Below are 56,661 nucleotides of genomic sequence, written 5' to 3' on the forward strand. Positions count from 1 at the left end.
TCTTCTTCCTGGTCGGCGGCTACGCCGCCGGCGCCTCGATGGCCTCGCACCGCGCGTCCGGTGGCGACAGCATCAGCTGGGTGCTGAAGCGGACCGACCGGCTGCTCCGGCCGACGACAGCGCTGTTCCTGGGCCTGACGCTGGTGTCCGTGGCCGCGGTGGCGGCCGGGGTGAACAGCCAGCTGGTCGGCCACGCGGCGTGGCTCGCCTCGATTCCGCTGTGGTTCCTGCTGGCCTACCTCACCCTGGTGGTGTTCACGCCGTGGCTGCACGCGCTGCACCGCCGCGCGGGGCTCGCCGTCCCGGTGGTGATGGTGGTCATCGTCGCCGTAGCCGACCTGCTGCGCACGGGCCTGCACGTGCCGATCGTGGGTCTGAGCACCTACCTGTTCGCCTGGTTGACGCTCTACCAGCTCGGCTTCTGCTGGCGCGACGGGCTCTTGCGGCTGGGCCGTGGAGGCGCGGTGGCGGTCGCGGCGGGCGGTCTGGCCGCCCTGGTCGCACTGACCGTGGTGGGCCCGTACCCGGTGGGCATGGTCGGCGACAACACGGCTCCGCCGTCCCTCGCACTGATGGCGCTCGCCGCCACGCAGGTCGGATTGATTCTGGCCCTCCAGCCGGCCGCCGGCCGATGGCTTCGCCGGATCGGCCCGTGGAGCGCGGTCATCGCGACCAACGCGGTCATCCTGACCGTGTTCCTCTGGCACATGACAGCGGCGGCGGTCGCGGCCGCTCTGCTGTTTCCGACCGGGGTCCTGCGGCAGCCCCCGCCGCAGTCCGCTTCGTGGCTGCTGTGGCGGGTGCCATGGCTGGCGTCCTGCGCCATCGTGCTCGCCGTCCTGGTCGCCCTCTTCGCGCGCATCGAACTACGCCGGTCGGTACCGCGTTCCGTCGAGCGCGGCCTGTGGCGCGACGGCGCGACCGTGCTCGGAATGGCCGCGGTGCTGGCCGGGCTACTCCTCGTCGCCGTGGCCGGCCCCGGCTACCACGGCCCGACCGGCCTCCCCTGGGCCGGGGTGCTTGCGTACCTGTCCGGTGCCGCCGTGCTGCGCGTGGCACGAACCCGGTCCGCCCCGTCGGCCGTTGATCGCCGCTGAGCAGCCCGGACAGCCGCCATCCGGCCGTCGTGCTCAGCCCTGCTCCGCCCAGTCGCCCAGCGACCAGTCCCGCACTTCCGGCATGTCTTGCAGGTGCTCGACCACGTACCGCTGGTGGCGGAGGAGCTGCCGCTCGCACCACGCCTTCAGCTCGCTCGCCCCGGCCGGGGTCCGTCGCGCGGCGTTCAGCGCGTCCATCACCAGGTGGTACCGGGATGCCCGGTTGCGCACCACCATGTCGAACGGGGTCGTGGTCGTGCCCTCGTCCACGAAGCCGCGCACATGGAACCTGTCAGGGGCCGGCCGGCCGTGCACCAGCTGGTGGATCGCGCCCGGGTAGCCGTGGAAGGCGAACAGCACGTCGACGTGGCCGGTGAACAGTTCCCGGAACAGGAGGTCGTCCATGCCGTCCGGGTGGACCGTGCGCGGGGGCAGGGCCATCAGGTTGACCACGTTGACCACTCTGGTGGCGAAGTGCGGCAGCCGTTCGCGCAGGAGGTTCGCCGCCGCGACGGTCTCCATGGTGACCACGTCCCCGGCGCACGCGAGCACGATGTCGGGGTCCGAGCGGCCGTCCTCGGCGCCTGCCCACGCCCACACCCCGGCACCCCGGGCACAGTGATCCACCGCCTCGTCCATGGTCAGCCACTGCAACTGCGGCTGCTTGTCGATGACGACGAGGTTCACCCGCGACCGCGATCGCATGCAGTGGTCGGCCACCGACAGCAGCGTGTTCGCGTCCGGCGGCAGGTAGACCCGGTTGACGGGGCCCCGATGGGTGATCACGTTCTGGATCAGGCCGGGCCCCTGGTGGCTGAAACCGTTGTGGTCCTGGCGCCAGGCGGTCGAGGTCAGCAGGATGTTCAGGCTCGGCACCGGCGCCCGCCACGCCAGCTCCCGCGCCTCCTGCAGCCACTTCGCGTGCTGCACGGTCTGCGAGGCCGACACCATGGCGAACGCCTCGTAGGTGGCGAACCAGCCGTGCCGGCCGGTCAGCGTGTACCCCTCGAGCCAGCCGTGGCAGGCGTGCTCCGAGAGCACTTCCATCACCCGGCCGTCCCGCGATATCGCGACATCTTCCTCGGTCACGCGCTCCGCGAACGCCCGGTCGGACGCTTCGAACACCGCCCCCAGCCGGTTGCTGTCGGTCTCGTCGGGGCAGAAGAGCCGGAACCGGTCCGGATTGCGGCTGTAGGTGTCGCGCATGAACTCGCCGAGCTTGCGGGTCGACTCGAGCCGGTCCCGGCCCGGCACCCGCAGCGGCACCGCGTAGTCGCGGAAGTCGGGCAGGTCCAGGTCGACGGTGAGCAAGCCCCCGTTGGCATGCGGGTTGGCACTCATCCGCAGCTCTCCCTCGGGGTTGACCGACCGCACCAGCGCCTCGGGCGCGCCGTGGCCGTCGAAGAGCTCCTCGGGCCGGTAGGAGCGCATCCAGTCCTCAAGGATCCGCAGGTGCTCCTCGTCGCCCCTCATTCCGGCCAGCGGCACCTGGTGAGAGCGCCACGTGCCCGACACCCGCACCCCGTCCACCACGTCCGGTCCGGTCCAGCCCTTCGGCGTCCGCAACACGATCATCGGCCACCGGGGCCGGGCGCCGTCCCAGTCGCCGCCGCGGGCCGCCGCCTGGATCGCCCTGATGGACGCCCACGCCCGCGTCAGCGCGCCGGCGAACCGGTGGTGCATGCCGGGCAGGTCGTCACCCTCGACCTCGATCACGTCATACCCGTGCCCGGTCAGCAGGGACCGGACCTCGTCCCGGTCCTTCCTGGCCAGCAGGGTCGGCCCGGCGATCTTCGCGCCGTTCAGGTGCAGAACCGGTAGCACCGCGCCGTCGCGGGCCGGGTTCAGGTAGGAGATCCCGCTCCAGGATCCCTCCAGCGGGCCGGTCTCCGCCTCCCCGTCGCCGACCATCGCCAGCGCGATGAGGTCCGGGTTGTCCATCACCGCGCCGAACGCGTGCACCAGCACGTAGCCGAGCTCGCCCCCCTCGTGGATCGAGCCCGGGGTCGGCACCGACGCGTGGCTGGGGATCCCCCCGGGGGTGGAGAACTGACGGAACAGCCGCAGCAGGCCCTCCTCGTCCATGGTCACATGCGGGTAGATCTCGGTGTAGGTGCCCTCCAGCCAGCCGGCCCCGACCAGTGTCGGGCCGCCGTGCCCGGGACCGGCCAGGAAGATCATCTGCTGCCCGGTGTGCCGGATCAGCCGCGACGCGTGCGCGTACACCAGCGCCAGGCCGGGGCTGGTGCCCCAGTGCCCCAGGAGCCGCGGCTTGATGTGCTCGCCGGCCAGTGGCTCGCGCAGCAGCGGGTTGGCCATCAGGTAGATCTGGCCGACGGTCAGATAGTTGCTGGCGCGCCACCACGCGTCGACCGCGGCGACGTCGGCGTCGGTGGGACGGGCGAGCCGGTCCACCAGCTCCGCGGTGGTCCGGCGCTCGTTCTTGGTGGTTGCCACGAGAGTCTCCATCCACCGGAATGTCGGCGCTCACGTTCCTTGCCGGGGATCCCCAGGCAATGGCCTGCTATCACTCTACGTGTCGCTCATATGACGAAGGGCGAGGGATGCTCGTTCCTGGCGGTAGCTCGGCCGGTTCATGAAGCATGGGTGGCCGTCGGCGGTGAGCCGGTCCAGGCGCGGCCCGGCGACGGCAGGCCGGGCTGCGCCGCCGAACCCGGCCCGTCACGTGTGCGTCCGGTGACCTGGGGAAGCAGAGTGATTGGCTGCTTCACGCCGCCGTACATGCAGCGCCCGGTGCCGCAGCCGCCGGCGCCGCCTGGTTGCCCTTTTCCTCACAGGAGATCGACGATGCGTGTCCATGCGGTCCCGGCCCCGGTAATCGTTGCCCCCGACGACCAGCTCGCCGACGTGGTGTTCGCCGACGACCGGGTGAACGGCGACGCGGTCCTGTTCCGGTGCCGGTCGGCCGGCGGCTGGCGCCCGGTGACGGCCCGGCGGTTCGCGGCCGACGTCCGCAGCCTGGCGGCCGGCTTCCTGGCCGCCGGGATTCAGCCCGGCGATCGGGTCGCGCTGCTGGCCGCCACCAGCTACGAGTGGACGCTGGTGGACTATGCCCTGTGGACGGTGGCGGCGGTGCCGGTGCCGATCTATGAGACCTCCTCGGCCGAGCAGGTCCGCTGGGTGCTGGAGGACGCCGGTCCGATCGCGGTGGTGGCCGAGCACGAGACGCATCGCCGCCTGGTCGAGGAGGCGTCCGAGGGTCTGCCCAGGCTGCCGCGGGTGTGGCAGATCGACGGCGGCGGGCTGGACCGTCTCCGCGAGGACGGGCGTGACGTGGACGACGGCCGGCTGCGTGAGCGCCGCCGGGCGGTGTCGGCCGACGACCTGGCGACGATCGTCTACACCTCCGGCACCACCGGCCGCCCGAAAGGATGCATGCTGAGTCACGGCAACCTGCTGTACGAGGCGCGCGGTGCGATCGACAGCCTGGAGCGCATCTTCGGCCGGGACGCCTCGACGCTGCTGTTCCTGCCGCTGGCGCACGTGTTCGCGCGGGTGATCCAGGTGGCCTGCGTGGAGCGGGGCGTGTGCCTGGCGCACAGCGCCGACCGGGCCAGACTGACCGAGGACCTGGCCGCCCTGCGGCCGTCGTTCCTGCTGGCGGCGCCCAGGGTGTTCGAGCGGGTCTACAACGCCGCCCGGCAGCGGGCCCACGCCCAGGGCAAGGGGAGGATCTTCGACTGGGCCGACCGGACCGCCGTGGCGTACAGCCAGGCACTGGAGGAGGGCCGCCCAGGCCGGCGCCTGCGCCTGGCGCACCGCCTGTGCGACCGGCTGGTGTACCGGCGGCTGCGGGCCGCGCTCGGCGGCCGGGTCGGCTACGCCATCTCCGGCGGGGCGCCGCTGGGCGTACGGCTGGGCCACTTCTTCCGCGGAGCCGGCATCACCGTGCTGGAAGGCTACGGGCTGACCGAGACCAGTGCCGCCGCGACCGTGAACCTGCCCCAGGCGCAGAAGATCGGCACGGTGGGACCGCCCCTGCCCGGGGTGGAGGTCCGGATCGCCGACGACGGCGAAATCCTGATCAAGGGCCCCATCCTGTTCCAGGGTTACTGGCGCAACGAGCAGAAGACCGGGGAGAGTCTGACCGCCGACGGGTGGCTGCTCACCGGCGACCTCGGCGCCCTGGACGAGGACGGGTTCCTCACGATCTCGGGGCGCAAGAAGGAGATCATCGTCACCGCCGGGGGCAAGAACCTCGCCCCGGAGCCGCTCGAGGACCGCCTGCGCGCTCACCCGCTCATCAGCCAGGCGGTGGTGGTCGGCGACCGGCGGCCGTACACCGCCGCGCTGATCACCCTGGACGCCGGGGCGCTGGCGTCATGGAAGCGGGCCGCCGGCCGGCCCGAGCGGGCCGGCCCGGCCGAGCTTCGCGACGATCCGGAGCTGCTGGCCAGGCTGCAGACGGCCGTGGACGAGGCCAACGCGACGGTGAGCCGGGCCGAGTCGATCCGCAGGTTCCGGATCCTCACGGTCGACCTGACCGAGCGGAACGGGTATCTGACCCCGACCCTCAAGGTCAAGCGTGCCGTGGTCCACAAGGACTTCGCGGCCGACATCGAGGAGTTGTACCGCTGAGCACCGGACGCCGAGACCGGCGCACCCGTCCCGGCGCGGGGGAGCGATCGACGCTGGACCGGCTGGTGGCGGCCACGCCGTCGTCCCGCGACCGGGTGGTCGATGCCGCTCGCGCGCTGTGCATCGTGGTCGTCACCCTCTGGCACTGGACGCTGTCGGTCACCCACCGCACCGCCGACGGCAGCCTGGTCATGCCCAACCCGATCCATGCCGTGCCCGGTGGCTGGCTGGCCACCTGGGTGCTGCAGATCATGCCGGTGTTCTTCCTGGTCGGTGGGTACGCGAACCTGGTCGGCTGGCAGCGGGCTCAGGCGCGCGGGACGACCGCCGGCCAGTTCGTCCGGGGCCGGCTGCGCCGGCTGCTCTGGCCGACCACCGTCTGGGCCCTGGTCTGGCTCGCCGGCGAGCTGATCGCGTCCGCCCTGCCCGGCACGCACCGATGGATGTGGGAGTGGTTCCCCGGCTACCTGACGCCGCTGTGGTTCCTGGGCGTGTACGGCCTGCTGATCGCCATGGTGCCGATCACCGCGAGCCTGAACGCCCGCTACGGAGCCGGGGTCCTGGTGGCGCTCGCGCTGCTGATCACCCTCGGCAGCGTGGCGCACCGCGGCGCCGGCCTGGCCTGGTCGGGCTGGGCGACCGCGGCCCTGGTGTGGCTGTTCTGCCACCAGCTCGGCTACACCTGGCGTACCTGGGAGCTGGGCCGGCGTCCGCTGGCGCAACGGCTCGCGGTCGCGGGGGCCGGACTGGCCGGGCTGGCCGGGCTGACAGCGGTCGCGGGCTACCCCGCCTCGATGGTGGCCACCGCCGGCGCCGAATCCAACATCTTCCCGACCAACGCCACCATCGCCGTGCTGGCCGTCTTTCAACTCGGGCTGCTGGTCCTGATCACGCCGGCCGCCGAACGCCTGCTGCGCCGGCCGGCCGCCTGGAAGCCGGTGGTGGCCGTCAACGTGGGCGCGTTGACCATCTTTCTCTGGCACATGACCGCGTACCTGGTGGTGCTGTGGGCCTATGAAGGGCTGGGCGGCACCCTGCCGGCGGAGCCGACCGCCGGCTGGTGGAGCCGGCGATGGCTATGGCTCCTGGCCCCATCGGCCGTGCTGGCCGCGCTGGCCGTCCTGTTCACGCGAGTCGAGCTGGCCGCCCGCCGGCCTCGAAAAGAGGCAGGCCGCTGACCCCGGCGCCCGGCAAACGAGCTGTCGCCGCGGGGTCCCCGGTGCTGGGGCCGCCATTCGCCGGTGGTGGCGCCGGCCGCCGGTTCAGGCGCGTGCCGCCTCGCGTTCGAGCGAGATGTCCCGGAGCAGCGCGGTGTCCTGGTAGAACGAGCGCTTTCTGGTGATCTTGCCGTGCACCACGTCGACCAGTTCGAGCACGGTCATCCGCCACGGGTTGCCGTGCAGGTCGGCCCCGCTGTTCGTGGCCACCACGACGACGCGGGTGGGACCGTCGGCGACGAGTTCGTCGATGGTGATGGCCGAGAGGTCCAGCCCGGTCAGCTCGTGCATCCGGTGCCGGGCCGGCCCGATGGCGGCCCCCCGGTGGACGCCGCTGTCGGGGTGCCCCCAGTTGAGCTCGGCCTCCTGCTCGTCGGTCAGCTCTTTGATCGTGGCGAAGTCCGGGCCACCGGGTGTCCGGAGGACGGCTTCGTAGAAGCGGCGGACCACTTCCTTGTTGCGCTCGGGCTGGGTCGGCATGGGGGTTCACGCTTTCTGAATCGGAACGGATCCGGCCCGCGGGGGCTGGCGCCCGCCGGGTGCCGGTCGGCTTCTGCGGTGTTCGGTCAGGGTGTCGGGTCGCCGAGCCAGCGGGTCGCGGCATCCCGGAACGCCTCGACGTCGGGGGAGTGGTCGTCGGCCCAGGCGACGACGCCGTCAGGGCGGATCAGCAGGGCGCCGAAGCCGAGGTCGTCCCGCGCCGGTCCGGCCGCGTAGCGGAGCCGGCTCTTCCAGGTCGTCGCGGCGTCGTGCAGGCGCCCGCCGGCGGTGAAGTCGAGGGCGACACCGTGTCCTTCGCGGAGCAGGTCGCCGAGGCGGGTGCCGTCGGCGAGGCGGAAGTCCGGGGCGGTCCGGCCGACGAGCGGCCGGTCGTCGCCCAGGTCGTAGCGGTGGGACAGCCCCGAGGTGCTCCGGTACACGTGGGTGGTGCCCTCGCGGGTGCCGAGCAGGTGGTGCAGCAGCCGGCGCAGGGCCGGGGCGTTGGGGCCGGGGTTCATGGTCGCGACCTGGGCGCGGGACCAGTCGAGGATGGCCGCGCCGACGGGGTGGCGTTCGGCGGTGTAGGTGTCGAGCAGGCCGTCCGGGGCGGTGCCGTGGACGGTGGCGGCGAGTTTCCAGCCGAGGTTCACGGCGTCGCCGATGCCGAGGTTGAGGCCCTGGCCGCCGAGCGGGGAGTGGATGTGGGCGGCGTCGCCGGCGAGCAGGATGCGGCCGTCGCGGTAGGTCGTGGCCTGCATCGCGCGGTCGGTGAAACTGGAGGCGCGATGGACCTCGGTGATCGTCGCGTCGGTGCCGGAGACGCGGCGCAGGACCGTCTGCAGGTGCTCACGGGTCAGCGGTTGCGAGCGGTCGAACGTACCTCCGTCGAAGTCCATCATGCCGAGGTGTCCCTCGACGGGCGTGCGCAGGTACATGCCGGTCGGCGTCAGGTTGAAGCCCAGGCTCAGCTGCTGTGGATCGGCCAGCGTGACGTGGGCGGTGTAGCCGGTGAACAGCGGTTCGGTGCCGGTGAAGGCGAAGCCGGCCAGTTGCCGTACCGTGCTGCGTCCGCCGTCGCACCCCACGAGCCAGCGCGCCCGGTGCTCGCGCCCGCCGGCTCGGGCGACGACGGTGTCGCCGTCCTGGCTCACGGCCTCGACGGCGGCACCCCGCAGGATCTGTACGCCGAGCGCGACCGCCCGCTCCGCCAGCACCGTCTCGACCGCGTCGAGGCTGGTCATGATGCCCTCCATCGCCGGGCTGGGCAGCCGGAACGGCAGGGCGGCGATGTCGATGCCGGCCGGGTCGAGCCGCATGCCCGCGAAGTGGCTCACCCCACGAGGGGCCGGCGCTTCGTGCGCATCGGGGTCCGCGCCGACCGTCTTCCCGTCGGCGCGGGAGGCTTTCAGCAGCTCGTCCAGCATCCCGCGGCGGTAGAACGTCTCCATCGATCCGGCGTTCAGCCCTCGCAATCCCAGCGGGAGTGCCTTCCACGGCGAGCTCCTCTCCTGATCCCGCTCCAGCACCAGGACCGAGCAGCCCGCCAGTGCCAGCTCGCCGGCGAGGAACAGGCCCACGGGGCCCGCACCCACGATCACCACGTCGTTCACGTTGAGCCTCCTTCGATCACGACCACCCGGTGAGACACCAGGCAGTTTCTGGAGCACTGCTCCATGAATGGAACGGTACTCCATGTTGGACCACTGCTCCAAACCTGCGAGAATGACCGGCATGGCCCCACGGACACGTCAGTCAGAGCGACGCAGGCAGGTGCTCACCCGCGAACGCATCATCGAGACCGCTGTCGAGCTGCTCGACGCGGAGGGCGAGGACGCCCTGACGGTCCGGGCGCTGACCAGCCGGCTGGCCACCGGCTCCGGCGCGATCTACTGGCACATCGGCAACATGAGCGAACTGCTGGAAGCCGCGACCGACGCCGTCGTCGCCACCGCCCTGGACGCGCACCCCGCCGAAACCGCCGGTACGCCCCGGGACGACATCCGCGCCGTCGCGCTCGGCCTCTTCGACGCGGTCACCGCACACCCATGGCTCGCCGCCCAGCTCGCGACCCAGTTCACCCGCAACCCCTGGGGCCCGGTGACCCTGCGGATCTTCGAACGCATCGGCCGGCCGGTCCGCGCGCTCGGCGTACCGCGAGCCGACTGGTTCACCACGGCCTCGACGCTGGTCCACTACCTGCTCGGCGCCACCACCCAGACCCGCCAGAGCGACGACACCGCCCCCGCGTCAGCAGCGGACCGCGCCGCGTTCCTCGACACCGCGTCCAGCGCCTGGCAGGAGCTCGACCCCGACGACTACCCGTTCATCCGGGCCATCGCGGAGCAGATGCGCGACCACGACGACCGCGAACAGTTCCTCACCGGCATCGACCTCGTCCTCACCGGCATCACCACCCTCCACCCCGCCCCCGCCGCAGAGCCCGGCGAGCGCCTGCCCGGCCCCGAGTAGATCTCCGCCGCGGCGACGTTCAGCCGCCCCGGCGCTCCGCCGAGGCGAGCGGCGCGACCGCCGCGTTCAGCTCGGCGGCGGCCTGACGGACCAGTTCGGGAAAGACCGCGTCCGGGTCGGTCAGCCAGCGGGACGTGGCACGCCGGGTGATCGCCGTCGCCACGTCGACGACCAGACGCGCCGCGCCGGGCTCGACACCCGCCGATCGAGCGCCCGGGCCAGTGCGCCGGCGAGATCGGCGAGCTTGATCAGATCGCGCTCGGCCAGTGCCGGGCCGGCGGGCGTCGGCCCCACCCGTAAGCCCACCGCACGAACCGGAGTCCTGGATCAGGGAAGTCGGCGGGCAAGGCGTGGCCGTTGACCCGGCGCACCGGCACCGTCATGTTTCCCGCTGACCACGTCAACGTCGAGGTGCGCAACGCGCCGCCGCGGCGCAGCGCCGATCCCACGCTGATCGGCGCCGGCCCCCGAATGTGCCTGACGGGGCTGCGCCGCCGGTGACCCCGCCCGGCGGCAGATTCAGCGCCGGGGAAGACGGCGGTCGCTGCCGGCTCGTCCTTCAGCGGCCATAGGCCTGCCACGTGCCGGAGTTGCTCGCGCGCGCCGACCGCGTCCAGCCGGGTGGCGGGGTTCTTGTCGAGCAGGCCGGCGAGCACGGCTGCGAGCGGTCCAGCCCGTTGGAAGGGGTCCGGTGGGTCGGCGAGCACGGCGACGAGCGTATGAATCGTCGTGTCGCGGCAGAAGGGGGGCCGCCCTTCGACGGCCATGAAAAGGGTGGCGCCCAGCGACCACAGGTCCGACTGCCGGCGGGTATCGCCGGTGACCCGCTCGGGAGCCAGGTAAGCCATGGTGCCGGTCAGCGTTCCGGCCGGGGTGAGGGAGGCATCGCCGTCCATCACGGCGATACCGAAGTCCGTCAGGACCACGCGACCGTCATGAGCCAGCAGGACGTTGTCCGGCTTGACGTCCAGGTGCACGATCCCGGCCGCGTGCGCGGCGCACAACCCCCGCAGCAGCTCCAGCCCGATCTTCGCCACCGTGCGCGGAGACAGCGGCCCGTCCTGGGCCACCGTTTGACCGAGCGTTCGAGAACGCACCAATTCCAGCACGATCCAGGGCTGACCGGACACCTCGACGACGTCGTACACGGCCGCGACATTGGGATGGCTGATGCGGGCCGTGACGCGTGCCTCCTGACGTGTGCGCTCGGCCACGATCGTCCGTTCGGGCCCGTCAGGCAGCGGCACTTCCTTGATCGCGACCTCGCGGGTCAGGAGCTCGTCATGACCGTGCCAGACCGTTCCCATGCCGCCCCGTCCGAGAGGTCGGAGCAGACGGTAGCGGTCGGCGAGAAGCGAGGCGTCCAACGGTGCATCGAGTCTGCGACAGCCGTCTGCCGCATCGACGTAACACTCGGGCGCGAGGTCGAGGACAGGGTTCTGACGGTGGCTGAGGACGCCGACACCAGTCACGAGCGCCAACCGATCGGGATCGCCGGTCGGTAGCGGCCTGGTCTCCGGCGCCTGGCCAGTCCTCGCCATGGCTGCCTTCCCGTCCGCTGGCCGGCGCTCGGGCGTCGCCGCCGACGCACATCGCTCCAAGACGGGCAGCCAGACGGCCCCAGCCAATACCGCTGACCGGCGGACAGCCACCGGCGCTCCGAGCAAAGCTCATCACCGTGGCTGATCACCACGGCCCCGGTGATCGGCTGTGGCGATGAACTGTTCCGGAATCGGCTGTGTCCGTGCCGCACGCGGGGAGGTTGGCTCAAGAAGTACGACTCCGACAGGCGGCCCCGGCTAGTCCGCGAGCGGCTGGCCCCCTGCTGCATCTCGTCTCCGGGAGGCAGACCTGACCGGCATGACCTGGTACCTGGTGATCCTGGCCATGGCCTCCCATCGTCCTGCGACGAGGACCGCCCGCCACCAGCCGCCGGCGCCCGTGACCGCCACCCCACCTGCACGGCGACTCAAGAGAGGTGATCGCATGAACATGGGCGACGACGGAGAGCGTCTCGACGACGCAACCGCCGTAGCGCCACCTCGGCCCGCGTCGGCCCGAGAGCCCGACAGGCCGCCGCCCGTCACCTCTGACCAGCTCGTTTTCGACCCGGCGGCCGAGCCCGCGCCGCCACAACACGGCTCGTTGCTCGGCAGCGACTCCAGCGGTGTCCTGCGGCGTTGGCATGATCTCCAAGCGTTCTTCGTGGACGACCCGCGCGAAGCCGTCCAGCGAGCCGACGAGCTCATGGATGAAGTGATGACCGCCGTCCACGAGACGCTGGAACGCCGCCTGGGTGAGCTCCGGGAGCCCTGGAAGAACACCGACCAGGATGACACGGAGACCGAGCGGCTGAGGATGGCCCTGCGCGCCTACCGCAACGTCTTGCACCGGCTGATGCCGCTCGCCGACGACCACGCGATAGGGAAGTAGGGACATGCCCCACGCGGCTGTGATCGTGAATCCCACCAAGGTGCCTGATCTGGACCTCCGCCGGGCTGAGGTGACCGCTGAGCTGGCCAAGCACGACTGGGCCGAACCGCTCTGGTTCGAGACCACGATCGAGGACAACGGGCAGGGCCTGGCCCGGCGGGCCGTGGACGAACAGGTGGACCTGGTCTTCACCTGCGGGGGTGATGGCACCGTGCGGGCGGTCATTGACGGGCTGGTCGGCAGCGGGGTGCCGGTGGCGGTGCTCTCCGCCGGTACGGGCAATCTGCTGGCCCAGAACCTCGCCCTGGGCACGACGCTGGCCGAAGGCATCGCCACCGGTGTCACCGGACGCACTCGCGCCGTCGACCTGGGCGAGATCGACGGTGAGACGTTCGCGGTCATGGCAGGCATCGGGCTGGACGCGGCGATGCTGGAGAACACCACGGAGACGTCCAAGAGCCGCTTTGGTGCCCTCGCCTACGTCTTCGGCGCGCTGTCGCGGCTGCGCGATCGGCCGTTCCGGGTCACTCTGCGTCTGGACGACGGCCCGCCCCTCCGGCGACGGGTCAGGATGGTGCTGGTCGGAAACGTCGGCCGGGTCCAGGGCGGGCTGCATCTGTTCCCCGCCGCCGAACCGGACGACGGCCGCCTCGACGTCTTGGTGCTCTCCCCGTACGGTCTGCGGGACTGGCTGGGCGTCGCCGTCCGCCTCTTCACCCGATCGCGGCGCGAGGACCGGCGCATCGAGCGGTTCACCGCCCGGACGATCCGGGTGGACACCGCACGGCCCATGCCCAGGCAGTACGACGGCGACCTGATCAAGCCCGGCACCACCACCCGCATCGCGGTCACCCCCAAGGCTCTGCTGATCCGCGTCCCCGCCGAGACGGCACAGTGAGTGGAAAACGCCGCGCGAGCCGAAACCAGGAAGTGCGGGAGTCAGTAGCGGTGACGTCCGATGTGCCCTTCGAACAGCAGGCACGGCGCTGGCTCGTCCCCGTAGGGGGAGCGGGGATCAGGGTCGGGGTCGGCGCGTTCGGCCGGGCACGGCGGCAGCGTGACGAGTTCGCGGGCGCGGATGTCCCAGCGGATCCAGATGAACCTGTCGGGTCCGGGCAGCAGCTGGACGTGCGCCGCGTGGGCGCCCGCGTGGCCGGGCTGCAACTCGCACCCGTAGACGGCCTTGCGCTCGTGCCGGCCGTTCTCCGCCAGCGGTGCCCACTCGGCGTCGGTGAGCACGTTGTAGTGCGGACAGTCCTGCTCGCCGGTGTGCCGTTGCAGCCCGGTGGCGAGCGCGCCCGCCAGCCCCGCCGCGGTGAAAGCCTGATGGACGGCATGGTGAACCAGCTCGACGTCGTCGTCGCTCAGCTCCACGGCACCGAGCTGGTCGGCCAGCAGCCGCACGTGGGTGGCGAAGTGCCGGCAGGCGTCGGCCAGCGCGGCAACCGGAGCCACCGCGTCGTGTGGCGGGTCGTTCGGCGCGTCTTGATGCGTCACCTTGGTTACGCTACGCGACCAGCCGTCCGTGCGCACGGCCGGCGACGATGCCACCGGAGCGTTTCGAGGCCACGCGGGGAGTGTTCCCGGCACCAGTGCAGGTGGCAGGCGGCCCGAAGAGGATGGCGCATCGCCGAGCACGCCGGATGGCTCGCAATAAGGGTGATCATGGGTCACGATGGCCAGCATGAGCAACACTGACGACGTACGTGCCGAGCTGGAGGAATGGAGTGAGTTCATCAGCCGGATCCGGTACGACGGGCCACGTCCTGGAGATGCCGGCGACGAGCGGTTGGCCGATGAGACGGTGTCCAACGAGTTCTCCGGTTGGGGACGACTCGATGGCTCCGCCGAGATGAACAACCTGATCTGTCGTGCCATGGAGATCGGCTACCTGCGAGCCCTGCAGGACGTACGCGAGCAACGCGTCACCGGGCTCGGCCCCACCGACTGACATCGGTCCGAGAGGACACGACCCACCACCTCCGGCCCTGTCCTGCTCCTGGCATCGTCCTGGCCCGGATCAGCGAACTCGTCGATCAGTCCGTGACGGCGACCATGGCGATCGACACCAGGATCCCAGGCCGGTCGACACCCAGCTTGCTCACGCAGCGCGGCGGCCGCACGTCCGGGAAGAACTCCTCGAAGACCTTGTTGACGCCGTCGGCGTCCTCGGGGTGCAGGAGCAAGGTGTGGATCATGACGGCGTCGCTCAGAGTGGCGCCGCCGGCGCGCAGGATCGCCTGGCAGTTGAGCAACGACTGGCGGGTCTGCTCCTGGATCGTGGGCCTTGCCGGCTCGCCGGTCGCCACATCGACTCCGACTGTCTCGGCGACGTAGATCGTGTTGCCCGCCTTCACCGCCTGGCTGTAGCTGGGGTGTTCCGGCGCCTCGGGCGTGGAGATGACTTCTCGGGGCATCGTATGCGCTCCTGTTCTTGAAGGGTCTGCTCTCCTCAGATGGAGCGCAGAGCGGGCGATCGGGTCAGGTGGGCTCACACACGGATGCACTGCGCCAGGCCGACCAGCTTGGTGTCACGCTGACCGGGGTGGGAGGTCCCGCTGGTGTACCAGCCCCTGCCCGTCGGCAACGAGTAGAGGAACGACCCCTGCTGATGGGTAGTAGCGGATACCCAGATCGGCTGTGGGGATTGCTCATCCCTCAGCGTCCGGCCGGTGAGTGACCTGAGGACGCATCCGGCCGGATCACTCCCTGCCGGCTTCGGCCTTCATCGCGGCGGGTCGAGGACGCCCAGGTCGCGAGCGCGGGCGACTGCCTCCTTACGGGTGCGGGCGCCCAGTTTCGCAAGCGCCGCCGCGACGTGACTGTCCACGGTGCGCACCGAGAGAACGAGTTGACCGGCGATTTCGGCGTTGGTCATGCCCAGGGCGAGGAGTTGTACGACCTCGCTCTGGCGTTCGGTCAGCCCGGCCCGCGTTGTCCCGGGTCGCGGGTGCGGGACCGCGCGGGATCCGAGCCACACCGAGGCTTTTCAAGCGTGTCCTGACCAGCCGGGCCAGCGGTTCGGCTCCCAGCCCGTCGAGCAGGGCGAGGGCAGCCAGTTGGTCGTCTGTCTCGGGGCTGTCGGCCAGGGCCGCCCGCGTACTCGTACCGGCAGCCGGCGGCCCGCCACGTCTCGGCCGCTTCGCGCCATCGGCCGTCGGCGAGCAGCGCGTATGGGTGGTCCAGTCCGTTCCCGCCGACGGGCCGGCCCCCCGGCCCAGCCAGTTCGGCACGGACGGCGGCCGTGCCGAACCGGCCGGCCAGCTCGTACGCCTCGGTCAGTTCGGCGACGGCGGCGCCGTCGTCGCCGTCGAGCCCGGCCGCCTCGGCCAGCGCCGCGGCGGCCGGGCCGAGCCACTGGCACTCGTGCAGGGGCACTGCGATCCGCCACGCCTCACGCAGCGTCTCCACGGCGCCGGGCTCGCCGCGGCGCAGCCGGGTACGGCCGATCAGGGGTCACCGCGGCGCACCGCACCGGCGGGGAGCTGTCGAGTGCGTACGCCGCGGCCGGTACGACCTGGTCCCAGTCCGCCGTCGCGAAATGCAGCGTCCCAACGCCACCTGCAGGTACCGGGAGAACCTCACGAAATCCGAGCGCTCGGCGAACTCGATGCCCTCAGGGAGCAGTCGCCTGGCGTCACCGAGGTGCGGGAGCTCCAGGTAGTACAGGATGAGATTGATGTAGGCCCGGCAGGCGTGCTCCGGCTCGTCGGCGGCGAGCGCGACCCGGAGGCTCTCCTCCATGGTGGAGCGTGCGCGCGCGTCGCCGCTCTGCCAGAGCGCCATGGCGAGATTGTTGAGCGCGTGTGACAGGGTCCCGGGTGTCTCCTTGCCCAGCTCGATGGCCCGCTCAGCCACGACGACGGCCTCGGCGTCGCGCCCCGCCAGCGCAAGGAGGCGCCGTAGGCGCGCGGCTCGTCGCCGCGCCGCAGCTCGACAGCGCGCTTTTGGGCCGCCAGGGCGTCGCCCGCCGGGGGCGTCGATGGTGTAGCTCTCGATGGCGAAGCCCTCCCACAGCTTCGCCTCGGCTCGTGGCTCGAGGATCGGCTGCTGGTCGAGCACCAGCCGCAGGTGGGCCGCCGTTTCCCGGTGCGCCCCGGCCGCCGATGCCTCCTCGGCGGCGATCGGCCCGTATCGGAGGATGACGGCGGTGTCGCCTGCCTGGGCCGCGTGGTGCATCACTCGCGACACGTCGGTTCCCGGCCGGGCCAGGAGTGCGGCGAGTACGCTGCGGTTGGCCGCCATCCGGCGCGCCGTCGGCATCGAGTCCACCACCGCGCGGCGGATGAGCTCGTGGTGGAAGCTCACCCGGCTCGGGGTGACCGCGAGCAGACCGTGTCGCTCGGCCGGGGCGAGCGCTGCCGGGCCCGCCGGCACGAGCGCCTCGATGAGCCAGGGCTGCACGCCCAACGGTACAACGGCGAGCCGTTCGAGGCTTTCCAACGTGGCCGGGTCGAGATGCGCCACCCGGGCCTGGACGGCGTCCGCGATCGTCACGGGCACCGTCGTCGCGTCGCCGGCGGCCAGGACCTCGGTGACGAAGTACGGGTTGCCGGAGGTTATCGCGAAGACCTCGTCGGCATCGATGTCCGCGCCGACGTCTGCGGCGGCGCTCAACTGGCGTACCGCGGCCGCGCTGAGCCGGGCCAGGCGCAGCCGTCGGACCGGTCCCACCCTCGAGGCCAGCCCGAGCAGTTGCCGTAGCGGGTGGCCGGCGCTCAGCTCGTCGTCGCGGTAGGTCAGCACCAGGACCAGCGGCAGTCGCGCCGCCCGGCGGACCAGGTATCGCAGCACGTCAAAGGTCGCTTCGTCGGCCCAGTGCACGTCCTCGACGGCGAGCACGGTCGGGTGGTCCGTCCAGCCGAGTTCGTCGCGCAGGGCTTCCAGGACCTCGCCTCGGTCACGGCGCTCCAGCGCCCGAGTCAGTGTCGAGCCGACGCTGCCGATGAGATCCCGTAATGGGCCGAGCACGCGTGGCGTCGCCAGGTCGTCGCAGTAGCCGACGAGGAGCCGGCCCTCCGCGGGCAGCACCCTCCGGATGGCCTCGACCAGGCTCGACTTCCCGATGCCTGCTTCGCCGGAGATGAGGACCACGCTGCCGGCTCCGTCACCGGCAGTGCGGGCGGTGCTGCCCAGCTCGTCTTCGCGCTCCAGGATCGTTCCGCCCACTTCTCACAGTCTGGCATGCGGTTCCGGCACGGACGCGTGCTCGATTTCTGATGCGTCCGCCACCCTGCCGGTCGAACGAGGTCTCGGTCAGGGCACGACGCGCTTCGCATCCCCGTTGCCGGCCTGGCTGCTGTACGGGCGTGAGGGGATCACGGTGCCGGGGTGATGGCGGCGTGGGCGAGTGCTGAGGGGGTCTGGCGGCCGACTATAGCCGGTGCCTCATGAACGAGTTCGTCGTTGCCGATGGCCGCGATCAAGAACAAGGCGAAGTCGATGCGGCGGGTGAGGTTGCTCTTGAGGATGGGGTCGCCGACGTGCCGGCTCCATACGGGCAGGCCTTGGCTGTCGCCTTCCTCCAGGTCGCTGCCGCGAACGACGATCCACCGTGTGTCGCTGGCGAACACCCGACGGCAGGCGTCCACCTGGTTGTCGAGGTCGGCGAAGCGAACCAGCCGCGCCAGTGGGCCGGCGAGCTTGACCAGTGCCTTGATCTTCCACGAGTACACATCCCGGCCGTCGAGCGTGATGTGCCAGCCGCAGGAGAACAGCAGGCGCGCGCCGGGCCGTGCATGGTCGAGCACCGCCTGGGCCGTTCCCGACGCGTAGTCGTGGACCCCGCGCGGGACCAGCACGGTCAGCACTCCATCGCAGCCGTCGACTGCCCGTTCGATGACGCCGCCATCATCGGTTGCTCCTGGAAAGAGGGTGATGCGTCCCTCGAACGCGTCGAGTTTGGACACGCTCGCCGGCCGGCACACGCCAACTACCTCATAACCCCGATCCAGCGCGTGCTGCACCAAGTACTGCCCGAGCTTCCCCGAGGCCCCGATGATGCAAACCTTCTGCCGGGCAGGGCCACTGGCGCCCTGGACGAGTCCTGTTCCCATGTTTCCTCACGTCTTCTCGTGAATCGCCGCGGCCGGCCGGCGGGGTGGCCCCTGTGACCCAACGCCCGCCCGCGCGAGGGAAAACAGGAAATAAGCAAACAATGCATCAGTAAATTGATAACTGCCGAACGCTCGACGGCGGGAGTGCCGGCCGAATGGACGGCCTGCGGCAATGGGGTGCGGTGACATCATCAAGACGGCCGTTTCCGCGAGATTCGATCCGCATAGGAGGGTGCCGGGCGTCATCGAGACGCAATTGACATCAGCAGAAAATTGCCGGCCTTCATTTCATGTGTATACTGTCCCACGACAGGAGGTATCACAATGGGAACCGGGTCCGATGTCGACCGCGTCAACTTCAGCCAGTGGCAATTGCTGAAGACGGTCGTGGGGAAAGACCTTGTGGTTACCGTGACGGACGTGGACATCAGCAGTTCATAGGAGCTGAGGCCACGTCAGTCGTCTGTCACCTGGAACTGCTGGTTCCAGCGTCAATGGTGCCACTGCCTTCATTCCCCAGAATCGTACCTGGCCCACCGGCGGAGTATGGATCATGGTCCAGAACAACGGCAATCCCGGTAGCACCGACGTGCACTTCGACTGGCGACCAGGGAACGACGTGTAGGCGAGCCGTAGAGATCGCCCGCTCCGGTCGGCCTCAGCTGGAAAGTCGCCCTTACTGATCTGAAGAGGCCCGTTCCGAAGGAATTCAGATCCCGCGCAGAAGCCAGAACCGATCATCCGTGGTGACGCCCGTTCGCCGAGCATGAAGATCGGGCGTCAAAAGACGGATTTGCATTCATCGCAATTTCGACGACAGGCTCCACGTGCCGGCTCCTGCGGATGGAGCGGTTCTCGTGTCGCCGGCACGGAGGCTGGATATGCCAAGGGCCATGGTGAACGGTGTAGCGCTGGAAGGCAGCGTCGACGGAATAACGAATCGTCAAGGGGTACGTCGGACGGAAGAAGAAGAGGTGCGTCAAGGGGTTCGGGATCTGTAAAGTGCGGGGTTTCCCGCCATCCATCGAGGATGATCTGAGCCCTCTGGAGCGCCAGATCGCCGAGCCGCACGATGACTTCTACGCCGCGTTCCTCCTCGATCCGCAAGAGGCCGTGATGGAGATCCGGTTCCTGGAGCCGGTCCCTCATGTCAAGGCCGATTTCTTCGTGGCCGAGGGATACCCGGGTGTCGAGCGCCTGCTTCGTGACCTGTGCGGTTACCAGCAGATTCTGCCCAGACTCGGTCAGTACCGCGCTGACCGCGAACCGGATGCCCCGCACGGCGTTGTCGCCCTCGACGTGTTGCTGGGACGCAGGAAGTCGCAGAAGTGACCGGCGCGTCGCCGTCCGCGCCGCGCTTCGAGCCGACCGGCACCCCACCTTCCCGCCACGATGCGGACATCACCATTTCGCGGCCACCTGCCCGCAGCCGGCTGCTTCTCCGATCGGAAAATCTCGTGACCGGCATCCCTAGGGCCCCGTTCGCCGGGACCGGTGCGTCGGCCGCCACCATCGTCCACCTGTCCGGCGAGATCGACATCTTCACCAGCACAGCGGTTCGCCTCCAGCTGCTGAACGCCTTACGCCACAGTACGAAGCTGCTCATCTTCGACCTGTCCCAGGTGTCGTTCTGTGACTCCTCGGGCCTGGCCGTACTGGTCGGCATCCAGCACCGAGCCCGAGCCCAAAACATTACGCTCGCCCTGGCCAATCCCCGCTCGTACACCTCCCACGTCCTGCGCGTCACCGGCTTGGACCGCGACCTGCTGATGATGGCCTGACCGTGCCACTACGGCCGCACCACCGCGACGGAACTACGCGCGTGGTGCGGGATTCCGAGGGTGACGGATCCGAGCATCACGGCGCCGATCGCCCCTTGGCTCTGGGAGCCCACGACGACCAGATCCGCCTTTTCTGACGCGCCGGCGAGGGCGTCGACGGGGTGAATCTGCTGGACGTCCTCGATCACATGAACCTGCGGATATTGCTGCCGCCATCCCTGGAGGATGCCGCCCGCGGTCCGGCACTGGGCGGCGTGGATCTCGTCCAGGTCATGGGCACTCTCAGGAAGCTGCGCGTGGGCCGGCGGTCGCCACGCGTAGACGACGCGCAGCGTACTCGCGCGAAGCATCGCCTGCTCGAAAGCGGCCTCTGCCGCCGATCACGATCTCGGCGGCGTTGCCGGCTTCACCGCGCAGCACCGCCGCGGCAGCACCCGCACGCAGCTCGCCGGCGACGTCGATGCCGTGCTGCCGCTTACGCGCGACCGCCTCGGCCTCGGCCAGAACGCCCTGCGCGCCGAGCGTGACGGCATCACTCGAGCCCGGCTTGGAGAACACCTACGAGAATGGCACGATTCATGGCTCCACCAGATTTGTGCCAGCTATTTTCTGATCGCTCGAAGCAGAAATATGCCGGCCTGCGGGCCGGCTGTCGCGAGTTTGTCATCGACGTCGTTGACGATGACCGTGGTCAGTGCTTGAACATTTTCCTGATCTTCCCGCTGCGCTGTCCCAGACTATTTCCAGGTCGTCCAGCCAAGCCCTTCGACTCCAGATGCTGATTTCCGGTGGCACGGCCGAAGTAGAGCATGATCCAACCTTGAATGGCCCGCGTCTTGGACTTGATCTTCCTGGTCAGGCTCACAGCATTTCCCTTCAGCGGTCCTCTCGGGTGGTCGTCTCATCCCGGGAAACCGCGGATCCGCCCTCGCCGGGGCACCATGCCCGGCCGGTGTTCACGGTCGCGATGCGACCTTCTTCAAGGGTGCGCTTCCGGACCGGGAACAGGAAACAAGCAACCGCCGACCTGGTTATCACCGCAATCGATGACTGCACCGATCTTCGCGAATGGCGACTCAACGCCTCCTTCCTCACGAAATCGAGGTATCGGAAAAATTCCGAGGACATTTCGTGCGTTGGCATACAGGTTGGCGTCGCCCCCATCGCCCCGAGCAGAGAGCCTGGCGCTCGCTCCGGCCCCGGCAGCGGCTGATCACTTCTGGATCGCACAGGAGGTCGTGGCAGCGGACCGTCGCGGAGCACTCGCTTGCCGACGCGGGTTCCGCCCCGAACTCGAAACTCGGTGCCGGTCCACGTGATCGCCGGAAAAGGATCCGGGTCGTCAGGACACCATGCAGTAAAGGTGATCAACATGGCCGTTCTCATCGGCGCAGCGCGCGCTCAGGCCGACCCGCTGAGTAAGGTCTACTTCGTGGTAGCCGCCGGTGCCCTCGACACACACTATGGAAGACCCTGGCACGTCTGCGTCGCCTGCGCCGCCGCCTGGCCATGCGAGCCGGCACTGGCCGCCGCGTTCATGCTCGAGAGGCACGCCGGCTGAACGCGGTAGGCGCCGAAACGGCCCACACCCCAGCAGATGGTGATCTTCAACGGCAGGCGGGCACCTTCGTGACCCAGCTCATTCGGCGGCGAAGACCTGATCACGTGAGTCCGCTTGCGGATCGACGTCAAGGCGAGTTCCAGGAACCCCCGATGCGTACTGCGTGCAACGCCGGGCAGGTATCTCTTGCGGATTCTGGCGAAGGGAGCCGGCCGTGTCCGAGAATGTCGTGCTGATCATTCGATTCCACCTGGTGGGCGGTGAAGACGTCTCCGTGACGAGCGGGGACTTCGACGGGGAGCCGGAGGCGGTGACGGCGATCGCTCGTGCTGTGGACGAGCGGCGCAGCCTGGTGTTGATGCGGGCGAGATACGACAGTGAGGCCGAGCCGCACGGCGTGGTCGTCAACCTGGCCAACGTGGTGTCGGTGCGTGTGTCGAAGACAGACAGCGCTGAGGCGGGCCAGTACCTGTAGCGGGCCAAGAAGCCCCAAACATTGCCTGACATTGGCTCGCCGGACAGTGTCCTCGGCCAATTCCACGCCAAAAGAGGCCCGTGCTGGTTCAAGGCCGGATACCGGCAGAAAGGAATCTGCGACGGGGGGACTGAATCAGTTATGACGGGACGTGCGCCGGGGAGCCCCAAAGGGGCCCGGGTTGTGGTGGACCGGTCGGAAGGTTTCGGCGAGCGGTTGCTGGGGCAATTGCTGGACCGGGCTCACACTATGCCGCCACAGCTCATCGCTCCACTGGTCGCGGAGGAGGTACGCAAGATCGGTGGCTGGGATGTGTCGATCCTGCTGCAGGACTATGACCAGGTGATGTTGGTGCCGCTGCTGGGCAGGGGGCTCACGGGCGGCGATCCCTTGCCCATTGACGGGTCGTGGGCAGGTGAGGCCTTCGTCAGCGAGACGAGGGTGGAGTATCCGGTGGCCGACGGTATCCGGATGTTCCTGCCGCTGCTCGATGGCAGTGACGAGGTCGGGGTGATGGCGCTGACGCTCGCCGCGGTCGACGACGACGACCGCCGATTGCTGCGACGGCTGGCCGGTCTGGTCGCCGACATGCTCGTCACCAAGAACAGTTATACAGATCAGTTCTTCATGGCACGGCGTCGCGAGCCGATGAGCGTGTCCGCGGAGATTCAATGGTCGCTGTTGCCCCCGTTGTCCATGGTGACCCCACAGGTCGCGGTCGCCGGCATCATGGAGCCCGCCTATGACGTCGCCGGGGATAGCTTGGACTACGCCCTCAACGACGAAATCCTGAACATGGCCGTCATCGACGCGATGGGCCATGGCATGAACGCGGCTGTGCTGGCGACCGTGGCCATCGGCGCCTATCGGCACGCCAGACGCGCTGATGTCGCGCTTGCCGAACTGTACGAATTCATGGACGCGGCCATCAACGAACAGTTCGGCCCCGACCAGTTCGTCACGGCGCAGATGGCACGTCTTGACATCGGGTCGGGTTGCTTGGAATGGGTCAACGCAGGGCACCCGGCGCCGTTGCTGATCCGCGGCAACCGGGTCATCGAGGCGTTGGAGGGTGCGGGCACCCTACCGGTCGGCTTTGGCGGTGCCGCCCCGCAGATCAACACGCGCCAGCTCGTGCGCCATGATCGGGTGCTGTTCTACACCGATGGTCTCGTCGAAGAGCACGAGACCGGTGGTGAGCAGTTCGGCGAAGAACGTCTGATCAGGTCCATCGAGCACGTCGGCCCCATGACGAGAACTGTGCAGCAGATGGTACGAAGCCTTTCTCACGCACTGATGCGCCAACGGCAGGGGACGACAAGTGATGACGCGAGCCTCTTCCTGGTCGAATGGCGCGGCGGGACCGCCGACCACCTCGCCGAGGTCGACCTCTGACGTAACTGAACACGTTCCCGACCACGTACGTCCTTCAGGAGAAGTGAGCGTCGACCGAAGAGCTGTACACCGGTGGCGGACGAACGCGCGCCCATCGGGACGACGTATCGGAGCCCGTCCATGTAGGCGTTGAGGGCGTCGGGCTCGCGTCCGGCCCGCACGTCGGGGCGGCCAGGCAGACGCTGGTCGTCGGCCGGCTGTCGACCACGCACTCAAGATCCTCCATGCCTTCGATCTCGTACCGGGGCCATCCGAGGTACTCGCTCATGTAGCCGTACCCGCCGTGCAGCTGCACGCAGGCGTCGAGCACGTCGTTCTGCACGTGGGCGGACCACCATTTTGGCCTTGGCGGCGTCGGCCGGGCGGAGGGCTCGCCCGGTGTGCAGGCGGACGCAGTGGTCGACGTACGCCTGCGCCACCTCCATGCGGGTGGCCAGCTCGGCGGTGTCGGCCTCCGGCTGCCCGATCTTGTCCAGCTTGCGCCCGCGTTCGAAGCCAGCTCCTCGCAGGCCACCGCGTTGAACCGGTAGTCGCCCGCCGCGCCGCCGCCGTACTTCGCGGGCACCTCCAGGCCGAGGAAGCCCTGCTCGCCGGCCGCGCGCCAGGCGGCCCGGTCGATGAGCCGTTCGGCGGCGAAACGTTCCTGATGGGGGAGCAGCTCGCGGGTGGTGAAGGCGGCCATCGAGGCTCTGAACAGGTCGTGCTCGTCGTCGAACAGCAGTCGGTCCACAGACAGGCGGCCTTTCGGGCGGGAGCAGGGGAAGGGCGGTGCGGCGGGCGAACCGGGTGGCAGGATCCGCGCGACGTCAGGAGTCGCGTTCGGCGCCGATCAGGACGTAGCACATCAGCGCCGGCCGGTCGCCGCGGTTGTGCCAGGCGTGGCGGGTGCCCTGCTGGACCACGACGGCGCCGGGGGTCAGCTTGACCTCCTGGCCGTCGTCCAGCTCCAGGTGCAGCTCGCCCTCCAGGCAGATGCCGTAGTCGACGGTGTCGGTGGTGTGCATGCCGGGGTTGTCCGGCTCGAAGACGTCCATCAGGCCAGGCAGCTTCGCGGCGGCCTCGGCGCCGAGCTCGGCGGGGTCGCCGAGGTGCTCGGGGGCGGAGGAGTCCGGCGCCCAGCGCAGGAACAGGATGCGGGTGCCGCCGGCGCCGGGGAAGAACGGGAAGGTCGTCGGCTGCCGCGGCTTGGTGCCGACCGTGGCGGTGCCGTCCTCGGTGCCCCACATCAGGTAGAACTCCGAGCCGGGGATGGCTCCGACGGAGATCGGCTCGGCGGGCCGGTCGGTGACGAACACCGAGGTGCCGTCGGGCTCCCTGCCGGTGACGATGAGACGAGGCTGGATGGGCATGGTGGCTCACTCCTGCGGGGACTGCGAGGGCTGCGGGGATGGCGAAGGCTGCGGGGATTGCGGTGGTGGTGAAGGTTGCGCGGATTGCGAGGGCGGTGAAGGCGGCGCGGGGTCGGCGTCGGGCCGGCGCTGCAGGCGGAGCTGTCGCTTGGAGAACTTGCCCGTCGCCGTCTTCGGGATCTCGGGGACGAAGTGCACCTCCTCGGGGATCCACCAGCGGGCGACGAGCGCGGTCAGATGCTCGCGTACGTCGTCGGCGGTGAGGTCGGCATCGGGCCGGCGGACCACGTACGCGACGGGCCGTTCCCCCCAGCGGGGGTGCGGCACGCCGATCACGGCCGCCTCGGCGACCCGGGGGTCGGCCATGATGGCGCCCTCCAGCTCGACCGAGGAGATCCACTCGCCTCCCGACTTCACCAGGTCCTTCGTCCGGTCGACGATGCGCACGTAACCGTGGGCGTCGATGGTGGCCACGTCCCCGGTCCTGAGCCAGCCGTCGTCGGTGAACGCCGGGCCCGGCCGCTCCTCGCCCACGTACCGGGCGGCGATGGTGGGGCCGGACACCTGCAGCTCGCCCGGTGTGACGCCGTCCCACGCGATCTCCGATCCATCCTCGCCGGCCAGCCGCAGCTCGGTGAGCGGGATCGACGGGCCGGGCGTGCCGATGACCGCGCGCCGCGCGTCCTCGTCCAGGTCGTCGTGCGCGGTGGACAGCCGCGACACCGTCACGACCGGGCTGGTCTCCGTCATCCCCCAGGCGTTGGTGAGGGGGATCCCGATGGCCTCCTGGTACGTGCGCGACAGCGCGTCGTCCACCGCGCCGCCACCGCAGATGATCATCCGCAGGCTGGACAGGTCGTGCTCGCCCAGCAGCGGCTCCAGGCTGCGCCACACCGTGGGCACCGCGCCGGTGAAGGTGACGCGGTGCCGCTCCATCTGCGCGATCAGTTCCTCCGGCCGCGTCGCCGGGCCGGGCAGGACGAGGTCCGCGCCGCACAGCATCGCGGCGTACGGGAACCCCCAGGCGTTGACGTGGAACATCGGCACCACCGGCATCACCACGTCGCGCTCGCCGATGCCGAAGGTGTCGACCATGAGCAGCAGCAGCGCGTGCAGGACCATGGACCGGTGGCTGTAGAGGACGCCCTTCGGGTCGCCGGTGGTGCCGGAGGTGTAGCAGAGCGCCGCCGCGGTGTTCTCGTCGGCGATGGAGAAGTCGCCGTCGATGGGCGTCACCTCGGCGAGCAGCTTCTCGTAGTCCAGGATCCGCGGGTCGTCGGGCAGCGGGACGTCGGCGCCGTCGTCCATGACCACGATGTGACGGGGACCGGCGAGCGTCGCCGCCAGCGGCCACACCACGGGCAGCAGCGACCGGTCGACGAAGAGCACGTCGTCCGCGGCGTCGTCGACGATGTAGCGGATCTGCTCGTGGAAGAGCCGGTGGTTGATCGTGTGCAGGACCCGCCCGGCGCACGGCACCGCGAGGTACAGCTCCACGTGCCGCTGGCTGTTCCAGCCGAACGTGCCGACCCGGGCGCCGCGGGGGACGCCGAGCCGGTCCAGCGCCGCCGCCAGCCGCCGGGTGCGTACGCAGACCTCGGCCCACGTCGCGGTGGTCTCGCCGCCCACCCGGCCCGTCACCACCCGCTTGTGCCCGAAGTTGCGCTCCACCCGGCGCAGGATCAGGGGGAGGGTCAGGGCATGCTCCTGCATCAAGCCGTGCATCTCGTCGGCAGCCTTTCTTAAGCCGGGCAGACTCTCGGGAACCGGGCGGACTCTCGGGAAAGGACGGATCTCACTGCTTACTGAGCGCATAGTTAGTAACGAGAGCGGCGCTTGTCAAGCATGAAGCGAGCTCTAGGCGCTGGTGGGGCGACGGCCGCGGACGGCGGCGGTCATGTGGACGGCCAGGTCGGCGTAGAACGCGCCGAGCGAGGCCGGGGTGTCGGTGCCGCCCAGCCGGTACCAGCGGACCAGGTCGACCCCCAGCGACAGGATCGAGCGCGCCAGGCGGCTGACGTCGTCCTGGTCGGCCGTCGCGCCGTCGACGATCCGGCCGACCGCGTCCCTGAAGATGGCGTTGAACTGAGCGCGCAGGTCGAGGATCTCCGCGTAGTGCTCGGCCGAGAGCGGGGTCAGCTCGTACTGGCAGACCCGCGCCGTCGTGTGGTGCTCGGCGTGCCACTCCACGAACACCGCGACCACCTGCCGCAGATGGGTCTCCGGATCGTCGCCCGGCAGCGTCGCCCGCAGCGCCTCCAGGGCCCGGCGGTGACCGCTGCGCACGATCTCGAACAGCACCTCCTCCTTGGTGGAGAAGTGCACGTACAGGGCGCCGGGGGTGAGCCCGACCTTGCCCGTGATGTCGCGGGTCGTCGTCGCCTGGAACCCCTTCTCGGCGAAGCAGAGGACCGCGGAGCCCAGCAGGGCCTTGGTCACGTCCGAGAGGTCTTCGTCCCAGAGATCGCTGGACGGTTCGTCCAGCCAGACGAGCGGGGGATTGCCACCCCGCCGCGGACCGCGACGCTTCGCGACCATCCCCGATCCTCCCCGATGCCGATCTCGACGCGCTGACATTACCGTCCCGTCCTACGTTCACGCGCACATCTTGACACCTCTCGCGCTCGCAGTAACTATGCGCTCAGTAAGTAAGTCCTGGCTCGCAATCGAGGAGATGCGGCATGCGCAAGGGCATCGTGGTCACGGCCAAGCCAGGGGTGGAAGACCTGGCGGCCAAGGCCGAGGAACTCGGGTACGACAGCTTCTGGGTCTACGACACGCCCATGGTCAACGGGGATCCCTTCGTCGGCCTGGCCCTGTGCGCCAAGGCCACCAGCCGCATCCGGCTCGGCATCGGCGTCACCTCGCCCGCCCTGCGCTCGGCCCCCGCCTGCGCGGCGGCCCTCGCCAGCCTCAACGCCCTCGCGCCCGGCCGCGTCATCTGCGGCGTCGGCACCGGCAACACCGCCCGGCGCACCCTGGGCATGAAGCCCACGACGATGGCCGCCCTGGAACGTTTCACCCGCCAGCTCCAGGACCTCACCGCCGGCCGCCCCACCGAGTACAGCGAGGGCGAGCGCACCCGCGACGTGCGCTTCCTGCACGTCGGCGACTACGTCAACACCACCGACCCGATCGAGTTCGTGGTGGCCGCCTTCGGGCTCAAGGCCGCGCGCATCGCCGGCCGCCGTGGCGCGGGCACCATCTCCTTCGGCCTGCTCGACCCGGCGGCCTGGCAGGCGTTCGGCGAGGCCCACCGGGCCGGGGCCGCCGAGGCCGGCGTGACCACGCCGACGACCTCGTACGTGATGACCTCTATGCACATCCTCGCCGACGGCGAGAACCCGCACGGCGACCTCGCCCGCGACTCCATGGGTCACGTCGCCATGGCGCTGCTCACCTTCGCCGCCGACAACCCCTCGTTCCTGGACGGGCTCGAACCCGACGAGGCCGACGCGGTGCGGCGGCTGCTCGACCGGCGCGGCACCACCGCCACCGCCGACGACCGCCATTTCGTCCTGTACGAGAACTACCTCGGCCGCATCTACCCCCAGGACCGCGACCTGATCGTCCCCTCCCTGGTCGACAAGCTCGGTCTCGTCGGAACCCCGGACGACCTGGTCAAACGCGTCGCCACCCTGGAAGCGTCCGGCATCGACGAGCTGCTCCTGCAGCCCGTGCTCGACCCCGACCAGGAGATGGCCGACTTCGCGCGGCTCCTGTGACCCCCGCGTCCTGACGACGGCGCGAGCCCTCACCCCCCATCACGCCGAAGGGTCGAAGGAGAGCCATGTTCCGCACCAGATCCCTCGCCGCCGCCACACTCGGACTCACCCTGCTGATCTCGGCCTGCGGCGGCCGGCCCGCCGCGCCGTCCCCGTCCGGCGGCACCTCAGGGACGTCGCTGTCCGGCCGGACGATCGCCCTGGTCGGCTACGGGAACGGCAACCCGTGGGGCGCCTACTTCAACAAGGTCTTCACCGAACGGCTGGCGCCCACCGGCGTGAAGATCGGCGACATGACCACCATGGACCCGGGCACCCAGGTCCAGAAGTTCAACCAGGCCGTGGCGCAGAAGCCGGACCTCATCGTGGTCTCCATCCTCGACACCACGGCGATGGCGGTGCCGATCAAGAAGGCCGGGGCGGCCGGCGTCCCGGTGCTCGTCTTCGACGGGCCGCCCGACCCGTCGGTGGCGGACGCGGTCATGTCGGTGCTCTCGGACAACGAGAAGCTCGGCGAGTACGCCGCCCAGAACATCATCGAGGGACTCAAGGCCCAGGGCCGCGACTCCGGCGACATCATCGTCCTGACCGGCACCAAGTCCATGCTCGTGACCCAGCACCGGATGAAGGGCTTCAACAAGGTCCTGGCGACCGCGCCGCAGTACAAGGTCGTCGACGAGCAGGACGCCAACTGGGACCCGCAGCTGTCCGGCACCATCGCCCAGCAGCTCCTGGCCAAGCACGGCAAGGACGGGGTGCAGGCCGCGTACGGCATGGCCGACTACATGGCGCTGCCGATCATCCAGGCGGCCAAGCAGGCGGGCTTCACGATCGGCGGCAAGGACGGCCTGATCGTCACCAGCAGCAACTGCTTCAAGGCCGGCATCGACTCGATCAAGGCGGGCGAGCTGTACGGCACCGCCACCGAGGATCCGGGCACCATCGCCGAGCAGACCGCCGACTACGTCGTACGGTATCTGACCGGCAAGAACCCGCCGCGCAGCGAGACCGTCCAGGAGGAACGGGTCACCGCCGCGAACGTCGGCGAGTTCGCCGAGCAGTGCAGCCACGCATGAGCCGGCCAGAGCCAGGCATGAGCCAGCCGGAAAGGGGCGGTCCGCTGCTCCGCGTGGAAGGGCTGGCCCACGCCTTCAACGGCGTCCCCGCGGTGCAGCAGGTCTCCTTCACCGTGGGCGCCGGCCAGATTCACGGCCTGTGCGGGCACAACGGCGCGGGCAAGAGCACGGTGGTGAAGATGTTGTCCGGGCAGCTCGCGCCCGACCGCGGCCGTATCGTGATCGGCGGCGAGACGGTCGAGCTGCGCGGCCGCCAGGCCGCCCAGCGCGCGGGCGTGGCGCTCGTGGACCAGGAGCTGAGCGTCGTACCGGCTCTGACCGTGCTCGACAACATGCTGCTCGGCGACCTCGGCGTGCCGTTCGTCAACCGCCGGCGCGCGGCCGCGGCCCGGTGCCGGCGGATCCTGGACGACCTGGGCCTGGAGCGCATCGACCCGGACCAGCCGCTGTCGGCGCTCGGCATCGGCGAGCGGCAACTGGTCGAGATCGCCAAGGCGCTCGGCCAGAACGCCCGGCTGGTGATCCTCGACGAGCCCACCGCGACGTTCAGCGACGCCGAGAGCCGGCACGTGTTCGCCGCGATCCGGCGGGTCGCGGCCACGGGCTGCTCGGTCGTCTTCGTCTCCCACCGGCTGGCCGAGGTCCTCGACCTGTGCGACGTCGTGACCGTGCTGCGCGACGGCCGCGACGTCGCCACCGGTCCCGCCGCCGGCCTGACGGTGGACGAGCTGATCACCCGGATGCTCGGCGAGACCAGCCACCGGCCGTCCGCCGCGCGCGGGCCGGCCCAGGACCCGGCGCACGCGCTGCGGATCGAGAACCTGCGCGTGCCGGGACGGCTCGGCGGCTTCACCCTCACCGCCCCGGCGGGCCGCGTCCACGCGCTGGCCGGACAGCTCGGCAGCGGCGCCTCCGACGTCCTGCGCGCCCTGGCCGGCCTGCATCCCGGAGCGACGGGGACGGCCGAGCTGCGCGGGCGGCCGGTCCCGCTGCGCGACCCGGTGCGGGCCGCGCGCGGCGGGGTCGCCTTCGTCTCCGGCGACCGCAAGTCCGAGGGGTTGTTCCTCGGCAAGCCGAGCGCGTGGAACCTCGTCGCGACCCGCCTGCCCGCGCTGGGGCGGGCCGGCGTCCTGCGGCCCGGCCACGAGCGGCGCGCCGCCCGGGCGCTCGCCGAGCGGTCGGGCCTGCCGGGGGAGCGGCTCGACGATCCGGTGGGGACGCTGAGCGGCGGCAACCAGCAGAAGGTCTTCGTCGGCCGCTGCCTGGAGAACGCGGACGTCCTCGCCCTGCTGCTGGACGAGCCGACCCGGGGAGTGGACGTCGGCGGGCGCGCGGCGATCCACCGGCTGCTGCGCCAGGCCGCCGATTCCGGACTTGTCGTGATATTCGCCTCCACCGAGCTGGAAGAACTGCTCGAACTGGGCGACGTGATCGTCACCATGCGCGACGGCCGGATGGTGGGCCGGCACGAGGGCGACGTGGACGGCGCGCTGCTGATGCGCGACATGACCGGCGGGGCGGAGCACGCATGACGGCCGAGACGGGGGCCGTTGCGGCGGACGGGTCGGCGCGCAGGTGGCCGCCGCGTGTCGTGACGGCCGGTCTGGCCGTGATCCTCCTGGCGCTGCTGCTGATCCCGGCCGTGACGACGCCCCGCTTCCTCACCCTCGACAACGCGCGCGCGATCCTCGCCTCGGCCGCCTTCGTGGGCATCACCTCGGTCGGCGCGACCATGGTGATGATCGCCGGGTCCGGCGTGTCGCTGGCCACCTCCCAGATCGCGACCGTCGTCGCCATGTTCTTCCTCGGCACCCAGCACCTCGGGCTGGGCGCCGCCCTGCTGATCGCGCTCGCGGCCGGCGTCGCGCTCAACGCCTTCCAGGGCGCGGTCATCGGCTACTGGAAGGCCGACCCGATCGTGCTCACCATCGCCGGCGGGTTCGCCATCGGCGGCGCGGCCACCTGGTTCAGCGGCGGCACCACGGTCTACCCCGGGGCGCGGGGGTTCGAGGTGCTCAACGCCACCCCGCTGGGCCTGCCGCTGGCCGTGTACGTGCTGCTCGCGGTCACGGTGGTCGTCGAATGGACGCTGCGCCGCACGACGGCCGGCCGGCAGATGTACCTGGTGGGGGAGAACCGGGCCGCGGCCCGCGCGGCCGGCCTGCCCGTCGGCCGGGTGACCGTGCTCGCCTGGGCCGTCTCCGGCGCGTGCGTCGCCCTGACCGGGGTCTTCCTCGCCTCGTTCACCACCTCCGCCACCGTGACGCTCGGCGGCACCCTCACCCTCGACGCCATCGCGGCGGTCCTCGTGGGCGGCACCGCGATCTCCGGCGGCCACGGCTCGGCCGTGCGGACCCTCGGCGGCGCGGTGCTCATCTCCGTCATCTCCGACGTGCTGCTGCTGCGGGGCTACTCGACCGGCGTGCAGATCCTCGTGAAGGGAGTCCTCGTGCTCACGGTCGTCCTCGTCGTGCACGTACGCTCCGGCAGGGGCCGGCGATGACCGGCCAGATGACCGGCCAGATGATCGGCCGGATGACCCGCCGGGTGATCGGCCGGATGATCGGCCGGTCGTGGGGCCGGCCGGAGCACGCGATGCCCGCGATCTCCCTGCTCCTCGTGCTGGCCGCGTTCGCCTGCTCGCCGCTGCTGAGCGGCCGGCCGCTGGAGGCGTTCGACGTCTACAACGCGTCGCAGGGCTTCGCCCAGCTCGGCCTGCTGGCCCTGGCGATCGGCATCACGATGATCGCCGGCGAGTTCGACCTGTCGGTCGCCGGGACGTACGCGCTCGGCGGCATGCTGGCCGTCCAGACCGGCGCGCACTCGCCGGTCATGGGCGTGCTGGCCGCGGTGGCCGCCGGAGCCGCCGTCGGCGCGGTGCAGGGCGGCCTGATCGCCAGGTTGCGTGTGCCGTCGCTGCCCGTCACGCTCGCCACGTACATCGCGCTGCTGGGGCTGACCTACACGATGTCCGGCGGGCTGAGCGTGACCTACGCCAACGCCGACGCGACCCTCTGGGTGGACCAGCAGATCGCCGGCGTCCTGTCGCCGCGGAGCCTGCTGACCCTGGTGGCCTTCCTCCTCGCCGCCGTCGTGCTGGGCGGCACCAAGCTGGGACGCGAGCTGCGCGCCATCGGCGGCGACCGCCGGGCCAGCCGGGTCGCCGGCGTCGGCGTGGACCGGCGGATCGTCGGGATCTTCACGCTGTCGGGGACGCTGGCGGCGCTGGGCGGCGCCCTGCTCGGCTACAGCTACGCCTCGGCCAACCCGGACCCCGGGTTGCAGCCGCTGATCCTCGCCATCGTGGCCGCGCTGCTTGGCGGCGTCTCCCTGGCCGGCGGCCGCGGCGCCCCGCTGGGGCTGCTGGCCGGAACCCTGTCGGTGGCCCTGCTCGCGCAGATCGTCGCGGTCACCGCCCTGCCCGACTTCTCCACCCAGCTCCTGTACGCGGCGCTGCTCGCCGTCATCGTCGCCGTCGAGAGCCCCGGCCTGCGCCAGGCGATCGAACGCCTGCGAGCCCGCCGTACCGGCAGCACCGCCATGACCCCATCGCAAGGAGGAAGACCATGACGGAGACCACCACCGTGGCCGAGGGCTTCAGCTTCCTGGAGGCGCCGCGCTGGCGCGACGGGCGGCTCTGGTTCTCCGACTTCTACACCCACCGGGTGCGCTCCATCCGCGAGGACGGGTCGGACCTGCGCGAGGAGGCCCACGTCCCCGAGCAGCCCTCCGGCCTGGGCTGGCTGCCCGACGGACGGCTGCTCATCGTCTCCATGCGCGACCGCAAGCTCCTCCGCCGCGAGCAGGACGGGACCCTCTCGGTCCACGCCGACCTCGGCAAGCACGCCACCGGCCACCTCAACGACATGGTCGTGGACGGCCAGGGCCGCGTCTACGTGGGCAATTTCGGCTTCGACCTGATGGGCGGCGCGCCGCTGGAGCCGGCCTCGCTGCACCGGGTGGATCCCGACGGCCACGTCACCGAGGTGGCCGACGACCTCTGGTTCCCCAACGGCAGCGCCATCACCTCCGACGGCGTGCTCGTGGTCGTGGAGACGTTCGGCAACAGGGTCACCGCGTTCGACCTCACCGGCGACGGCGAGTTGGTCAACCGGCGGACGTGGGCGGAGTTCGGGCCGCTGCCCGCCGACCGCGGCATCGCCGAGGCGCTCGGGCAGTTGTCGGTGGCCGGCGACGGAGCCTGCCTCGACTCCGAGAACGCGCTGTGGATCGCGGACGCCATCGGCAGCCGCCTCGTTCGGGTGGTCGAGGGCGGCACGATCACCGACGAGCTCAGTCCCGGCTCACCGGTGTACGCGTGCGCCCTCGGCGGCGCGGACGGCACGACGCTGTTCGCCTGCGCCGCACCCGACTTCCACGAGCAGGCCCGCGCGGCGGCCCGCGAGGCCCGCATGCTCGCCATGCGGGTGACCGTCCCGGCGCCCTGACCCTACCGGCCCGGATTTGCTTGCATAAGCTATGGTTTGCTTATGCGAGCAAACCCCTCGTCGCCCGATGCGGGCGACCGGACGTTCACGGAGGTCGGGCGGCGGGGACGGGCCGCGATCGAGGCCGGTTGCCGGAAACACCTGAAGCGAGCAGTGCTCATCACCGCGATGATCCTGCTCGCGGTCCTCTCCGGCACCGGCCAGGCCGCGGCGGACGCTCCGGCGGACGTGGGCCGGCTGATCGACGACGCCTTCCCCGGCCGCCCGGTCACCCTGCGCCACCTCCTCACCCACACCGCGGGCTTCGAGGCGAACGTCATCGGCGGCTCCACGGCCGACCCCCAGGGCACGAGGTCGCTGGCGCGCACGGTCGAGGCGCTACTACGGCCACCCGGCCTCGGGCGCCGGCGCCGTCACCACGGCCGCGGACATGAGCCGGCTGATGATCGCGCTGCTGGACGACGACCCCCGGCTCGGCAAGGGCATCGGCGAGCTCATGATGCGGCGCCACTACACGCAGGACGAGCGGCTGCCCGGCATGGGCTACGGCGTCGAGGAGACGCGGCGCAACGGCCACCGGATCTTCTTCAAGGGCGGCGACGTCAACGGCTTCCACCACCTGCTGGCGATGCTCCCCGACCGGAAGACCGGGATCTACGTCGTGTCCAACGGCGAAGGCGCCCAGCCGGCGCTCCACGACCTCGTCGACCGCATCGTCGACGACCAGTTCCCCGGCCGGGCGGAGGAGCCCAGGCCCGTCGGCGGCGACACCTCCGCCTACGCCGGCACGTACCTCACCAGCCGGCCCGTGGGCGACCTCCTGCGCTTCGGCAGCCTGATGAACCACGTCACCGTGACCTCCAGCGGCGACGGGAGGATCACCACCACCGGTCTCTCACCTGATCCCGACGTCGCGGCCCAGGAGTGGATCCGGATCGGGCCGGGGCTCTTCGCCGAGCAGGACGGCCAGGAGCGCATCGCCTTCAGCGCCGACGGTGTGCTCGCCGGCGGCCATCAGGAGGAGGCCACGACGTACGAACGCGCGCCGGCCGGGCTGTATCTGGCGCTGCTCTACTCCGGGCTGGCCGCCCTCCTGATCGGTGTCGTCGCCATCCCGGCCGTCGCCCTCGTCCGCCGGATCCGGCGCAGACCCGCCGAGCACCCGGCCGCCTGGTGGCTGGCCTGGGTCACCGGCGTCCTCATCCTGCCCTTCCTGTACGGGCTGGCCGTCACGCTCGTCATCGCCCCGAGCGACGCCATCTTCCTGGGCTCGCCGACGCTCACGGGAGCGCTGCTGGCCTCCTCGGCCGCCTTCGTCCTCACCGGAGGACTCGTGGCGTGCACGGCGGGCGCGTGGTGGAAGGGCTGGTGGCGGCTGCCGGAGCGGATCTCGTACACGGCCTACATGCTCGGCGCGGTGTCCTTCATGACGGTCGCCTACCTGTTCAACCTGGTCGGAGGCGTCTTCGCCTGACGGCCGAGCTCGGAAGGCAGGGCTCAGCCGAAGGTCGCGTCCCGGTCCAGCGGGAAGATCGGGCGCCGCAGGTTCCGGTACGGCAGCCGGTGCAGATCCTGGTCCACGCCCCCCGGCGTGAGCGCCAGCATCCACCCGGCCGCCGCCTCGAACAACTCCGGCTCCAAGTACCCGATCTTGACCGTGACCACGTCGGCGCCGGCGACGTCCACCCCCAGCCGCCGGTAGGACGAGAGCAGCCGGTACTGCATCCGCCGCGAGGTCAGGAACACGCTCAGCCCGCCGACCCGCACGCTCACCACGCGCCCGCCGTCGGGGTCGTCGGCCACGGCCTCCAGCGTGCCCTCCAGCAGCAGCGGCCCGGGGTCCCGAGTGTCGAGCCGGCCGCCGGCGCGCACGCTGACCGGCGAGCCGACCGGCAGGTGCCCGACGCGCGCCACCGCCTCGGGGTCGAACAGGGAGGCGTAGACGGCACGCGCCGAGCCGTCGCGGATCTCGGGCCTGGCCAGCATCCGTTCCAGCGCGTAGGTGACGTCGTCGGCTCCGCCCGCGCCCGGGTTGTCGCCGGAGTCGCTGATGAAGTACGGCCGGGGCGAGCCCTCCTTCAGCGCCGTGTCCAGGCACTCGTCCATGGAGCCCGTGGGCGCGACGAAGGCGAAGTCGTCACGGGCGTCCCAGAACGCCTGCCCCAGCTCGCGCGCCGCCCGCTCGGTGGCGGCGGCGTCGGTGCCGGTGGCCACGACCGCCCCGGTGCAGCGCGGCTCGTCGGCCCAGGCGAAGCCGATCCAGATCGCCGCGTCGATCACGCCCGGCCTCGACTCGACCTCGGGGACGCGGGCGTACAGGCCGCGGGCCGGCTCGACGCGGGTGCTGGTCATCTCGCCGGGCAGCAGGATCGGCACGTGGACCAGCGTCTTGTGCGGCCGGCCACCCGCTCCGAGCGCGGTGACGAGGTTGCGGGCGGCGCGCTCGCGCGTCTCCCAGACGTCCACGTGGGGCGCGGTGCGGTAGCAGGTCAGCAGGTCGCAGCCGTCGAACAGGGTCTCGGAGACGTTGCCGTGCAGGTCCATCGCCGCCGACACCAGCGGCTCGGGGCCGATGACCGAGCGGATCGCGGTGATCAGATCGCCCTCGGCGTCCTGGCGGCCCACGACGCTCATCGCGCCGTGGAAGTCCAGCAGCACCCCGTCGAACGGACCCTCCGCCAGGCCCTCGACGATCTCGGCCCGCCAGGCGTCGTACGCGGCGGGCTCGACCGCTCCGCCCGGCAGGGCGCGGGCGTGGACCAGAGGCACCCACTCCACCCCGGCCGCCCAGTCGTCACCGAGCCAGTCGTACCGGTCGAGCAGGGCCCGGCCGCGGGTGACCTCGAAGTCGGCGGTGCCGCTGAGGTGGGGTGAGAAGGTGCTGGACTCGATGTGGATGCCGCAGACGGCGATACGCAGGGACACTGCACAGGCTTTCTAGGAGGGACGGATGTCGGCGGTCTCGCGGAGGAGGTGGCCCAGGCCGATCAGGGCCGCGTCCGGTCCGGCCACGCTCGCCTCGATGGACAACGACTGGGTCAGCGGCGGCAGGCAGCGTTCGTAGAGCACGCCTTTCACGGCCGCCACGTAGACGTCCAGGGTCGACAGCACGCCGCCGAGCACGACCCGGTCGGGGTTGAGGAAGTTGACCAGGCCCGACACGGCAACGCCCAGCAGCCGGCCGGCCTGGCGGACGAGGGTCACGACGGCCGGGTCGGCGTTGTCGACGGCGTCGATGACGTCGCGGGTGCTGGACACGGGCAGGCCGCGCCCGGCCAGCTCGCGCACCAGCGCGGCGCCGCTGGCGACCGTCTCCAGGCAGCCGCGGCTGCCGCAGGAGCATTCGCGCTCGCCGCTGTCGGCCACGCGCACGTGGGTGACGTCGCCGCTCAGGCCGCGTCCGCCGCGGTAGATCTGGGCGCCGCTGATCAGGCAGCCGCCGATGCCGGTGCCGGCCTTGATGTAAATCATGTCGCCGCCCTCCCCCCGGGTGACGTGCTCGCCGATCGCCGCCGCCTTGGCGTCGTTGTCGACGACCGAGGTGACCTCGAAGCGCCGGCGCAGGTCGTTCTGGACGTCGTATCCGCTCCAGCCCGGCATGCGGGCCGGGCCGATGAGCCGGCCGTGCGGGAAGTCCACCGGTCCCGGGAGAGCCATGCCGACGGCCAGCAGCCGGCGGCCGGGCGCGTGGGAGTTCCTGACGGTGTCGAAGGCCGCGGTGACCGTGTCGAAGATCGCCTCGGGCCCCGCTCCTATGTCGACGGCGAACTCCTCGGCCGCCAGCAGGGCTCCGGAGGGGGAGCAGAGGCCGACGCGGGCGTGCCGGCCCCCGAGCTCGGCCACCGCGAACACGCCTCCGTCCTGGCGCAGCCGCAGGATCCGCGGGCGGCGGCCCCCGGTGGAGACGCCCACGCCCTCCTCCAGGATCGTGCCCTCCTCCAGCAGGCGGCGCACCACGCTGGAGACCGTCGAGGGAGCCACCTGGAGGGTCTCCACCAGATCCGCGCGGGAGGCGGCCTTGCCGCTGGCCAGCAGGCTCAAAGCCTGCTCACGCAGACTAGCGGGGTCCGACATGCCTCTCCTCCCAGACGAGCACCACGGATGCTCATCATCGAGCACCAAGACGATCACCGGAAGATGCCGCCGCTGCGGACTCTATCCCGAAATAAGTGTGCCGAACAAAGGTGATTTTTCGCATTGACTTACTACTTGTACCTCTATACATTCTCCGGACTGAAGGACAGAAGAGCCCCTTGGAGGGCACGTCCACGTCTCGACGAGGAGAACCATGGGGACGAGAACCCGCATCGTGTGCGGCGTGGTGGCCGTCGGGCTCGGATTGACCGCCTGCAGCGCGGGAGCCGGCGGCGGCTCGCCGCAGGGCGGCGCGCAGGCCAAGGACACCGTGACCGTGGCCCTCCGCACGCCGAACTGGATCCTGCCGATCTCGGCCCCCGGCTTCACCCAGGGCGAGAACGACATCTTCGGTACGGCCCTGTACCGCAAGCTGTACAGCTACCAGCTCGACGGATCCAGCCCCGACAACGTCAACCCGGAGCGCTCGCTGGCCGAGCCGCCCGAGGTCAGCGACGGCGGGAAGACGCTGACCATCACGCTCAAGGACAACACCTGGTCCGACGGCAAGCCGATCACCACGAAGGACGTCCAGTTCTGGTGGGACCTGGTGACCACGAACAAGGACAAGTGGGCCTCGTACAAGCCGGGCGGCTTCCCCGACAACATCGCCGCCTTCAAGGTCAAGGACGACAAGACCTTCTCCCTGACCACGAAGAAGGCGTACAACGCGGCCTGGTTCGTCGGCAACCAGCTCAACCGCATCGTGCCGCTGCCCCAGCACGCCTGGGACAAGGGCGGCGACGCCAAGAAGACCTTCGAGGAGCTGACCGCCGCCTCCAAGGACCCCAAGTCGTACGCGACGAACCCGCTGTGGAAGACGACCAGCGGGCCGTGGAAGCTGGAGAGCTACGTGCCCAGCGGCGAGGTGGTCCTGGCCAAGCAGGACGCCTACTCGGGCCCCGACAAGCCGAAGCTGAACAAGATCGTGCTGCGGCCGTTCACCGGCGACGACGCCGAGTTCAACGTGCTGCGCGCCGGGCAGATCGACTACGGCTACATCCCGCCCGCGAACCTGTCGCAGCAGTCCTACCTGGAGTCGAAGGGCTACAAGACCTCACCCTGGTACGGATGGTCGATCACCTACCTGCAGCTCAACTTCAACAACCCCAAGACCGGGGTGCTGTTCAAGCAGCCGTACCTGCGCCAGGCGCTGCAGATGCTCATCGACCAGCCCACCATCAGCAAGGTCATCTGGTCCGGCATGGCCGCGCCCACCTGCGGCCCGGTGCCCGCCAAGCAGGGCGCGCCGGCCGGTCAGGGCTGCGCCTACCCGTTCGACCCGGCCAAGGCCAAGCAGCTGCTGGAGAGCCACGGCTGGACGGTGACCCCCGACGGGCAGACCTCCTGCGCCGACCCCGCCCTGTGCGGTGAGGGCATCGCCAAGGGCACCCCGCTCAGCTTCACCGTGACCAGCCAGTCGGGCTTCTCCGCCACCACCAAGATGTTCGCCGAGATCAAGTCGGCGATGGCGAAGGTCGGCGTGCAGCTCACCATCAAGGAGGTGCCCGACTCCGTCGCGGTCACCCCGGCCTGCAAGCCCGACGAGTCCGCGTGCGACTGGGACATGTCGTTCTTCGGCTCCCAGGGCAGCTGGTACTACCCGGCCTTCGCCTCCGGCGAGCGCCTGTTCCAGACCGACGCCCCCGTCAACCTCGGCAGCTACAGCAACCCCGAGGCCGACAAGCTCATCGACAAGGCCCAGTTCTCCGCCGACGCCGGAGCGCTGCAGGAGTACAACGACTTCCTGGCCAAGGACCTGCCGGTGCTCTGGATGCCGAACCCCGTCTACCAGATCTCCTCGTACCGGTCCGAGCTGCAGGGCGTGGACCCGCAGGACCCGATGAACCTGATGTACTTCCAAGACTGGTCCTGGAAGAGCTGACCTTTGACCCGCTACCTCCTCGCCCGTCTGGGCCAGGCCCTGGTCATCGTGATCCTGGTGACGCTGATCACGTTCGTGATCCTGCACCTCCTGCCCGGGGGCGCGGCCAGGGCCATCCTGGGCAAGGAGGCGACGCTCCAGCAGATCGCCTCCTTCAACCACGAGATGGGGTACGACCGGCCGCTGTGGGAACAGTACGCGCTGTACCTGCGGCGGCTGGTCGGCGGCGACCTCGGCTACTCCTTCCAGCTCAACCAGTCGGTGGCCGAGGCGATCAACCAGCGCCTGCCCAAGACCATGCTGCTCTCGCTCGGCTCGACGCTGATCGCGGTCGTGGTGGCCGTCCCGCTGGGCGTCATCCAGGCCGTACGGCGTAACCGCTGGCCCGACTACACGATCAACGGGCTGTCGCTGCTGGCGTACGCCACGCCGATCTTCTTCATGGGTCTCATGATGATCATTCTGTTCTCCCAGGTGTGGCCGGTGCTGCCGCCCGAGGCCCCGCAGGGCTTCACGATGGCGGAGGTGCTGGCCGAGCCCGCCGGGCTCGTGCTGCCCACGCTCACGCTGGCGATCCTCACCGTCGCGGTCTACTCCCGCTACATCCGCTCGTCCATGGTCGACAACCTGAACGAGAACTACGTCCGCACGGCCCGCAGCAAGGGCCTGGCGGAGAGCCGCGTCATCGTCGGGCACACCCTGCGCAACGGCCTGTTCCCCGTCATCACCCTGCTGGGCATGTACCTGCCCGCGCTGTTCAGCGGCGCCCTCGTCGTCGAGCGGCTGTTCAACTACCCGGGCATGGGGCTGCTGTTCTGGCAGGCGGCGCTCAAGCGGGACTATCCGATCCTGCTCGGCGTCACCCTGCTCATCTCGGTGGCGACCGTGGCCGGCGCGCTGGTCGCCGACGTGCTCTACGCCGCGGTCGATCCGCGCGTACGGCTGAAGGCGGCCCGCTCATGACCACCCAGGAAGAGGCGGAGCCCGTCCGCGGGATGTGGCGGCAGGGGCTGGAGGTCTTCAGCGAGAACCGGCTCGCCCTGGCCGGCGTGGGCCTGTTCGTCCTGCTGGCCGGCTTCAGCTTCCTCGGGCCGCTGTTCTACCAGACCGACCAGGTGCACACCGACCTGACCAAGGTCTTCCTGACCCCCGGCACGGACGGGCACCCGCTCGGCGCCGACGGCGTGGGCTACGACCAGCTCGGGCGGATGATGCTCGGCGGCCAGACCTCCATCGTCGTCGGGCTGGCCGCCGGCCTGCTGGCCACGGTCGTGGGGACCGTCTGGGGCGCCATCGCCGGGTTCGCCGGCGGCTGGGTCGACGCCGTCATGATGCGGGTGGTCGACGCGATGATGTCGATCCCCGCGCTGTTCCTGTTCATGCTCATGGCCTCGATCGTCACGCCGACCGTGCCGATGCTCATCGTCATCATCGGCGCCTTCGCCTGGCTCGGTCCGGCCCGGCTGGTCCGCGGCGAGGCGCTCTCGCTGCGCACCCGCGAGTACGTGATGGCGATGCGCGGCATGGGCGGCACCGGCGGGCGCGCGGTGCGCAGGCACATCATCCCGAACGCCATCGGCACGGTGATCGTCAACGCGACGTTCCAGGTCGCCGACGCGATCCTGTACGTCGCCTACCTGTCGTTCCTCGGCCTGGGGGTGCCGCCGCCCGCGGCCAACTGGGGCGGCATGCTGTCCGACGGCCTGTCGGACACCTTCAGCGGCCACTGGTGGCTGCTGTACCCGCCGGGAATCGCCATCATCCTCATCGTCCTCGCCTTCAACTTCATCGGCGACGGGCTGAGGGATGTCTTCGAGGTCCGCCTCCGGCGGCGTTAGCAGGAGGAATCGTCCATGGAGGTACCTACCCAGCCGCTGCTGCGGCTGCGCGACCTCAGCACCGACATCGCGCTGCGGCGCGGCGCCGTGCAGGCGCTCGACCACGTCAACCTCGAGGTACGGCAGGGCGAGACGCTCGGCATCGTGGGCGAGTCGGGCAGCGGCAAGACCATGACCGTACTGTCGATCATGGGTCTGCTGCCGACCGGCGGCCGCGTCGTCGGCGGGGAGATCCTCTTCGACGGCCGCGACCTGCGCGGCCTGGAGGCCCAGGAGCTGCGCCGGGTCCGCGGCGTCGAGATGGGCATGGTCTTCCAGGACCCGCTCACCTCGCTGAACCCCACCATGCGCATCGGCGCCCAGGTCGCCGAGCCGCTCCGGGTCCACCAGGGCGTCGGCAAGGCGGAGGCGCGGGAGCGGGCGATCGAGATCCTGCGCCGGGTCGGCATGCCCAGGCCCGACAAGATCGTCGACGACTACCCGCACCAGCTGTCCGGTGGCATGCGCCAGCGCGTGGTCATCGCCATGGCGCTCATCCGCTCGCCGCGGCTGCTCATCGCCGACGAGCCCACCACGGCCCTGGACGTCACCACCCAGCGCCAGATCCTCGAACTCATCGACGACCTGCGCGAAGAGTTCAAGATGGCGGTCATCCTGGTCACCCACGACCTCGGCGTGATCGCCGGCCGCGCTGACCGGGTCGCCGTCATGTACGCCGGCCGCGTCGTCGAGACCGCCACGACCGCCGAGCTGTTCCGCGCGCCGCGCCACCGCTACACCGAGGCGCTCATGCGCGCCCTGCCCGAGTCCGCCGAGAGCGGCCGGCTGTACAGCATCCCCGGCCTGCCGCCGGACCTGTCGCGGCCCCTGACCGGCTGCCGCTTCGCGCCCCGCTGCGGCTTCGCCACCGACGAATGCCGCACCACCGACGTCACCCTCACCGGGGACGCGCACGCGTTCGCCTGCCTGCACCCCGTCACCGACCGCGCCACGATCGCGCCGTCCGCCGCACGGGAGCCGAGCGCGTCCGGCGCCGCCAAGCCGATCCTCACCGTGCGCGACCTGGTCAAGGAGTACGACGCCGGCGGCGCGGGCCTGCGCAGGACCGCCGCCAGGGTCAGCGCCGTCGCGGGCGTGTCCTTCGAGGTCAAGGCGGGGGAGACGCTCGGCATCGTGGGCGAGTCCGGCTGCGGCAAGTCCACCGTCGGCCGCCTCGTCGCGGGTCTCGAACCGCCCACCAGCGGTGAGATCGTGGTGGACGGCGCCGACGTCACGACCCTCGACCGGGCCGCCCGCCACCGCATGCACCGGCAGGTGCAGCTCATGTTCCAGGACAGCTACGCGGCGATGAACCCGCGCATGCGGATCGACTCCATCCTCACCGAGCCGCTGGAGATCCAGCGGGTCGGCGACTCCGGCGCGCGCCGCGCCCGGGTGAGCGAGCTGCTCGACCAGGTGGGGCTGCCGCGGCGGGCGCTGGAGCGCTACCCGCACGAGTTCTCCGGCGGGCAGTTGCAGCGCATCGGGCTGGCCAGGTCGCTGGCGTTGCGGCCGCGGCTGATCGTGGCCGACGAGCCGGTCAGCGCCCTGGACGTGTCCGTCCAGGCCCAGGTGCTCAACCTCATGCGCGACCTGCAGCGCGACCTCGGCCTGTCGTACGTGTTCATCAGCCACGACCTGTCCGTGGTCGACTACATGGCCGACCGCATCGGCGTGATGTACCTCGGCAAGCTCGTCGAAGTGGGGCCCGCCCACCAGGTGGTCCGCGCCGCGCGGCACCCGTACACGCAGGCGCTGCTCGACGCCGTCCCCACGCCCGACCCCGGCCGCACCGCCGACGCGGGCTCGGCCATCCGGGGGGAGCTGCCGAGCGCGGTCAACCCGCCGACCGGGTGCCGCTTCCGTACGCGCTGCCCCCTGGCGCAGGACGTCTGCGCCACCGAGCCGCCGCTCGCGGGCGGGACGCACCAGGTCGCCTGCCACTTCCCGCTCCGCCAGGAGGCGGCGGCGGGCGCCTGACCGTCCGGTGTCACCGCTGCCTGGGCTGTATGGGCAGAATCGAGGCGTGGAACGTCACGAGTTCGGTGCCGCGGTGCGCCAGTTGCGGGAGGCTACGCCGCCCGAGACTGTCGGGTTGCCGGTCGGCCGCCGGCGGGTGCGCGGGTTGCGGCGGGAAGAGCTCGGCGAGCTCGCGGGGATGTCCGCGGACTACGTACGCCGGCTGGAGCAGGGGCGCAGCCATCCGTCGGCCGGGGTGGTGAACGCCATCGCCCGGGCGTTGCGGGTCGCACGGGCGGACTACGAGCGGCTCTGCGCGCTGGCCGGGTACGCCGCCGTGGACGGACAGGTGCCGAACGAGGTCGGTCCTGGGGCGATGCGGCTGCTGGAACGGTTCACGGACACGCCGATGTTCGTCTCCGACGCGGCGATGAATCTCGTCGCCGTGAACAGCGCGTTCCTGGCTCTGGGGCATTGGGATCTGACCGGGGATCCGTGGGAGTGGAACATCGCCTGGCGTACGTTCTGCGACCCGTTCGACGGCTTCAAGCAGTCCGCGGCCGACGCGACCGATCATCAGGCGGTCCTGGTCGCCCGCCTGATGAGCGCGCTGCTGCGTTACCCCGCTGACGCGTCCCTCGCTGCGCTGGTGGACGAGATGCGCACCCGGAGCCGCCTGTTCGACACGCTGTGGCGTACGCCGCGACCGGTGGCGGCCTACGAGAGCAGTGCCGCGTTCGTGCATCCGGACGGCGGCTCCGTCACGCTCGTCGGCAGCCTGCTCGCCATCCCGGGCGACGATCTGTCGGCGCTGATGCTCACCGCGGCGCCGGGCTCGGCCGACGCGGCGCGTCTGGCCGAGATCGTCGGCGTCGATGCGGACCCGGCCATCATCAAGGTGGGCCGGCCTGGCCCAGGCTAACCGCGCCGGAGCCTGCGAGGTTGAGTGACGTCGCACTTGGCGGCACTCACCGAGGCAGGTTTTCCATGAAGGCAGTGCGTTTTCACGAGTTCGGCGGTCCCGAGGTCCTGCGTCACGAGGACGTGCCGCAGCCCACCCCCAGAGCCGGTCAGGTCCGGATCCGCGTCGCCGCGACGTCGTTCAACGGCGTCGACGGCAACATCCGCGCGGGCTACATGCGCGGCCCGATCCCGGTCGAGCTTCCGCACACTCCCGGCATCGACGTCGCCGGCACGGTCGACGCGCTCGGTGCCGGCGTGGCCGGTGTCGCGGTCGGCGACCGGGTCATCGGCCTGCTGCCGATGACGGCACCCGGGGCGGCCGCGGAGTACGTGCTCGCGCCGGCGGATATCCTGACGGCGGCGCCCAGGAACATCCCGCTGGCCGACTCGGCGGCGCTGCCGCTGGTGGGCCTGACCGCGTGGCAGGCGCTGTTCGACCACGGCAAGCTGACCGCCGGTCAGCGGGTGCTGATCAACGGCGCCGGCGGAGCGGTCGGCGGGTACGCGGTGCAGCTGGCCAAGGAGGTCCGTGCCCACGTGATCGCCACGGCGAGCCCGCGTAGCGCCGCGCGGGTCAAGGGCGCCGGCGCCGACGAGGTGATCGACCACACCACCACCGACGTGACCGCGGCGGTGACCGAGCCGGTCGACCTCGTGCTCAACCTCGCGCCGGTCGCCCCGGAACGGCTGGCCGCGCTGGTCACGCTGATCCGGAACGGCGGCGCCCTGGTCAACACCACCGTCTGGATGCCCGCCCCTTCCGACGAGGAGCGCGGAGTGCGTGGCATCGACGTGTACGTCCGTGGCGACGCCGACCAGCTCGCCGACCTGGCCGCCCGGGTCGGCACCGGCGAGTTGCGGGTCGACGTCGCCCAGCGGGTCGCGCTGGCCGACCTGCCCGCACTCCACGCCAAGGCCGGCGCCGGTGAGCTGCCGGGCAAGACCGTCGTCCTCGCGCCCACCGCCTGACCCGTTCGAAGAAGAAGCAGTCATGTCCTTGTCCCTGGATCCCGAGATCGCCGAGGTGCTGGCCCCGATGGCCGAGGCGATGGCCGCGGCCGCACCACCGTAAGTGGGCGACATCGAGGGGCGTCGTGCCCTGTGGGAACCGATCATCGGTGCCGCGAGCGCCGCCCAGCCCGATCGAACCGCACACCTTAGGAGACGATCACGATGATTCCCGCCGACGACCCCGCCCGCTCGCTGACCGTGGCGAACCCCGACGACCCCGCCACGACCTACATCTCCCTGGTGGGCAACACCTACGCGATCCTGATCACCGGCGAGCAGACCGGGGGCGCGTACTGCCTGATCGACATGCGCGTGCCCGACGGCGGCGGCCCGCCGCCGCACCGGCACGACTTCGAGGAGATGTTCACGATCCTCGAGGGCGAGATCGAGTTCACTTTCCGCGGCGAGCGGCACACCGTGGGGGCCGGCTCCACCGTCAACATCCCGGCCAACGCGCCGCACCACTTCCGCAACGTGTCGGGCGCGCCGGCCCGGATGCTCTGCATGTGCACGCCGGCCGGGCAGGACGAGTACTTCACCCGCATCGGCGACGCCGTGGCGAGCATGGACGCGCCCCCGCCCCAGCTGTCACCGGACGACCTCGCGGAGCGCCGCCGCCGCGCGGCGGAACTGGCTCCGGCCTACCGCAGCGAATTCCTGTGACCCCCGCGCCCGGCGCCACGAGCCGGGCGCGATCACTCGCTCTCTCAGTCGGTGATGGAGGCGCGGAAGCGATAGCGGTCCCCCCGGTACACCTGGATCGTCAGTTCGAGCGGCCGGCCGTCCTGGTTGAAGGTGAGCTGCTCGGCGACCAGCACCGGGGTGCCGTCGTCGATCTCCAGCAGGTCGCGCTCATGGGCCTGGGGCTGCCGTGCCTCCACGGAGTAGTCCGCGACCCGGGGGAACTGCGCCGGGTCGGCGCCGCGCAGGGTCGCGTACAAGGACGCGGCGGTGAAGTCGGTATCGGCCAGCGCGGGACAGAGCGCCAGCGGCACCCGGTTGTGCTCCAGCACGACGACGAGGCCGTCCAGATAGCGCAGGCGGCGCATCTCGAACAGCGCGGCGCCGGGGCCGATCCGCAGGGTCTCGGCCTCCTTCACGGTCGCCGGCCTGGCGCCCGACTCCAGCACCCGGCTGCGGGTCGGCAGGCCGTGCTTCAGGGCGTAGTCGGCGAAGCCCTCGACGGTGTGGCCGCCGGTGGGGGTGGGGGCCTGCTCCTCTGCCCCGGTGACGAACCACCCGCGGGCGGCGGCGGGCTCCAGCAGACCCCGGCTCGCCAGCTCGGCCAGTGCGGCGCGCAGCGTGTCCCGCGACACCGCGTAGCGCGTGGCCAGGCTCCGCTCGGAGGGCAGCCGGTCTCCCGGCTTGGCGCCACCAGCGGTGATGTCGCTCCAGAGCTGGGACGCGATCCGCACATAGCGCGGCAGGGCGTCGTCACTGAGCAGACCTTGCGGAAAAGAGGGAGGCATACCAGAAGCATACCAGTTGACGACCATTGACGGCCATAATCCGGGCCAGTAATATTCCAGTTAGTGGTCAGCTGGAAAGATCCAGCCGATGATCGACCGCTTCACCTCAAGGGAGTGCCTGTGACCGGCCTTCTCGGCAGCCTGGCTCACGAGACCGGGGCCGACGACACCGTCCGTGAGATCGCCCAGCAGCCCCGTGTCTGGCGGGAGATCGACGGCATCGTCACCGCCTCGCGGGCCGAGCTCGACGCCTTCCTGCGACCGCCCGCCGCCCGCGTGGTGCTCACCGGCGCCGGCACGTCGAGCTACGCCGGCCAGGTGCTCGCCACCACGCTCACGCGGCGGCTCGGCCTGCGGGTCGACGCCGTGGCCACCACGGACATCGTGGCCGACCCGCGCGGCTGCTTCGCCGAGGACCTCCCCACCCTGCTCGTCTCCTTCGCCCGCTCCGGCGACAGCCCCGAGAGCGTCGCGGCCACCGAACTCGCCGGGCAGTGCCTGTCGGACGTGCGCCACCTGGTGATCACCTGCAACGCGAAGGGGCGGCTGGCCCAGGAGCACTCGGGCAGGGCCGGCTCGTACGTGCTGCTGATGCCGCCCGCCTCCAACGACCGCGGCTTCGCGATGACCTCCAGCTTCACCGGCATGACGCTCGCCGCCCTGCTCGCCCTCGGCGGCCCCGCCTACGCCGAGGTCACCGGGCGGCTGGCCCGCGCGGCCGAGCGCATCATCGACGACGGCACCCTCGACCATGGCATCGAGGCGCTCCTGGCCCGCGACCCCGAACGGATCGTCTATCTGGGCAGCGGCCCCCTGCGCGGGCTGGCCGCGGAGTCGGCGCTGAAGACGCTCGAACTCACCGGCGGGCAGATCGTCGCGCTCTCCGACTCCGCCCTCGGATTCCGCCACGGCCCCAAGGCCGTGCTGAACGAGCGCACGGTCGTGATCGTGTACGTGTCCAACGATCCGTACACCCGTAAATACGACCAGGACATCCTCGCGGAACTCCGCGCCACCATGCCGCCTGGCAGCGTGATCGCGGTCGGCGGCGCGCCGGACGAGGGCAGCTGGCCGCTCGACGGCGTCGAGGACGTCGAGGACGCGGCGCTGGCCCTGCCCGCCGTCCTGTGCGCCCAGCTCATCGGCGTCAAGGCCGCCGTGCTCCGGGGCATCCGCCCTGACAACCCGTTCCCTTCCGGCGAGGTCAACCGCGTGGTGCACGGCGTCACCCTGCACCGGTTGCAGCACTGACAACGGACTGAGGTGACACCATGTTTCTCGGCGTCGACGGCGGCGGCACCAAGACCGCCTTCTGCCTGGTCGACCAGGACGGGACGGTAGCGGGGCGGGCACGGACCGCCGGCAGCTACTACTTCTCCCAGGCGTCCGAAGGCATCGGCATCGTCGAGCGCGCCCTCAGGCAGGGCGTCGAGGCGGTCTGCGCCGAGGCGGGTATCGAACCGTCCGGCATCGCGTACGCCTTCTTCGGCCTGCCGGGCTACGGCGAGGCCCCCGGAGACCTGCCCGTCCTGGACGCGGCCCCGCGCGCCGTGCTCGGCCACGACCGTTACACCTGCGACAACGACACGGTGTGCGGGTGGGCCGGCTCCCTCGGGGCGGCGGACGGCATCAACGTGCTCAGCGGCACCGGCTCCATGACCTACGGCGAGCGGTCCGGCCGCGGCGTCCGGGTCGGCGGCTGGGGAGAGCTGTTCGGCGACGAGGGCTCGGCGTACTGGATCGCGGTCCGCGGCCTCAACGCGTTCACCCGGATGAGCGACGGACGCCTGCCGGAAGGCCCGCTCGCCGGGGTCCTGCGCCGCCACCTCTCCCTCACCTCGGACCTCACCGTCATCGACGTCGTGTTCAACCGGTGGCGCGGCGACCGCGGGGAGATCGCGGCACTCAGCCGGCGGGTCGTCGAGGCGGCCGGGCTGGGCGACGCGTGCGCCGCCGCCATCCTGGCCGAGGCCGGGCGCGAGCTGGCGCTCCTGGTGGACACCACCCGTGAACGGCTCGGCTTCGAGCCCGGCGAGCCCGTACCGGTCTCCTACTCCGGCGGCACGTTCACCGCCGAGGCGGTGCTCGAAGCCTTCACCCGCGAGCTGAAATCCCTGCACGCCGGTTACGAGCTGCGCCGCCCGCTGTACGAACCGGTCGTCGGAGCCGCGCTCTACGCGGCGAAACTCGCCGGCACCCCCCTCGACCGGGCCGCGCTCGACCGCCTGCTGACCGCCGGACAAGGAGAAGGCGCATGATCAACGTCAAGCGAAGCTGGATACTCTACGCGACCCTGCTCGTCCTCTTCTGGGGCGTGTGGGGCGCCTTCTCCAGCCTCCCGACCAGCCTGTACGGCTATCCCGACGAGATGGTGTACGTCATCTGGGCGTTCACCATGCTGATCCCGGCCTTCTTCGCGCTGCGCGGCAACCGCTTCGACCGCCGGCCCGTCGCCGCCCTCTACGGGCTCATCGCCGGACTCACCGGCGCGGGCGGTCAGCTCCTGCTCTTCCAGGCCCTGTCCAACGGCCCCGCGTACCTGATCTTCCCGATCGTGTCCCTGTCGCCGGTGATCACCGTCCTCATGGCCATCGCCCTGCTCCGCGAACGCATCCAATGGCTCGCCGTCGTCGGCGCGGTCGCCGCGCTGGCCGCGATCGTCCTGTTCAGCATCCCCGGCAGCAGCGACGACTCGAACACGACCGGCCCCTGGCTGCTGCTGGCCATCCTCATCTGCGTGGCCTGGGGCGCCCAGGCGTTCTTCATGCGCAAGGCCGCCCTGCTCGGCATCAACGACGCCACCACCTTCGGCTGGATGACGATCAGCGGCCTGCTGCTCATCCCGGTGGCGGTGCTGATGATGGGCGGGCTGCCCGTCGGCGCCCCCTGGCAGGCACCCGCGCTCACCGCGGTGACCCAGGTCCTCAACGCGGCCGGGGCGCTGTTCCTGGTGATGGCACTCAGCCGGGGCAAGGCCGCGGTGGTGGCGCCCATCACCAACGCGCTCGCCCCCGTCCTGACGATCGTGCTGTCGCTGGCGGTCTACCAGACGCTCCCGTCGATCTACGGCGCCATCGGCATCGTCCTCGCCCTGGGCGGCTCGACCCTGATGGTGTACGCCGACGAGAAGCGCGGCGAAGACGTCACGGCGGGCGCGGTCTCCCCAGAGGCACCCGCCACCTGACGACGCGGACCGCCGCTCGACGCCGACATCGGCGGCCGGGCAGTCGTTACCAGAACGTCGGCGCGGCCACCGTCGTCGCGGATGCGGCCGACGCCACGGCGGCGGGGGCGGCGATGGTCACAGACGCCAGGGGATGCTCTCCCGGGCACAAAGGTGCCGCGCCCGCACCGCGGGTGCTTCACGCGGGAGGGCCCGCCTTCACACGCTGCACCAGCCGTTCCACCGACCCCCGGTAGCCGTGGAGGTGCTCCAGCCACCATGTGGCGCCCGCCTCGGCGTAGGCCCGCACCGCCGAGCCCGGCTCGCTCACTCCGATGACCGCCACGTCGAGATCGCCCGCGGTGGCCCGGTGCCGGCGCAGCTCGCTGACCTGAGCGGCCAGGCAGTCGGGCGAGAGCGTCATGCGGCCCTCCTGGTCGTCGCCCGCGACGATCCAGCCATCCCAGCGGGCGGCGCGCCGAAGGGCGCCTGCGGTCGTGCCGCCGACCCACACCGGAACCCGAGGGCGCTGGAACGGCAACGGCGCCAGCCGCACCCCGTCCACGGTGTAATGATTGCCCCGGTGATGCACCTCGTCGCCGGACCAGAGCGAGGTCATCACGTCGAGCGCCTCATCGAGCACCGCCCCGCCGGGACGCGCTGAGCCGAAGGCGGTGAACTCCTCCCTCACGCCGCCCAGCCCGGCTCCCAAGATCACGCGGCCGCCGCTCAGCCTGTCGAGCGTCGCCACGGTCTGGGCCAGCACCTCCGGACGATGCCGGGCCACAGCCGTCACCGCCGTGCCCAGCCTGATACGCGAGGTCGCCTGGGCCGCAGCAGCCAGTGCTACCCACGGGTCCGCCGACGGTGTGCCCCAGGCGAAGGCCAGATGATCCCACACCAGCACGGCGTCCCATCCGGCCGCCTCGGCCTCCCGGGCGAGAGCGACCAGGCACGCCGGCTCCGCGAGCTCACCGAGGATCGCGACGTCGATGCCGTAACGCATGCCCCCACCCAAGCACCCGGCACCGACACTTCCGTCACCGCGAAACTCGAGTCCCGCAACGAGAAACTGGCCGGCGAGCTGGGTAAGACCCAGACCGCGCTGGACATTGCAGGACAGCATTCGCGCTGCTTCAGGACATCTCAAGCGCGGGCTCCGACACGAACTGAGTCAGGTCCTGAACGCGTATTTTCCGGCCCTGGAGGCGTCGGCCGGCACGGATGAGGGCGTGCGCGGTTCGGGAAATTCCGGCCACGGTGTACCGTCGGTGACATCCGCACCCGCCCGTGCAAGCACCGCGCCGACCTTCGACCGGCGATGATGGCTGAGCGGGCGGCCCCGGGGGCTCCCCGGGCCGGAGCCGGCCGTTACGATACCTAGCCGCGCGTACCAGAGCCTGGTCACGTGCCACGCGCGCACGAAGAGGGGATCGCCGATGTCCGACGATGCTGGGCTCAGCGGGGAGCGCTCGGCCGGGAGCGGGCGCACGCTCGGCGACATCCAGATCCGCGACCCGTTCCTCCTCGGCGATCGTTCCGTCTACTGGCTCTACGGCAGCACGGACGAGAACATCTGGTCCGGCCCCGGCGTCGGTTTCGACGCCCACCGCAGCCCGGATCTGCGCACCTGGGAAGGCCCGTTCGAGGTGTTCCGGCCGCCTGCCGGGTTCTGGAGCGAGGGCATGTACTGGGCGCCCGAGGTGCACGAGCATCAGGGCCGGTTCTTCATGTTCGCCACCTTCACCGCCCCGGACGGTTTCCGGGGAACGCAGGTGCTCGTGGCGGACGCCCCGCAGGGCCCGTTCACGCCGTGGAGCGAGGGCGCGATCACGCCCCGCAAGTGGCAGTGCCTCGACGGCACCCTCTTCGTCGATGACGCCGGCGCCCCCTGGCTCGTCTACTGCCAGGAGTGGACCCAGATCCACGACGGCGCCGTCTGGGCCCAGCGCCTCACCCACGACCTGCGCGAAGCGGACGGCGTACCCGTCTTCCTCTTCAACGCCTCCGACGCTCCCTGGGCCAGACCGCTCGATCACCCCAAAGCCCACGCCGCCGACCTGCCCGTCTATGTCACCGACGGCCCGTTCCTGTTCCGCCTCGCCGGCGGGCACCTGATCATGCTGTGGTCCAGTTTCGGCGAGCAGGGCTACGCCATGGGCGTCGCCCACTCGTCGTCCGGGCAGGTCACCGGGCCGTGGACGCAGGAGGAGCAGGCGCTGTGGTCGAGGGACGGCGGCCACAGCATGATCGTGCGGCTGCGCGACCAGAGCCTGGCGCTCACTCTGCACCAGCCGAACACCACTCCCCGCGAAGGGGCGATCATCCGTCCCCTCGTGGAGCACGAGTTCACCGTCACCCTCGCCGGGCACGACCTTCTTCCGCGCCGATGAGCGATGAGCTGATCGACGCGGCGATGGACGCGCTGGCGCGCGAGGATCAGGCGGCCTTCGACTCCGCCGCCGCCTTCCTGGCCGACCGGGACGACGCCGACCGCGTGCTGATGGAGGCCGCGACGCGGGCGATCTCAGGGGTGTGGCGCAACGGCTGGCAGCCCGCCGACGTGGTCAGGATCGCGGCCAGGCGGCTGAGCGACCGGCACGAGCGGGTGGCGGCCGATCTCATCGCCTGGGAGCTTCGGGCCTACGCGCGGGCCACGGTGGACGAGCGCTGGCGCGACCAGCTCGCCGGTCTGGCGGCCACGGTGTGGTGGAAGGGCGGCTACCTGGCGGCGCGGCGGGCGCGCGACGGGGCCGGCCGGCTGGTGACCGTCTCCTGCGTGCTGGAACTGCTGGGGCTGCTGACCGGGCTGCCCCGGCTGGAACTGCTGGGCCCGCCGCCGGGCGTAGCCCGCCGTACGGTCCCGGCACGTCCGCACGCGGTCAGCGAGAGGACGCTCACACGGGTACGGGGGCTGCTGGCCAAGGCGGAGTCGACGCCGTACGAGGCGGAGGCGCGGACGTTCACCTCGGCGGCGCAGAGCCTGATGGCGAAGTACAGCATCGACGCGGCGATGCTCGACGCGGCGGCGCTGGAGGCGCGGCCGGGCGGAGGCGCGGCGCCGGAGGGCGTCCGGGTCGGCATCGACGCGCCGTACGAGCAGCCCAAGGCCGTCCTGCTCGACCTCGTCGCCGAGGCCAACAGGTGCCGGGTGATCTGGTCGCGGGAGCTGGGGTTCGCCACCGTGCTGGGGTTCCCGGCGGACCTGTCCTGGGTGGAGATGTTGTTCACCTCGCTGCTGGTGCAGGCGCAGACCGCGCTGGAGAACTCGGGCACCAAGAAGCACGGCGCCGGCCGGTCCAGGAGCAAGGCGTTCCGCCAGTCGTTCCTGTCGGCCTTCGCCTCCAGAATCGGCGAACGGCTCGCCGAGGCCACGGCGGCCGCGGTCGCGCAGGAGAGCGCCGGCCGGGGCGCCGACCTGGTGCCGGTGCTGGCGGCCCGGGAACAGGAGGTGGAACAGGCGGTCGAGCGCATGTTCCCGAACCTGGTCTCGCACCGGACGCGCACGTCCTGGGACCGGGAGGGCTGGGCGGCCGGCCGTACGGCCGCCGATCAGGCCGGCCTTGGCACGCGTGACCGGTAGGACTCCCGGCGCCGTATCAGAGCCGCACCGATCATCACGGCCGTAGGCGTCGTCGCCGGGCGCGTCGCCGGCAGTGGGCCGGGGTGTCCAGTACCCCGGCCCACCTGGGGATCAGCGGGTGGTGTAGCGGATGACGTCGGTGCGCATCACGTCACCCGAAGCCTTGACCGCCTTGAAGGTGTGCTCCTGGTTCTTCAGTCCCGAGACGGTGAACGCGGTCTGCTGCGTCGCCCGTACGGCACTGTGGGTGTCGACCTGGCGGACGGGCTTGCCGTCGATGTAGACGTCGACGAGCCCCTGGTCGGGCCCGGTGGCGGTGATCCAGTCGAGGCCGGTGCCGGTGAACGTGTACGCGACGGAGTCGCCGTCGCGGGTCGTGGCGTGGACGTCGTCCAGATGGTCGCCGCGGAACGCGAAGTCCAGTTGCGCCGCCCCGAGCGGCAGGCCGGCCAGGTAGGACGAGCGCAGGGTCACGGTCGAGCCGGACAGGGTGTAGTCCCGGTCCTTCTCCAGCGCGGTGCCCCCGCGCGAGACGCCGGCGAACTCGCTGCCGTCGCGCAGCAGCTTCACCTGCACGTCCGCCGGCGCCTTCCGGTCGAACGACGCCGCGAACGGGTCGATCAGGCTCGGCTGGAGCACGTCGACGCGGTCGAGCAGCATGAAGGAGCCGGACTTCTTGACCGCCCGCAGCGTGTGGCTGCCGTCGGGCAGGTCGTTCACCGTGAAGACGGTCTGCTGGACGAGGCGGGGCTGGCCCTGCTCGCGTCCGGTGTGCACGGTCTTCACGAACCGGCCGTCGAGGTAGATGTCGACGTCGCCCTGGGACGTGTCCAGTTCGGTGACGTACGAGACGCCGGTGCCCTGGAACGTGTACTCGAACGCGTCGCCGTCGCGCTCGGTGTAGTGCACGTTGTCGTTGTAGTCGCCGAGCCCGCGGCCGGTGCTCTGCGACCAGTTCCCGACGTACGCGATGCCCGGGTCGGTGTCGTCGTGGACGACCGTCCGCACGGGGCCGGTCGACGGCGGGGCGGGGGTGCCGGTGTCGGTGACGTTCACGGTGAGCGGCTGGGAGGTGGCGGCGACCTCCTTGCCGCCGTTGCGGGTCCACTCGCCCTCGTACCGGACGCGCAGGGCGTCGTCGTTGACGGCGAGCGCGGCGCCGCGCTGCGGCGTCACCTTGAGCAGGCGGACGCCGTGGATCGGGACCGTGGTCGCGGTGTACTTGTCGGCGAAGCGGCCGAGGTCCTTACGGGCCCACAGGTCGCGTACGGTGGCGGCGCCGTTCAGTCCGATGTCCGACCATTTGACGGTGATGTCCTTGTCGGTACGGCCGAGGTTGAACAGCGCGACCGTGTAGCTGCCGTCGGCGTTGAGCGCGTACCAGACCTGCTGCTGCGTCGTCGTGGAGACCGGGCGGGCCGGGGTGCCGGCCTGGTCGGCCGCGATCACCTCGGGGTTGGTGAGCAGGCTCAGCCCGTACGCGTCCAGCTTGGTCAGGTCGTTGCCGGTGTACAGCGGTGCGGCGGAGATCGCCCACAGCGTCATCGCGGTCCGCCGCTCGTCGCGGGTCAGGCCGTCCATGGTGCCGTTGCCGATGTCGAGCGAGTCGAGGTCGTTCCACCCGCCGTTCCCGCCGTGGCGCCACCAGGTCGACACGAGCGGGAAGAGCCGGGCGATGTTCTGCCACTGGGTGAGGGCCTCGCCGGCGCAGTAGCACTCGACGTCCCAGTCGATCCGCCAGCCGTTCGCCTTGGACCGCCAGTAGCCGGCGTACTTCGGGTCGAGCGCCCAGGACAGCTCGAACCAGATCTTGCGTGCCTTGAGCGCCGCCGACCAGGCGGCGACGTCGTCGCGGGCGTCGAGCGACAGGTCGCTCACGCCGGATCCCGGCGTGACGCTGTCGAACTTGACGAAGTCGACGCCCCACTGGGCGAGGAGGTCGGCGATCGAGTCGACGTACTTCTGGGCGCACGGATTCGAGAAGTCGATCCGGTAGCCGATGTTCCAGTAGTCGGAGGGCCGCAGGGGCTGGGCGGCGATGGCGCGCGTGGTGCAGCCGGGGGCGCCGGCGATCGGCAGGTTCGCGTTGTAGACGTCAGGGCCGATGCCGGGGATCAGGTAGAGCCCGAACTTCTGGCCGTTGGCGTGGACGTGGTCGATGACCTTCTGCAGGCCCTGCGGGTAGAGCGTGGCGCTGGGCTTCGGGCGGCCGTTGGCGTCGAACCCGTCGTTCCATCCGGCATCGACGTTGATGTACTCGTAGCCGTACTTCTGCAGCTTGGCGCGCATCGCGTCGGACTGCTTGATGATCTGGTCGGCCGTGATCCACTTCCCGTTCCCGGAGTAGACCTGCATGCTGTAGCTGCTCCACCCCATGTACGGCCGCACGGCCCAGGGGTCGGCGGTCGAGGCGGCGGGCCCGTCGGCCGCCGCGGTGGACGGGCCGGGTGCGGGCG

The 56,661-nt window shown here is 70.9% G+C and carries 52 protein-coding genes and 1 pseudogene (2 of these 53 running past the window's edge); 30 read left to right on the top strand and 23 right to left on the bottom strand.

Translation table 11 applies throughout. From position 1 onward, the window contains the following. Nucleotides 1–1,097, top strand: the 3' portion of a protein-coding gene (locus B0I32_RS21340; RefSeq protein WP_181307629.1) for an acyltransferase family protein. 223 nt of this gene lie to the left of the window's left edge; 1,097 of the gene's 1,320 nt are visible here — the last part of the coding sequence; its start codon lies beyond the left edge, outside the window; it ends in the stop codon at nt 1,095–1,097. A 33-nt stretch (nt 1,098–1,130) separates the two neighbouring features. On the opposite strand, the gene B0I32_RS21345 is transcribed toward B0I32_RS21340, so the two are convergent. Beyond that, nucleotides 1,131–3,515, bottom strand: a complete 2,385-nt coding sequence (locus B0I32_RS21345) for a phosphoketolase family protein (RefSeq protein WP_245955966.1) — start codon at nt 3,513–3,515, stop codon at nt 1,131–1,133. Nucleotides 3,516–3,905: 390 nt separating this feature from the next. Here B0I32_RS21345 and B0I32_RS21350 point away from each other — a divergent pair, with 390 nt between their 5' ends. Then, entirely contained in the window at nt 3,906–5,696 is a 1,791-nt protein-coding gene (locus B0I32_RS21350; protein ID WP_106242079.1) for an AMP-dependent synthetase/ligase, read from the top strand. 65 nt (nt 5,697–5,761) lie between these two features. Beyond that, nucleotides 5,762–6,874, top strand: a complete 1,113-nt coding sequence (locus B0I32_RS21355) for an acyltransferase family protein (RefSeq protein WP_245955946.1) — start codon at nt 5,762–5,764, stop codon at nt 6,872–6,874. Between the two features lie 84 nt (nt 6,875–6,958). On the opposite strand, the gene B0I32_RS21360 is transcribed toward B0I32_RS21355, so the two are convergent. Beyond that, nucleotides 6,959–7,393, bottom strand: coding sequence for a nuclear transport factor 2 family protein (locus B0I32_RS21360; RefSeq protein ID WP_106242082.1), 435 nt, complete (start codon nt 7,391–7,393; stop codon nt 6,959–6,961). Between the two features lie 86 nt (nt 7,394–7,479). Then, nucleotides 7,480–9,003, bottom strand: coding sequence for an FAD-dependent oxidoreductase (locus B0I32_RS21365; RefSeq protein WP_106242085.1), 1,524 nt, complete (start codon nt 9,001–9,003; stop codon nt 7,480–7,482). 121 nt (nt 9,004–9,124) lie between these two features. On the opposite strand from B0I32_RS21365, the gene B0I32_RS21370 reads away from it, so the two are divergent. Next, complete coding sequence (locus B0I32_RS21370; protein WP_106242088.1) at nt 9,125–9,862, top strand: TetR/AcrR family transcriptional regulator; 738 nt, start codon at nt 9,125–9,127, stop codon at nt 9,860–9,862. Between the two features lie 19 nt (nt 9,863–9,881). Here B0I32_RS21370 and B0I32_RS58880 read toward each other — a convergent pair whose 3' ends face one another. Next, entirely contained in the window at nt 9,882–10,025 is a 144-nt protein-coding gene (locus tag B0I32_RS58880) for a hypothetical protein (RefSeq protein ID WP_219911931.1), read from the bottom strand. Nucleotides 10,026–10,110: 85 nt separating this feature from the next. Next, on the bottom strand, nt 10,111–11,403 hold the full coding sequence (locus tag B0I32_RS21380) for a serine/threonine-protein kinase (protein WP_106242091.1): 1,293 nt from the start codon (nt 11,401–11,403) through the stop codon (nt 10,111–10,113). A 445-nt stretch (nt 11,404–11,848) separates the two neighbouring features. On the opposite strand from B0I32_RS21380, the gene B0I32_RS21385 reads away from it, so the two are divergent. After that, nucleotides 11,849–12,295, top strand: a complete 447-nt coding sequence (locus B0I32_RS21385; RefSeq protein WP_106242093.1) for a hypothetical protein — start codon at nt 11,849–11,851, stop codon at nt 12,293–12,295. Nucleotides 12,296–12,299: 4 nt separating this feature from the next. Next, the gene (locus B0I32_RS21390) at nt 12,300–13,193 is read left to right on the top strand and encodes a diacylglycerol/lipid kinase family protein (RefSeq protein ID WP_219911932.1); all 894 of its coding nucleotides are present in this window, start codon (nt 12,300–12,302) and stop codon (nt 13,191–13,193) included. Nucleotides 13,194–13,234: 41 nt separating this feature from the next. Here the strand turns inward: B0I32_RS21390 and B0I32_RS21395 are convergent, their stop codons facing one another. Next, nucleotides 13,235–13,792, bottom strand: coding sequence for a hypothetical protein (locus B0I32_RS21395; RefSeq protein WP_146178258.1), 558 nt, complete (start codon nt 13,790–13,792; stop codon nt 13,235–13,237). A gap of 187 nt (nt 13,793–13,979) precedes the next feature. Here B0I32_RS21395 and B0I32_RS21400 point away from each other — a divergent pair, with 187 nt between their 5' ends. After that, a complete protein-coding gene (locus B0I32_RS21400; protein WP_146178259.1) occupies nt 13,980–14,246 on the top strand; it encodes a hypothetical protein in 267 nt (88 codons plus the stop codon). Nucleotides 14,247–14,331: 85 nt separating this feature from the next. On the opposite strand, the gene B0I32_RS21405 is transcribed toward B0I32_RS21400, so the two are convergent. From B0I32_RS21405 to B0I32_RS21420, 5 genes are all read right to left on the bottom strand, one after another. Then, nucleotides 14,332–14,712, bottom strand: a complete 381-nt coding sequence (locus B0I32_RS21405; RefSeq protein ID WP_106242100.1) for a RidA family protein — start codon at nt 14,710–14,712, stop codon at nt 14,332–14,334. 308 nt (nt 14,713–15,020) lie between these two features. Beyond that, complete coding sequence (locus B0I32_RS61705; RefSeq protein ID WP_425438109.1) at nt 15,021–15,173, bottom strand: LuxR C-terminal-related transcriptional regulator; 153 nt, start codon at nt 15,171–15,173, stop codon at nt 15,021–15,023. Nucleotides 15,174–15,214: 41 nt separating this feature from the next. After that, on the bottom strand, nt 15,215–15,706 hold the full coding sequence (locus B0I32_RS58890; protein ID WP_219911972.1) for a hypothetical protein: 492 nt from the start codon (nt 15,704–15,706) through the stop codon (nt 15,215–15,217). A 45-nt stretch (nt 15,707–15,751) separates the two neighbouring features. Further along, complete coding sequence (locus B0I32_RS21415) at nt 15,752–17,464, bottom strand: AAA family ATPase (RefSeq protein WP_106242102.1); 1,713 nt, start codon at nt 17,462–17,464, stop codon at nt 15,752–15,754. A 149-nt stretch (nt 17,465–17,613) separates the two neighbouring features. Further along, on the bottom strand, nt 17,614–18,351 hold the full coding sequence (locus B0I32_RS21420; RefSeq protein ID WP_106242105.1) for an NAD(P)H-binding protein: 738 nt from the start codon (nt 18,349–18,351) through the stop codon (nt 17,614–17,616). Between the two features lie 1,002 nt (nt 18,352–19,353). On the opposite strand from B0I32_RS21420, the gene B0I32_RS21425 reads away from it, so the two are divergent. Both B0I32_RS21425 and B0I32_RS21430 read left to right on the top strand, forming a co-directional pair. Continuing rightward, nucleotides 19,354–19,683 carry a hypothetical protein gene (locus tag B0I32_RS21425; RefSeq protein WP_106242107.1) on the top strand — a complete coding sequence of 110 codons (330 nt, stop codon included), beginning with the start codon at nt 19,354–19,356 and terminating at the stop codon, nt 19,681–19,683. Next, on the top strand, nt 19,680–20,132 hold the full coding sequence (locus tag B0I32_RS21430; RefSeq protein WP_245955947.1) for an STAS domain-containing protein: 453 nt from the start codon (nt 19,680–19,682) through the stop codon (nt 20,130–20,132). Before B0I32_RS21425 ends, B0I32_RS21430 begins: the two co-directional genes overlap by 4 nt. Before the next feature lie 8 nt (nt 20,133–20,140). Here B0I32_RS21430 and B0I32_RS21435 read toward each other — a convergent pair whose 3' ends face one another. The 3 genes from B0I32_RS21435 to B0I32_RS57785 all read right to left on the bottom strand — a co-directional run bounded on the left by B0I32_RS21435 (nt 20,141) and on the right by B0I32_RS57785 (nt 20,997). Beyond that, nucleotides 20,141–20,482, bottom strand: a complete 342-nt coding sequence (locus B0I32_RS21435) for a universal stress protein (protein WP_106242112.1) — start codon at nt 20,480–20,482, stop codon at nt 20,141–20,143. Continuing rightward, nucleotides 20,415–20,690 (bottom strand): hypothetical protein, encoded by a 276-nt coding sequence (locus tag B0I32_RS57780; protein ID WP_181307631.1) that lies wholly within the window; start codon nt 20,688–20,690, stop codon nt 20,415–20,417. The genes B0I32_RS21435 and B0I32_RS57780 overlap by 68 nt, the downstream gene beginning before the upstream one ends. Nucleotides 20,691–20,823: 133 nt before the next feature. Then, entirely contained in the window at nt 20,824–20,997 is a 174-nt protein-coding gene (locus tag B0I32_RS57785; protein WP_181307633.1) for a hypothetical protein, read from the bottom strand. A gap of 910 nt (nt 20,998–21,907) precedes the next feature. Here B0I32_RS57785 and B0I32_RS21445 point away from each other — a divergent pair. Further along, on the top strand, nt 21,908–22,168 hold the full coding sequence (locus tag B0I32_RS21445; protein WP_106242117.1) for a hypothetical protein: 261 nt from the start codon (nt 21,908–21,910) through the stop codon (nt 22,166–22,168). Between the two features lie 183 nt (nt 22,169–22,351). Continuing rightward, nucleotides 22,352–23,563 (top strand): PP2C family protein-serine/threonine phosphatase, encoded by a 1,212-nt coding sequence (locus B0I32_RS21450; RefSeq protein ID WP_245955948.1) that lies wholly within the window; start codon nt 22,352–22,354, stop codon nt 23,561–23,563. 34 nt (nt 23,564–23,597) lie between these two features. Here B0I32_RS21450 and B0I32_RS60985 read toward each other — a convergent pair whose 3' ends face one another. From B0I32_RS60985 to B0I32_RS21470, 4 genes are all read right to left on the bottom strand, one after another. Then, complete coding sequence (locus B0I32_RS60985) at nt 23,598–24,293, bottom strand: acyl-CoA dehydrogenase family protein (RefSeq protein WP_219911934.1); 696 nt, start codon at nt 24,291–24,293, stop codon at nt 23,598–23,600. Nucleotides 24,294–24,369: 76 nt separating this feature from the next. Next, nucleotides 24,370–24,912, bottom strand: coding sequence for a cupin domain-containing protein (locus B0I32_RS21460; protein ID WP_106242123.1), 543 nt, complete (start codon nt 24,910–24,912; stop codon nt 24,370–24,372). A 6-nt stretch (nt 24,913–24,918) separates the two neighbouring features. Beyond that, nucleotides 24,919–26,625 carry a long-chain fatty acid--CoA ligase gene (locus tag B0I32_RS21465; protein WP_245955967.1) on the bottom strand — a complete coding sequence of 569 codons (1,707 nt, stop codon included), beginning with the start codon at nt 26,623–26,625 and terminating at the stop codon, nt 24,919–24,921. Nucleotides 26,626–26,769: 144 nt separating this feature from the next. Further along, nucleotides 26,770–27,450 (bottom strand): TetR/AcrR family transcriptional regulator, encoded by a 681-nt coding sequence (locus B0I32_RS21470; protein WP_181307635.1) that lies wholly within the window; start codon nt 27,448–27,450, stop codon nt 26,770–26,772. A 143-nt stretch (nt 27,451–27,593) separates the two neighbouring features. Between B0I32_RS21470 and B0I32_RS21475 the strand changes: the two genes are divergently transcribed. The 7 genes and pseudogenes from B0I32_RS21475 to B0I32_RS21505 all read left to right on the top strand — a co-directional run. Further along, nucleotides 27,594–28,637 (top strand): LLM class flavin-dependent oxidoreductase, encoded by a 1,044-nt coding sequence (locus B0I32_RS21475; protein WP_106242132.1) that lies wholly within the window; start codon nt 27,594–27,596, stop codon nt 28,635–28,637. Nucleotides 28,638–28,702: 65 nt separating this feature from the next. Beyond that, a complete protein-coding gene (locus B0I32_RS21480; RefSeq protein WP_106242134.1) occupies nt 28,703–29,713 on the top strand; it encodes a sugar ABC transporter substrate-binding protein in 1,011 nt (336 codons plus the stop codon). Between the two features lie 17 nt (nt 29,714–29,730). Next, nucleotides 29,731–31,245: a sugar ABC transporter ATP-binding protein gene (locus B0I32_RS21485; protein WP_181307637.1), complete on the top strand. Its 1,515-nt coding sequence runs from the start codon at nt 29,731–29,733 to the stop codon at nt 31,243–31,245. After that, the gene (locus B0I32_RS21490; protein ID WP_106242139.1) at nt 31,242–32,216 is read left to right on the top strand and encodes an ABC transporter permease; all 975 of its coding nucleotides are present in this window, start codon (nt 31,242–31,244) and stop codon (nt 32,214–32,216) included. The genes B0I32_RS21485 and B0I32_RS21490 overlap by 4 nt, the downstream gene beginning before the upstream one ends. Then, nucleotides 32,213–33,283, top strand: a complete 1,071-nt coding sequence (locus B0I32_RS21495) for an ABC transporter permease (RefSeq protein ID WP_106242141.1) — start codon at nt 32,213–32,215, stop codon at nt 33,281–33,283. Before B0I32_RS21490 ends, B0I32_RS21495 begins: the two co-directional genes overlap by 4 nt. Then, on the top strand, nt 33,280–34,161 hold the full coding sequence (locus B0I32_RS21500; RefSeq protein ID WP_106242144.1) for an SMP-30/gluconolactonase/LRE family protein: 882 nt from the start codon (nt 33,280–33,282) through the stop codon (nt 34,159–34,161). Before B0I32_RS21495 ends, B0I32_RS21500 begins: the two co-directional genes overlap by 4 nt. A gap of 289 nt (nt 34,162–34,450) precedes the next feature. Beyond that, nucleotides 34,451–35,635: pseudogene (locus B0I32_RS21505) on the top strand (serine hydrolase); the annotation flags it as partial. A gap of 23 nt (nt 35,636–35,658) precedes the next feature. Here B0I32_RS21505 and B0I32_RS21510 read toward each other — a convergent pair. Continuing rightward, nucleotides 35,659–37,086 carry a M81 family metallopeptidase gene (locus B0I32_RS21510; protein WP_219911936.1) on the bottom strand — a complete coding sequence of 476 codons (1,428 nt, stop codon included), beginning with the start codon at nt 37,084–37,086 and terminating at the stop codon, nt 35,659–35,661. A 12-nt stretch (nt 37,087–37,098) separates the two neighbouring features. After that, complete coding sequence (locus B0I32_RS21515) at nt 37,099–38,235, bottom strand: ROK family transcriptional regulator (protein WP_106242149.1); 1,137 nt, start codon at nt 38,233–38,235, stop codon at nt 37,099–37,101. Nucleotides 38,236–38,449: 214 nt separating this feature from the next. Here B0I32_RS21515 and B0I32_RS21520 point away from each other — a divergent pair, with 214 nt between their 5' ends. From B0I32_RS21520 to B0I32_RS21555, 7 genes are all read left to right on the top strand, one after another. Continuing rightward, nucleotides 38,450–40,180, top strand: coding sequence for a peptide ABC transporter substrate-binding protein (locus tag B0I32_RS21520; RefSeq protein ID WP_106242152.1), 1,731 nt, complete (start codon nt 38,450–38,452; stop codon nt 40,178–40,180). Between the two features lie 3 nt (nt 40,181–40,183). After that, the gene (locus tag B0I32_RS21525; protein ID WP_106242154.1) at nt 40,184–41,143 is read left to right on the top strand and encodes an ABC transporter permease; all 960 of its coding nucleotides are present in this window, start codon (nt 40,184–40,186) and stop codon (nt 41,141–41,143) included. Further along, a complete protein-coding gene (locus B0I32_RS21530; RefSeq protein WP_106242157.1) occupies nt 41,140–42,018 on the top strand; it encodes an ABC transporter permease in 879 nt (292 codons plus the stop codon). Before B0I32_RS21525 ends, B0I32_RS21530 begins: the two co-directional genes overlap by 4 nt. Before the next feature lie 15 nt (nt 42,019–42,033). Beyond that, a complete protein-coding gene (locus B0I32_RS21535; RefSeq protein ID WP_106242160.1) occupies nt 42,034–44,037 on the top strand; it encodes an ABC transporter ATP-binding protein in 2,004 nt (667 codons plus the stop codon). Between the two features lie 46 nt (nt 44,038–44,083). Then, on the top strand, nt 44,084–44,938 hold the full coding sequence (locus B0I32_RS21540) for a helix-turn-helix domain-containing protein (RefSeq protein ID WP_106242162.1): 855 nt from the start codon (nt 44,084–44,086) through the stop codon (nt 44,936–44,938). 65 nt (nt 44,939–45,003) lie between these two features. Next, nucleotides 45,004–45,948, top strand: a complete 945-nt coding sequence (locus B0I32_RS21545) for an NADP-dependent oxidoreductase (RefSeq protein WP_106242165.1) — start codon at nt 45,004–45,006, stop codon at nt 45,946–45,948. Between the two features lie 204 nt (nt 45,949–46,152). Beyond that, a complete protein-coding gene (locus B0I32_RS21555; protein WP_106242167.1) occupies nt 46,153–46,653 on the top strand; it encodes a cupin domain-containing protein in 501 nt (166 codons plus the stop codon). Between the two features lie 44 nt (nt 46,654–46,697). Here the strand turns inward: B0I32_RS21555 and B0I32_RS21560 are convergent, their stop codons facing one another. After that, nucleotides 46,698–47,459, bottom strand: coding sequence for a GntR family transcriptional regulator (locus tag B0I32_RS21560; RefSeq protein WP_106242170.1), 762 nt, complete (start codon nt 47,457–47,459; stop codon nt 46,698–46,700). 120 nt (nt 47,460–47,579) lie between these two features. Here B0I32_RS21560 and B0I32_RS21565 point away from each other — a divergent pair, with 120 nt between their 5' ends. The 3 genes from B0I32_RS21565 to B0I32_RS21575 are packed head-to-tail and all read left to right on the top strand — an operon-like array spanning nt 47,580 to nt 50,643. Continuing rightward, nucleotides 47,580–48,710, top strand: a complete 1,131-nt coding sequence (locus B0I32_RS21565; RefSeq protein ID WP_106242171.1) for an SIS domain-containing protein — start codon at nt 47,580–47,582, stop codon at nt 48,708–48,710. Between the two features lie 20 nt (nt 48,711–48,730). Continuing rightward, nucleotides 48,731–49,717, top strand: coding sequence for an N-acetylglucosamine kinase (locus B0I32_RS21570; protein WP_106242174.1), 987 nt, complete (start codon nt 48,731–48,733; stop codon nt 49,715–49,717). Further along, the gene (locus B0I32_RS21575; protein WP_106242177.1) at nt 49,714–50,643 is read left to right on the top strand and encodes a DMT family transporter; all 930 of its coding nucleotides are present in this window, start codon (nt 49,714–49,716) and stop codon (nt 50,641–50,643) included. Before B0I32_RS21570 ends, B0I32_RS21575 begins: the two co-directional genes overlap by 4 nt. 178 nt (nt 50,644–50,821) lie before the next feature. On the opposite strand, the gene B0I32_RS21580 is transcribed toward B0I32_RS21575, so the two are convergent. After that, nucleotides 50,822–51,628, bottom strand: coding sequence for a TIGR03619 family F420-dependent LLM class oxidoreductase (locus B0I32_RS21580; protein WP_106242180.1), 807 nt, complete (start codon nt 51,626–51,628; stop codon nt 50,822–50,824). 433 nt (nt 51,629–52,061) lie between these two features. Here B0I32_RS21580 and B0I32_RS21585 point away from each other — a divergent pair, with 433 nt between their 5' ends. Together B0I32_RS21585 and B0I32_RS21590 are read left to right on the top strand one after the other, a co-directional pair. Beyond that, a complete protein-coding gene (locus tag B0I32_RS21585; RefSeq protein WP_106242182.1) occupies nt 52,062–53,015 on the top strand; it encodes a glycoside hydrolase family 43 protein in 954 nt (317 codons plus the stop codon). Next, a complete protein-coding gene (locus B0I32_RS21590; protein WP_106242184.1) occupies nt 53,012–54,205 on the top strand; it encodes a DUF2786 domain-containing protein in 1,194 nt (397 codons plus the stop codon). Before B0I32_RS21585 ends, B0I32_RS21590 begins: the two co-directional genes overlap by 4 nt. A gap of 111 nt (nt 54,206–54,316) precedes the next feature. On the opposite strand, the gene B0I32_RS21595 is transcribed toward B0I32_RS21590, so the two are convergent. Further along, a protein-coding gene (locus B0I32_RS21595) for a X2-like carbohydrate binding domain-containing protein (RefSeq protein WP_219911937.1) crosses the window boundary here: on the bottom strand, nt 54,317–56,661 show its 3' portion. It continues 232 nt past the right edge of the window; the window shows 2,345 of its 2,577 coding nt (coding positions 233–2,577); its start codon lies beyond the right edge, outside the window; its stop codon occupies nt 54,317–54,319.

The sequence above is a fragment of the Nonomuraea fuscirosea genome, from assembly GCF_003001935.1.
Lineage (GTDB): Bacteria > Actinomycetota > Actinomycetes > Streptosporangiales > Streptosporangiaceae > Nonomuraea > Nonomuraea fuscirosea.

Bases quoted from the DNA above. Each gene is read 5' to 3' on its own strand.
- B0I32_RS21400 (WP_146178259.1), top strand. From the start codon at position 13,980: ATGAGCAACACTGACGACGTACGTGCCGAGCTGGAGGAATGGAGTGAG.
- B0I32_RS21405 (WP_106242100.1), bottom strand. From the start codon at position 14,712: ATGCCCCGAGAAGTCATCTCCACGCCCGAGGCGCCGGAACACCCCAGC.
- B0I32_RS21480 (WP_106242134.1), top strand. From the start codon at position 28,703: ATGTTCCGCACCAGATCCCTCGCCGCCGCCACACTCGGACTCACCCTG.
- B0I32_RS21390 (WP_219911932.1), top strand. From the start codon at position 12,300: ATGCCCCACGCGGCTGTGATCGTGAATCCCACCAAGGTGCCTGATCTG.
- B0I32_RS21515 (WP_106242149.1), bottom strand. From the start codon at position 38,235: ATGTCGGACCCCGCTAGTCTGCGTGAGCAGGCTTTGAGCCTGCTGGCC.
- B0I32_RS21580 (WP_106242180.1), bottom strand. From the start codon at position 51,628: ATGCGTTACGGCATCGACGTCGCGATCCTCGGTGAGCTCGCGGAGCCG.
- B0I32_RS21360 (WP_106242082.1), bottom strand. From the start codon at position 7,393: ATGCCGACCCAGCCCGAGCGCAACAAGGAAGTGGTCCGCCGCTTCTAC.
- B0I32_RS21470 (WP_181307635.1), bottom strand. From the start codon at position 27,450: ATGGTCGCGAAGCGTCGCGGTCCGCGGCGGGGTGGCAATCCCCCGCTC.
- B0I32_RS21575 (WP_106242177.1), top strand. From the start codon at position 49,714: ATGATCAACGTCAAGCGAAGCTGGATACTCTACGCGACCCTGCTCGTC.
- B0I32_RS21545 (WP_106242165.1), top strand. From the start codon at position 45,004: ATGAAGGCAGTGCGTTTTCACGAGTTCGGCGGTCCCGAGGTCCTGCGT.
- B0I32_RS21435 (WP_106242112.1), bottom strand. From the start codon at position 20,482: ATGCTTCGCGCGAGTACGCTGCGCGTCGTCTACGCGTGGCGACCGCCG.
- B0I32_RS21460 (WP_106242123.1), bottom strand. From the start codon at position 24,912: ATGCCCATCCAGCCTCGTCTCATCGTCACCGGCAGGGAGCCCGACGGC.
- B0I32_RS21370 (WP_106242088.1), top strand. From the start codon at position 9,125: ATGGCCCCACGGACACGTCAGTCAGAGCGACGCAGGCAGGTGCTCACC.
- B0I32_RS21590 (WP_106242184.1), top strand. From the start codon at position 53,012: ATGAGCGATGAGCTGATCGACGCGGCGATGGACGCGCTGGCGCGCGAG.
- B0I32_RS21495 (WP_106242141.1), top strand. From the start codon at position 32,213: ATGACCGGCCAGATGACCGGCCAGATGATCGGCCGGATGACCCGCCGG.
- B0I32_RS21465 (WP_245955967.1), bottom strand. From the start codon at position 26,625: ATGCAGGAGCATGCCCTGACCCTCCCCCTGATCCTGCGCCGGGTGGAG.
- B0I32_RS21560 (WP_106242170.1), bottom strand. From the start codon at position 47,459: ATGCCTCCCTCTTTTCCGCAAGGTCTGCTCAGTGACGACGCCCTGCCG.
- B0I32_RS21420 (WP_106242105.1), bottom strand. From the start codon at position 18,351: ATGGGAACAGGACTCGTCCAGGGCGCCAGTGGCCCTGCCCGGCAGAAG.
- B0I32_RS21385 (WP_106242093.1), top strand. From the start codon at position 11,849: ATGAACATGGGCGACGACGGAGAGCGTCTCGACGACGCAACCGCCGTA.
- B0I32_RS61705 (WP_425438109.1), bottom strand. From the start codon at position 15,173: ATGACCAACGCCGAAATCGCCGGTCAACTCGTTCTCTCGGTGCGCACC.
- B0I32_RS21500 (WP_106242144.1), top strand. From the start codon at position 33,280: ATGACGGAGACCACCACCGTGGCCGAGGGCTTCAGCTTCCTGGAGGCG.
- B0I32_RS21535 (WP_106242160.1), top strand. From the start codon at position 42,034: ATGGAGGTACCTACCCAGCCGCTGCTGCGGCTGCGCGACCTCAGCACC.
- B0I32_RS21485 (WP_181307637.1), top strand. From the start codon at position 29,731: ATGAGCCAGCCGGAAAGGGGCGGTCCGCTGCTCCGCGTGGAAGGGCTG.
- B0I32_RS21585 (WP_106242182.1), top strand. From the start codon at position 52,062: ATGTCCGACGATGCTGGGCTCAGCGGGGAGCGCTCGGCCGGGAGCGGG.
- B0I32_RS21530 (WP_106242157.1), top strand. From the start codon at position 41,140: ATGACCACCCAGGAAGAGGCGGAGCCCGTCCGCGGGATGTGGCGGCAG.
- B0I32_RS21350 (WP_106242079.1), top strand. From the start codon at position 3,906: ATGCGTGTCCATGCGGTCCCGGCCCCGGTAATCGTTGCCCCCGACGAC.
- B0I32_RS21555 (WP_106242167.1), top strand. From the start codon at position 46,153: ATGATTCCCGCCGACGACCCCGCCCGCTCGCTGACCGTGGCGAACCCC.
- B0I32_RS21520 (WP_106242152.1), top strand. From the start codon at position 38,450: ATGGGGACGAGAACCCGCATCGTGTGCGGCGTGGTGGCCGTCGGGCTC.
- B0I32_RS21475 (WP_106242132.1), top strand. From the start codon at position 27,594: ATGCGCAAGGGCATCGTGGTCACGGCCAAGCCAGGGGTGGAAGACCTG.
- B0I32_RS21380 (WP_106242091.1), bottom strand. From the start codon at position 11,403: ATGGCGAGGACTGGCCAGGCGCCGGAGACCAGGCCGCTACCGACCGGC.
- B0I32_RS21490 (WP_106242139.1), top strand. From the start codon at position 31,242: ATGACGGCCGAGACGGGGGCCGTTGCGGCGGACGGGTCGGCGCGCAGG.
- B0I32_RS21570 (WP_106242174.1), top strand. From the start codon at position 48,731: ATGTTTCTCGGCGTCGACGGCGGCGGCACCAAGACCGCCTTCTGCCTG.